58 protein-coding genes and 1 pseudogene (2 of these 59 cut by a window edge) are annotated in these 57,671 nt (G+C 35.5%); 15 read left to right on the top strand and 44 right to left on the bottom strand.

The genetic code is table 11. The annotated features are described in order from the left end of the window. The 9 genes from AB3M96_RS01480 to cyoE form a co-directional block, all read right to left on the bottom strand. Positions 1-148 carry the start of an Asp23/Gls24 family envelope stress response protein gene (locus AB3M96_RS01480; protein WP_412965781.1) on the bottom strand. Its footprint begins 203 nt before the window's first position, so only the first 148 of its 351 coding nucleotides appear in the window; its start codon is at positions 146-148; the stop codon falls past the left edge of the window. Positions 149-288: 140 nt separating this feature from the next. Next, the gene (locus tag AB3M96_RS01475) at positions 289-798 is read right to left on the bottom strand and encodes a GNAT family N-acetyltransferase (RefSeq protein WP_412965780.1); all 510 of its coding nucleotides are present in this window, start codon (positions 796-798) and stop codon (positions 289-291) included. Between the two features lie 277 nt (positions 799-1,075). Continuing rightward, positions 1,076-1,543, bottom strand: a complete 468-nt coding sequence (locus tag AB3M96_RS01470; protein WP_412965779.1) for a DUF420 domain-containing protein — start codon at positions 1,541-1,543, stop codon at positions 1,076-1,078. Positions 1,544-1,587: 44 nt separating this feature from the next. Then, on the bottom strand, positions 1,588-2,502 hold the full coding sequence (gene ctaG, locus AB3M96_RS01465) for a cytochrome c oxidase assembly factor CtaG (RefSeq protein ID WP_412965778.1): 915 nt from the start codon (positions 2,500-2,502) through the stop codon (positions 1,588-1,590). Positions 2,503-3,171: 669 nt separating this feature from the next. Then, entirely contained in the window at positions 3,172-3,507 is a 336-nt protein-coding gene (gene ctaF / locus AB3M96_RS01460; protein WP_412965777.1) for a cytochrome c oxidase subunit IVB, read from the bottom strand. A 4-nt stretch (positions 3,508-3,511) separates the two neighbouring features. Further along, positions 3,512-4,132 (bottom strand): cytochrome c oxidase subunit III, encoded by a 621-nt coding sequence (ctaE, locus tag AB3M96_RS01455; protein ID WP_412965776.1) that lies wholly within the window; start codon positions 4,130-4,132, stop codon positions 3,512-3,514. Next, positions 4,132-6,000: a cytochrome c oxidase subunit I gene (gene ctaD / locus AB3M96_RS01450; protein WP_412965775.1), complete on the bottom strand. Its 1,869-nt coding sequence runs from the start codon at positions 5,998-6,000 to the stop codon at positions 4,132-4,134. The genes ctaE and ctaD overlap by 1 nt, the downstream gene beginning before the upstream one ends. 30 nt (positions 6,001-6,030) lie before the next feature. Beyond that, entirely contained in the window at positions 6,031-7,110 is a 1,080-nt protein-coding gene (gene coxB / locus AB3M96_RS01445) for a cytochrome c oxidase subunit II (RefSeq protein WP_412965774.1), read from the bottom strand. 263 nt (positions 7,111-7,373) lie between these two features. Continuing rightward, the gene (gene cyoE, locus AB3M96_RS01440; protein ID WP_412965773.1) at positions 7,374-8,309 is read right to left on the bottom strand and encodes a heme o synthase; all 936 of its coding nucleotides are present in this window, start codon (positions 8,307-8,309) and stop codon (positions 7,374-7,376) included. 596 nt (positions 8,310-8,905) lie between these two features. On the opposite strand from cyoE, the gene AB3M96_RS01435 reads away from it, so the two are divergent. Continuing rightward, positions 8,906-9,883 carry a COX15/CtaA family protein gene (locus AB3M96_RS01435; protein WP_412965772.1) on the top strand — a complete coding sequence of 326 codons (978 nt, stop codon included), beginning with the start codon at positions 8,906-8,908 and terminating at the stop codon, positions 9,881-9,883. A gap of 39 nt (positions 9,884-9,922) precedes the next feature. On the opposite strand, the gene pyc is transcribed toward AB3M96_RS01435, so the two are convergent. From pyc to AB3M96_RS01420, 3 genes are all read right to left on the bottom strand, one after another. Next, positions 9,923-13,363 carry a pyruvate carboxylase gene (gene pyc, locus AB3M96_RS01430; RefSeq protein WP_412965771.1) on the bottom strand — a complete coding sequence of 1,147 codons (3,441 nt, stop codon included), beginning with the start codon at positions 13,361-13,363 and terminating at the stop codon, positions 9,923-9,925. 92 nt (positions 13,364-13,455) lie between these two features. Beyond that, entirely contained in the window at positions 13,456-14,673 is a 1,218-nt protein-coding gene (gene ftsW / locus AB3M96_RS01425; protein WP_412965770.1) for a putative lipid II flippase FtsW, read from the bottom strand. 427 nt (positions 14,674-15,100) lie between these two features. Further along, on the bottom strand, positions 15,101-15,382 hold the full coding sequence (locus tag AB3M96_RS01420; protein WP_412965769.1) for an Fpa/YlaN family protein: 282 nt from the start codon (positions 15,380-15,382) through the stop codon (positions 15,101-15,103). Positions 15,383-15,601: 219 nt separating this feature from the next. Between AB3M96_RS01420 and AB3M96_RS01415 the strand changes: the two genes are divergently transcribed. Further along, entirely contained in the window at positions 15,602-16,099 is a 498-nt protein-coding gene (locus AB3M96_RS01415; RefSeq protein ID WP_412965768.1) for a molybdopterin-binding protein, read from the top strand. Between the two features lie 206 nt (positions 16,100-16,305). On the opposite strand, the gene AB3M96_RS01410 is transcribed toward AB3M96_RS01415, so the two are convergent. Next, positions 16,306-17,634 (bottom strand): PhoH family protein, encoded by a 1,329-nt coding sequence (locus AB3M96_RS01410; RefSeq protein ID WP_412965767.1) that lies wholly within the window; start codon positions 17,632-17,634, stop codon positions 16,306-16,308. Between the two features lie 218 nt (positions 17,635-17,852). Here AB3M96_RS01410 and AB3M96_RS01405 point away from each other — a divergent pair, with 218 nt between their 5' ends. Continuing rightward, positions 17,853-18,449: a YhcN/YlaJ family sporulation lipoprotein gene (locus AB3M96_RS01405; protein ID WP_412965766.1), complete on the top strand. Its 597-nt coding sequence runs from the start codon at positions 17,853-17,855 to the stop codon at positions 18,447-18,449. Positions 18,450-18,494: 45 nt separating this feature from the next. Here the strand turns inward: AB3M96_RS01405 and AB3M96_RS01400 are convergent, their stop codons facing one another. Beyond that, a complete protein-coding gene (locus AB3M96_RS01400; RefSeq protein WP_412965765.1) occupies positions 18,495-18,950 on the bottom strand; it encodes a pyridoxamine 5'-phosphate oxidase family protein in 456 nt (151 codons plus the stop codon). Between the two features lie 197 nt (positions 18,951-19,147). Between AB3M96_RS01400 and AB3M96_RS01395 the strand changes: the two genes are divergently transcribed. Next, the gene (locus tag AB3M96_RS01395; RefSeq protein ID WP_412965764.1) at positions 19,148-19,351 is read left to right on the top strand and encodes a YlaI family protein; all 204 of its coding nucleotides are present in this window, start codon (positions 19,148-19,150) and stop codon (positions 19,349-19,351) included. A gap of 108 nt (positions 19,352-19,459) precedes the next feature. Here the strand turns inward: AB3M96_RS01395 and AB3M96_RS01390 are convergent, their stop codons facing one another. From AB3M96_RS01390 to typA, 3 genes are all read right to left on the bottom strand, one after another. Further along, positions 19,460-19,744, bottom strand: a complete 285-nt coding sequence (locus AB3M96_RS01390; RefSeq protein WP_412965763.1) for a hypothetical protein — start codon at positions 19,742-19,744, stop codon at positions 19,460-19,462. Between the two features lie 18 nt (positions 19,745-19,762). Beyond that, a complete protein-coding gene (locus AB3M96_RS01385) occupies positions 19,763-20,050 on the bottom strand; it encodes a YlaH-like family protein (RefSeq protein ID WP_412965884.1) in 288 nt (95 codons plus the stop codon). A 170-nt stretch (positions 20,051-20,220) separates the two neighbouring features. Beyond that, positions 20,221-22,059, bottom strand: a complete 1,839-nt coding sequence (gene typA, locus AB3M96_RS01380; RefSeq protein ID WP_412965762.1) for a translational GTPase TypA — start codon at positions 22,057-22,059, stop codon at positions 20,221-20,223. Between the two features lie 146 nt (positions 22,060-22,205). On the opposite strand from typA, the gene AB3M96_RS01375 reads away from it, so the two are divergent. Beyond that, positions 22,206-22,391: a YlaF family protein gene (locus tag AB3M96_RS01375; RefSeq protein ID WP_412965761.1), complete on the top strand. Its 186-nt coding sequence runs from the start codon at positions 22,206-22,208 to the stop codon at positions 22,389-22,391. A 19-nt stretch (positions 22,392-22,410) separates the two neighbouring features. Here the strand turns inward: AB3M96_RS01375 and AB3M96_RS01370 are convergent, their stop codons facing one another. Further along, positions 22,411-23,205, bottom strand: coding sequence for an inositol monophosphatase family protein (locus tag AB3M96_RS01370; protein WP_412965760.1), 795 nt, complete (start codon positions 23,203-23,205; stop codon positions 22,411-22,413). A gap of 188 nt (positions 23,206-23,393) precedes the next feature. After that, the gene (locus AB3M96_RS01365; protein ID WP_412965759.1) at positions 23,394-23,582 is read right to left on the bottom strand and encodes a hypothetical protein; all 189 of its coding nucleotides are present in this window, start codon (positions 23,580-23,582) and stop codon (positions 23,394-23,396) included. 320 nt (positions 23,583-23,902) lie between these two features. Between AB3M96_RS01365 and AB3M96_RS01360 the strand changes: the two genes are divergently transcribed. Then, positions 23,903-24,538, top strand: a complete 636-nt coding sequence (locus AB3M96_RS01360) for a YktB family protein (protein WP_412965758.1) — start codon at positions 23,903-23,905, stop codon at positions 24,536-24,538. Positions 24,539-24,716: 178 nt separating this feature from the next. On the opposite strand, the gene AB3M96_RS01355 is transcribed toward AB3M96_RS01360, so the two are convergent. The 3 genes from AB3M96_RS01355 to AB3M96_RS01345 form a co-directional block, all read right to left on the bottom strand. Next, positions 24,717-25,202 (bottom strand): BsuPI-related putative proteinase inhibitor, encoded by a 486-nt coding sequence (locus AB3M96_RS01355; protein WP_412965757.1) that lies wholly within the window; start codon positions 25,200-25,202, stop codon positions 24,717-24,719. A gap of 145 nt (positions 25,203-25,347) precedes the next feature. Beyond that, the gene (locus tag AB3M96_RS01350; protein ID WP_412965756.1) at positions 25,348-25,617 is read right to left on the bottom strand and encodes a UPF0223 family protein; all 270 of its coding nucleotides are present in this window, start codon (positions 25,615-25,617) and stop codon (positions 25,348-25,350) included. An 11-nt stretch (positions 25,618-25,628) separates the two neighbouring features. After that, positions 25,629-26,588, bottom strand: coding sequence for an NAD(P)H-dependent flavin oxidoreductase (locus AB3M96_RS01345; RefSeq protein ID WP_412965755.1), 960 nt, complete (start codon positions 26,586-26,588; stop codon positions 25,629-25,631). A gap of 263 nt (positions 26,589-26,851) precedes the next feature. Between AB3M96_RS01345 and AB3M96_RS01340 the strand changes: the two genes are divergently transcribed. Next, positions 26,852-28,324, top strand: coding sequence for an aminotransferase class I/II-fold pyridoxal phosphate-dependent enzyme (locus AB3M96_RS01340; protein ID WP_412965754.1), 1,473 nt, complete (start codon positions 26,852-26,854; stop codon positions 28,322-28,324). 46 nt (positions 28,325-28,370) lie between these two features. Here the strand turns inward: AB3M96_RS01340 and AB3M96_RS01335 are convergent, their stop codons facing one another. Further along, complete coding sequence (locus tag AB3M96_RS01335) at positions 28,371-28,487, bottom strand: GapA-binding peptide SR1P (protein WP_412965753.1); 117 nt, start codon at positions 28,485-28,487, stop codon at positions 28,371-28,373. Positions 28,488-28,685: 198 nt separating this feature from the next. Beyond that, positions 28,686-28,985: a DUF3055 domain-containing protein gene (locus AB3M96_RS01330; protein ID WP_412965752.1), complete on the bottom strand. Its 300-nt coding sequence runs from the start codon at positions 28,983-28,985 to the stop codon at positions 28,686-28,688. Between the two features lie 167 nt (positions 28,986-29,152). Here AB3M96_RS01330 and AB3M96_RS01325 point away from each other — a divergent pair, with 167 nt between their 5' ends. Then, entirely contained in the window at positions 29,153-29,581 is a 429-nt protein-coding gene (locus AB3M96_RS01325; protein ID WP_412965751.1) for a DUF1885 family protein, read from the top strand. A gap of 203 nt (positions 29,582-29,784) precedes the next feature. Here AB3M96_RS01325 and AB3M96_RS01320 read toward each other — a convergent pair whose 3' ends face one another. After that, positions 29,785-30,024, bottom strand: coding sequence for a hypothetical protein (locus AB3M96_RS01320; RefSeq protein WP_412965750.1), 240 nt, complete (start codon positions 30,022-30,024; stop codon positions 29,785-29,787). 249 nt (positions 30,025-30,273) lie between these two features. Here AB3M96_RS01320 and AB3M96_RS01315 point away from each other — a divergent pair, with 249 nt between their 5' ends. Beyond that, complete coding sequence (locus tag AB3M96_RS01315; protein ID WP_412965749.1) at positions 30,274-30,645, top strand: small peptidoglycan-associated lipoprotein; 372 nt, start codon at positions 30,274-30,276, stop codon at positions 30,643-30,645. A gap of 182 nt (positions 30,646-30,827) precedes the next feature. On the opposite strand, the gene lpdA is transcribed toward AB3M96_RS01315, so the two are convergent. The 5 genes and pseudogenes from lpdA to AB3M96_RS01290 all read right to left on the bottom strand — a co-directional run bounded on the left by lpdA (position 30,828) and on the right by AB3M96_RS01290 (position 37,042). Continuing rightward, a complete protein-coding gene (lpdA, locus tag AB3M96_RS01310; protein WP_412965748.1) occupies positions 30,828-32,237 on the bottom strand; it encodes a dihydrolipoyl dehydrogenase in 1,410 nt (469 codons plus the stop codon). 3 nt (positions 32,238-32,240) lie between these two features. Next, a complete protein-coding gene (locus AB3M96_RS01305; protein ID WP_412965747.1) occupies positions 32,241-33,542 on the bottom strand; it encodes a dihydrolipoamide acetyltransferase family protein in 1,302 nt (433 codons plus the stop codon). Positions 33,543-33,645: 103 nt separating this feature from the next. Next, positions 33,646-34,623, bottom strand: a complete 978-nt coding sequence (locus tag AB3M96_RS01300; protein ID WP_412965746.1) for an alpha-ketoacid dehydrogenase subunit beta — start codon at positions 34,621-34,623, stop codon at positions 33,646-33,648. A 3-nt stretch (positions 34,624-34,626) separates the two neighbouring features. Further along, a pseudogene (pdhA, locus tag AB3M96_RS01295) lies at positions 34,627-35,735 on the bottom strand (pyruvate dehydrogenase (acetyl-transferring) E1 component subunit alpha). Positions 35,736-36,373: 638 nt separating this feature from the next. Then, the gene (locus AB3M96_RS01290) at positions 36,374-37,042 is read right to left on the bottom strand and encodes a YkyA family protein (protein ID WP_412965745.1); all 669 of its coding nucleotides are present in this window, start codon (positions 37,040-37,042) and stop codon (positions 36,374-36,376) included. Positions 37,043-37,380: 338 nt separating this feature from the next. Between AB3M96_RS01290 and def the strand changes: the two genes are divergently transcribed. From def to rnjA, 3 genes are all read left to right on the top strand, one after another. After that, the gene (gene def, locus AB3M96_RS01285) at positions 37,381-37,935 is read left to right on the top strand and encodes a peptide deformylase (protein ID WP_412965744.1); all 555 of its coding nucleotides are present in this window, start codon (positions 37,381-37,383) and stop codon (positions 37,933-37,935) included. 554 nt (positions 37,936-38,489) lie between these two features. After that, on the top strand, positions 38,490-38,699 hold the full coding sequence (locus AB3M96_RS01280; protein WP_412965743.1) for a DNA-dependent RNA polymerase subunit epsilon: 210 nt from the start codon (positions 38,490-38,492) through the stop codon (positions 38,697-38,699). Positions 38,700-38,705: 6 nt separating this feature from the next. Next, entirely contained in the window at positions 38,706-40,373 is a 1,668-nt protein-coding gene (gene rnjA / locus AB3M96_RS01275; protein ID WP_412965742.1) for a ribonuclease J1, read from the top strand. 39 nt (positions 40,374-40,412) lie between these two features. Here rnjA and AB3M96_RS01270 read toward each other — a convergent pair whose 3' ends face one another. From AB3M96_RS01270 to ccpC, 9 genes are all read right to left on the bottom strand, one after another. After that, complete coding sequence (locus AB3M96_RS01270) at positions 40,413-41,078, bottom strand: potassium channel family protein (RefSeq protein ID WP_412965741.1); 666 nt, start codon at positions 41,076-41,078, stop codon at positions 40,413-40,415. A gap of 396 nt (positions 41,079-41,474) precedes the next feature. Further along, on the bottom strand, positions 41,475-43,295 hold the full coding sequence (locus tag AB3M96_RS01265; protein ID WP_412965740.1) for an ABC transporter ATP-binding protein: 1,821 nt from the start codon (positions 43,293-43,295) through the stop codon (positions 41,475-41,477). 12 nt (positions 43,296-43,307) lie between these two features. Beyond that, on the bottom strand, positions 43,308-45,062 hold the full coding sequence (locus AB3M96_RS01260) for an ABC transporter ATP-binding protein (RefSeq protein ID WP_412965739.1): 1,755 nt from the start codon (positions 45,060-45,062) through the stop codon (positions 43,308-43,310). A 212-nt stretch (positions 45,063-45,274) separates the two neighbouring features. After that, complete coding sequence (locus AB3M96_RS01255) at positions 45,275-45,733, bottom strand: TlpA disulfide reductase family protein (RefSeq protein ID WP_412965738.1); 459 nt, start codon at positions 45,731-45,733, stop codon at positions 45,275-45,277. 94 nt (positions 45,734-45,827) lie between these two features. After that, positions 45,828-46,370, bottom strand: coding sequence for a peroxiredoxin (locus AB3M96_RS01250; protein WP_412965737.1), 543 nt, complete (start codon positions 46,368-46,370; stop codon positions 45,828-45,830). A gap of 257 nt (positions 46,371-46,627) precedes the next feature. Beyond that, positions 46,628-46,876 (bottom strand): YkuS family protein, encoded by a 249-nt coding sequence (locus AB3M96_RS01245; protein ID WP_412965736.1) that lies wholly within the window; start codon positions 46,874-46,876, stop codon positions 46,628-46,630. 106 nt (positions 46,877-46,982) lie between these two features. Then, positions 46,983-48,113: an N-acetyldiaminopimelate deacetylase gene (locus tag AB3M96_RS01240; RefSeq protein WP_412965735.1), complete on the bottom strand. Its 1,131-nt coding sequence runs from the start codon at positions 48,111-48,113 to the stop codon at positions 46,983-46,985. Positions 48,114-48,265: 152 nt separating this feature from the next. Further along, entirely contained in the window at positions 48,266-48,976 is a 711-nt protein-coding gene (gene dapD, locus AB3M96_RS01235; RefSeq protein ID WP_412965734.1) for a 2,3,4,5-tetrahydropyridine-2,6-dicarboxylate N-acetyltransferase, read from the bottom strand. A 155-nt stretch (positions 48,977-49,131) separates the two neighbouring features. Next, the gene (gene ccpC, locus AB3M96_RS01230) at positions 49,132-50,007 is read right to left on the bottom strand and encodes a transcriptional regulator CcpC (RefSeq protein WP_412965733.1); all 876 of its coding nucleotides are present in this window, start codon (positions 50,005-50,007) and stop codon (positions 49,132-49,134) included. A 121-nt stretch (positions 50,008-50,128) separates the two neighbouring features. On the opposite strand from ccpC, the gene AB3M96_RS01225 reads away from it, so the two are divergent. Continuing rightward, positions 50,129-50,866 carry a sulfite exporter TauE/SafE family protein gene (locus tag AB3M96_RS01225; RefSeq protein WP_412965732.1) on the top strand — a complete coding sequence of 246 codons (738 nt, stop codon included), beginning with the start codon at positions 50,129-50,131 and terminating at the stop codon, positions 50,864-50,866. A gap of 244 nt (positions 50,867-51,110) precedes the next feature. Here AB3M96_RS01225 and cbpB read toward each other — a convergent pair whose 3' ends face one another. Further along, on the bottom strand, positions 51,111-51,554 hold the full coding sequence (gene cbpB, locus AB3M96_RS01220; RefSeq protein ID WP_412965731.1) for a cyclic-di-AMP-binding protein CbpB: 444 nt from the start codon (positions 51,552-51,554) through the stop codon (positions 51,111-51,113). Positions 51,555-51,880: 326 nt separating this feature from the next. Then, positions 51,881-52,117: a YkuJ family protein gene (locus AB3M96_RS01215; protein ID WP_412965730.1), complete on the bottom strand. Its 237-nt coding sequence runs from the start codon at positions 52,115-52,117 to the stop codon at positions 51,881-51,883. Between the two features lie 211 nt (positions 52,118-52,328). On the opposite strand from AB3M96_RS01215, the gene AB3M96_RS01210 reads away from it, so the two are divergent. Then, positions 52,329-53,285: an MBL fold metallo-hydrolase gene (locus AB3M96_RS01210; protein WP_412965729.1), complete on the top strand. Its 957-nt coding sequence runs from the start codon at positions 52,329-52,331 to the stop codon at positions 53,283-53,285. Positions 53,286-53,375: 90 nt separating this feature from the next. On the opposite strand, the gene AB3M96_RS01205 is transcribed toward AB3M96_RS01210, so the two are convergent. Both AB3M96_RS01205 and fadH read right to left on the bottom strand, forming a co-directional pair. Continuing rightward, complete coding sequence (locus AB3M96_RS01205) at positions 53,376-54,044, bottom strand: DUF3993 domain-containing protein (RefSeq protein WP_412965728.1); 669 nt, start codon at positions 54,042-54,044, stop codon at positions 53,376-53,378. Positions 54,045-54,259: 215 nt separating this feature from the next. Next, entirely contained in the window at positions 54,260-55,024 is a 765-nt protein-coding gene (fadH, locus tag AB3M96_RS01200) for a 2,4-dienoyl-CoA reductase (protein ID WP_412965727.1), read from the bottom strand. A gap of 187 nt (positions 55,025-55,211) precedes the next feature. On the opposite strand from fadH, the gene AB3M96_RS01195 reads away from it, so the two are divergent. Beyond that, positions 55,212-56,078: a metallophosphoesterase gene (locus AB3M96_RS01195; RefSeq protein ID WP_412965726.1), complete on the top strand. Its 867-nt coding sequence runs from the start codon at positions 55,212-55,214 to the stop codon at positions 56,076-56,078. 438 nt (positions 56,079-56,516) lie between these two features. On the opposite strand, the gene AB3M96_RS01190 is transcribed toward AB3M96_RS01195, so the two are convergent. Continuing rightward, positions 56,517-57,671: the 3' portion of an EAL domain-containing protein gene (locus AB3M96_RS01190; protein WP_412965725.1), read on the bottom strand. The gene runs 954 nt beyond the window's last position; only the last 1,155 of its 2,109 coding nucleotides appear in the window; its start codon lies off the right edge, out of view — the gene reads right to left on this strand; its stop codon occupies positions 56,517-56,519.

Raw genomic sequence — 57,671 nt, 5'->3', positions numbered from 1 at the left:
AATTCTTATTTATTAATCCAGAGAACCCATCCTTAAAACCTGCTAGTATACTTACTCCTGCTACTTCTTTCACACAAATCTCGGTTATCATCGCCAAAACATCACTCTTAATGTATAAAGACCCTCTCTCAAGCGTTCTTTTTACCAATACAAACACACTCCTTTTGTGTAAGATATCAAAACAGTGGGTTAGTAGTTAGCATATGCAGCAAGGTAAAATTGGGCACTAGTCTAGACAAAATAAACATGAAGGTAAAAAAAGCAATCCAAAGAGAAGAGTTGGCCCCTTTAGATTACCTTTCTGAGTTCCCACATTAAAAATTTTCCGTCCTTTTTGGTACATCTCATTCCAAGTTTTTCGAATAATTGAATTGACTGATAATTGTTATCACTACATTCGGTAATTACCTTTTTAGCTTCAGTTTGAGTTGTTAACCAATCAATTAATGCATCAACTGCTTCATAGGTTAGCCTAGAATTATGAACATCATGATTCATAGTATATGACAAGTTAACAGTTCCCTTTTTGTCAGGTTTTCCTTGTAAATAAAGATCTCCGATAATTCGTTTGTCAGCATAGTTAATAACGAGCCAGAGTCCCCACCCATAAAAACTTTCATCCTTTTCAAGTTTTTCAATATAAAATGGAAGAATACCTGTGATCATTGACGATGGCCAATTTGACGGAATTGAAATAGGAGATCTTGTTTCAAGCTCTTGTCGATGAAATACTAACGATTTAGCTATATCAAGCGAACACGGTACCAATAGCAAGTTTTCCGTAAAGATTTCAATCATCCTAAACTCTCCCTTCTATCGAAAAATAGGTAAATAGATCTCTGTAATGGAGATGCAACTGATGAGTAACCTCTACTAATTGATAAAGAAGCGAATAAGATATTTACCTGAGAAAAATTTAGAAAAATGAAGTATTCAGTTGTAAACTCTACGAATGACTATCCTTATATTCTGGCTACAGTTACTTACAAAGGTAATAAACAAATCATACTTTTCACTCAAAAAAAAGGTGCTATAGAATATTATATTCTACAACACCTTATACATATTACATACTTTAGAAACCTAAGATTGCTTTGATAAGTGAAGTTGTTGCTCCACCACTATATAACACATATAGCAGAAAGTATACAGCTACACCTGTTATCGCAGTGAAAAACCAAATAATGCTTGTGATGGGTCCTATCTTACGGTGTTTTTTGATGTTATTTTTATACCCTAAATAAAGAGTGATTATCCCAAAAACAGCACCAGTTGTTGCTAAGAAAATATGAAATACAAGGAAAACTGTATAATATATTTTCATTTCATCTGGACCACCAAATGAGGTATTACCCATAAAAATTGTTCTAGACATATAAATGATGAAAAAGATTAAAGCAAACACTGCTGCAAGCGTCATGGTCTTTTTATGTGCTTCAATTTTCTTTTGTTTAATTAAATACCAACCAATGGCAACTGTTACTGCACTCAAAACGATAAAGGTAGTACTAATTGTTGGTAAAATAGGTAAACTAGCTTCCATGATTAACTCCTCTTAAACAATATACAAGTTATTTATATTTGTTTTTAATTTGTTTGTGGTTCAGTAAATTTTTCCGACTCAAGCAGTTGCTCATCGATTCTATCTTGTTCGCGCTCTTTTTTAACCCATTCAAAGAACACAAATCCTAATAAAATACCGTAAACAATTTCTTGGATAATTTTCATGATAACTCCACCAGTACGCTGATCTTCAAGAACAGGCATAAAGTTAAACATCTCTGGTCCAGTTAAATTAATACCCGATAACATCGATGCAGGAACGCAAAGTTGTAAAGCATTTATCCACGCACCCAGCTCTGTATAAGTCGCATACATGGCGGTTTCTGAAAAGATAATAAGCGCGCAGGCCGGCGTTAGTAAAATACCATCTGCGAAGATGTATCCAACCTTTTTCAAACCGCTTAAAGTTCCCCACTCCTCAAGTTTATTTAGTAGTGGCCACCACATAAAGAAAGCAGCAATAAAAATAACAGTGGTAGTTAAGGAATGAAGTATCATGTTTGTTTTAACATGATCAAAAATCATTGGGATATGGTAAAAAGAGAATACACCATTAAAAACAATAAGAGCTATTAGTGGTTTTGTAAAAAACTTCATTATTGGTTTTACATAAACGTTATTAACTACGATTCTCCATATCCAATTTGGAATTCCCAGGATAAGCAAAGGCGGTACTACCAAATACACCATTGCCATTTGTGTCATGTGTGCACTAAAGATAATGTGACCCATTAAGTCCATCGGGCTTCCCTTGAAAATATATAAAGTTATGATCCCTGATACAAATAAAAGCTTCGTCTTAAGTGAAGTGGGTTCTGTATTTGAGAATCGGTGCCTTAATGGACCAACAAGTAAAAAATAAAGTAATGTAATTACCGTTAATGAAAGAAAGAAATAGGGACTCCAAAGAGCTCGGAAACCAAAAATATCTAATGACATGTCTATATCACCTCACAAGTAAACAATCTACATATATTATTAATTATAACCTTGCTCGATGGGTCAAGCAAACAAACCAAATATGAACAATTTGTGAATTCAAATTATACCAATAAGAAAAGCGCAAGCGCCTTGGAAAAAGGAACATCGACTAATAGCCGCCACGTCCTGTGGCGAACGTCGATGTCAGCACATCCTGTGCAAGTCCGACAAGCGCTGGCCGACTAATGTCGCCACGTCCTTATGTCTTCGTCGGTACTAGCACGTCCTGTGCGTCGGAACCCTGACTTGTCCAGCTTCAGCGGCAAGAAACTCGAGAAATTTCAACCCCTCCGTCAGAGGCAAAAGACGCCTCTTTTGTCGGAGTCTCCAATTTCCTCGTTTCTGACCAAGCCGCTTCAGCATTTCAGTGAGGAGGCTCGAAAAAAAGCAAAGCTTTTTCCTGCGAGGATAATCCTCACGAAGCATTCCCTAGTGTTGCCGCCGCAGGAGGGGTGAAGCGAACTCGAGCTGCTTAAAAGCAGAGCTTTTGCGCAAGATACTCGAAGAAGCTTTTTCAGGTAGGAAAACTGGCTAGGCGCTGGAGCCAGACACAGAAACAGTTGAACCTTTTATGCTTTCTTACAAATTAAAGAAAGAAAGCCGACTAAAAAGTCGACTTTCTAAATCTTACCACCAAATGATTGTCATAAATGCAAGAACAGTTATCGCTGCAACCAATACTCCAGAGAATAAAAATAACTTTGGAGCTTCGTGTCCTTTATGACTCATATGCATGAAATAATACAATTGTAAAATTAACTGAACTACAGCTAAAAGAATGATGAAAGGAACAACAAACCAAGCTGTATAATGCTCATAGCCAACTGCTATAAAAGCAATTAAAGTTAAAAATAACATGAGAACAAATGAAACAACTTGAAACTTCATTTCTTCTGCACTTTTTCGTCTACGATACGCTAAATCAACATTAGGGTTACCTGAATTTGAATTATTTGTCGCCATCAGTTTATCCCACCATTCCCATTAAATATACGACAGTAAAGATGAACAACCAAACTACGTCGATAAAGTGCCAGTATAAACTAGCTACATAAAACTTAGGTGCATTATGCAAATCCAGACCACGTTTTGCATTACGTATCATTAGTGTAAGAATCCAAGATAAACCAAATGCAACGTGAGCTCCGTGAGTCCCTACGAGTACATAGAACGATGAACCAAATGCACTACTAGTTATAGTATGACCTAAATGTACATAGTGATTGAACTCGTAAATTTCCAAGAGTAAGAATGCGAATCCTAATAATACGGTTATACCTAACCAAAGTTGCATCTTCTTAAAATTAAAGTTTTTCATATGGTACATTGCATACACACTTGTAAGTGAGCTTGTTAAAAGCAACATTGTGGCAGCAAATGTAAGTGGTATTTCAAATATTTCCTGTGATGATGGTCCAGTACCATGATTACCTCTTAGAGCTAAATATGTTGCAAATAATGAGGCAAATAGCACAGTTTCTCCACCTAGGAATAACCAAAAGCCTAAGAATTTATTTTTTCCTTCAAGGGTCGCTTTTTCAGGCTCTGCAGGAAATGTTTCAGCTGTTAATTTTTCTTCAACATGCATTATGCCTTAACCCCCTTATCATCATCATTAACGATATCTTCTTTATGGATGTGATATCCGTGATCATCTTTTAATGAGCGTAAGAACATAGATCCGAAAGTGATAAGTCCACCTATTAACAATACTGCTAATGACCATGCCTTTTCGTCGTGATATAAGAAACCAAATGCTGCTACAAATAAACCTAATGAGATAGTTAAAGGTAAGATAGAGCCATTTGGCATATGAATGTCTCCCAGTGGTTCAGCTGGAGTCATTTCCTTTTTACCTTGCATTTTTTCTACCCAAAGTGCATCAAGGCCACGAACTAAAGGCAGTTGCTTAAAGTTGTATTCTAATGCTGGAGATGAAACAGCCCATTCTAACGTACGGCCATCCCCCCATGCGTCACCACTTGCAACAGGACCATTTATTGAAGTTTTTACAATATTATATAGTAGAACAAGAACTGCTACTGCCATAAATGCAGCACCAACAGAACTAATTGCATTACCTGCTTCAAACCCTTGACCAGGTAAGAACGTAAAGATACGACGAGGCATACCCATTAGTCCAAGGAAGTGTTGGATAAAGAATGTTAAATGGAAGCCGATTAAGAATAACCAGAAAGTAACCTTTCCTAATGTATCATTAAGCATTCTTCCAAACATTTTTGGCCACCAGTAATGTGTACCAGCTAAAAGACCAAATACTACCCCACCAACAATTACATAGTGGAAGTGAGCAACTACGAAATAAGAATCATGGTACTGATAATCAGCTGGAGCTGAAGCTAGCATAATACCAGTTACCCCACCCATTACGAAAGAAGGTATGAATGCAACTGCATATAACATAGGTGTTGTGAATTTAATGGATCCACCCCACATTGTTAAGAGCCAGTTAAAAATCTTAATACCAGTAGGTACCCCGATAGCCATTGTTGCAACAGCAAAAATAGCATTTGCGATTGGACCTAAACCAGTTGTAAACATGTGGTGAGCCCAAACCATGAAACCTAAGAATCCGATTAAAACAGTAGCGAATACCATTGAAGAATATCCGAATAAACGTTTTCTTGAGAAAGTTGCGAATATCTCAGAGAAAATACCGAATGCCGGTAGGATTAAGATATATACTTCTGGGTGACCAAAGATCCAGAATAAATGCTCCCAGATAATGGTGTTTCCTCCCATGCTTGGCTGGAAGAAACCAGTTCCAAAAATACGGTCCATCATCATTAATGCTAATCCAACGGTTAATGGTGGGAAAGCAAAAAGAATTAATGCTGACGCAACAAATGTTGACCATGTGAATAATGGCATACGCATATACGTCATACCTGGTGCTCTCATATTAATGATCGTAACTAAGAAGTTAATACCACCAATTAAAGTACCAATACCTGAAATTTGAAGTCCAAGTACATAAAAGTCAATACCATGTCCTTCAGAATGTAAAGAAAGTGATGCATAAGAAGTCCACCCTGCATCAGGAGCTCCACCTAAAAACCAACTAAGGTTTAAAAATAGTCCTCCAAAGAAAAATAACCAAAAACCTAATGCATTTACAAATGGAAATGCAACGTCACGCGCACCAATTTGGAGTGGCATTATCGCGTTCATGAATCCAAATAAAAGTGGCATTGCAGCTAAGAATATCATTGTCGTACCATGCATTGTTAATACTTCATTGTAAAAGCCGGCACTTACAAAGTTACTATCAGGAACTGCAAGCTGAATTCGTATAATTAGTGCTTCTAATCCTCCAAGGAGGAAGAAGAAGCCACCAGCTATGAGATAAAGTTTAGCGATTTTTTTATGGTCTACTGTTGTTAAGTAATCCCATAAAGTAGCGCCAAACCCTTTTTTCTGGGTTAACGTACTCACAAATGTGACCTCCTTATTCAATACTCAACATTAATCTTCAACACTTAGACCCATTAGATATTCAGTAAGAGCATCTAAATCCTCTTCAGTTAAAGCCTTATGATCATATGTGTTTGTCATACTGTTACCTGGCTTTATTTCTTCTGGGTTCTTAATCCATGTTTTTAAGTTTTCTTCTGTATGTTCTAATCTACCTGCGATACTAGAACGATCACCAAAATTAGCTAAGCTTGGTGCAGTTGGGCGTTTTTCCCCTGGGTTAATAGCATGACAAGAAATACAGTTGTTTGCAGTGAACAATTCTTCACCAGCTTTTGCTAAATCAGTTTCAGCTTTTGGATTACCTGCGTCTTTAGCTGCAGTCATTTTCCCAATCCATTGATCAAATTCATCTCTAGGAAGTGGTTTAACTTTAAAGTCCATTAATGCGTGAGAAGGACCACAAAGCTCAGCACATTTTCCGTAGAATAATCCACCAGCCTCTTTTGTTTTTGCAGAATCAAATTCTAACCAGAAGCGGTTTGTGTTTTCTGTATTAGTATCCATTTTCCCACCAACAGCAGGAATCCAGAATGAGTGTTTTACATCTGCAGCTTTAAGATTGAAATAAACCTTCTCATCAGTTGGTACAACTAATTCTTGAGCTGTCACAACACCATGATCTGGATATTCGAATTCCCACCAATAAAGATTTGCAGTTACATTCACTACCACTGCATTTTCATCACGTGTTTCTTCATCCATTGCAGATACATCAGCTAATTGGAATGTAGCAGATACTGTAGGAACCGCTAAAACTAAAAGTAAAAGAATAGGTATAACAGTCCAAATAATTTCTAGTTTGTGACTTCCTTCAACCTGCTTCGGAATTTTGTTTTCGTCCCCTTTTTTACGTCGAAAACGGAGTATTACTAGGATAAAAATTACTGTTACAACTGCGATTACGATTACCATAATTAATGTAGCAAGAATCATTAAATCATACTGCATTTTTGCAACTTCACCAGCTGGTTGAAGTGCAGAAATGTATGGTTCCCCACAGCCTGCTAACAGAAGCGCCATGAAACTAAATAGAGTAAACAAGCGCATGTTTGGTAGCCATTTTTTCATAGCTTAATCAAACCCCTCTTTCAATTTTTATTACTACTATCTTTTAAAAAGGCTTAATACATTATATTGTTACTTAGGTATAAAATGAGTTCACCACATTTGAATGGAAAACGTAATGATCAGTCATTTTTAAATTGAAGTGAATGAACTTCATTTTGTACTATTAATAACTGCAATTGTATGTACTAGAGCCCTTAGATAAAAAGATATTAATTCCTTCTATAAAATATAGAAGGAATTATATGTTATATTTTGAAACTCACTTACACTAGTGTAACAACTACCATCGCTACAAACATAATTGTTAAATAGTTAAGCGAGTATACAAACATTAGTTTTGCCCATTTTAAGTCATCTTTCATCTTAAATCCCTTGATTCCTAAAAACAACCAACCAATATTAAGAAGAGTTGCAAGAATTACGAAAGGTAAGCCAAGTGAAAATAAATAAAATGGTAATGGAAATAAACATAATACCCAAATTACAATTTGTCTTTTTGTAATATCAAATCCATGAACAACAGGAAGCATTGGAACCCCTGCTGCTTTATATTCATCAACACGTTTCATTGCAAGTGCAAGGAAATGTGGAGGTTGCCATATAAACATAATTAAAAACAAAATCCATGCAACCAAATGTAAGTTGGAATCAATTGCAGCCCAGCCAATTAACGGAGGAACTGCTCCTGAAATACTACCAATTACTGTATTGATCGTATATCTGCGTTTAGACCACATTGTATAGAGGAAAATGTATGAAAAAACTCCAACAAGTCCAATAACTGCTGCCATAACGGTTGTTAATAATAAGAAAGCAGTTCCTATTAGTATGAGTAATATACCCATTACTAACACATGATTTGGATTAATTTTTCCAGTTACAGTCGGACGCTCTTTTTTACTGTCCATTAAATGGTCAATATCTCTATCATAATAATTATTAATTGCACAAGATCCTGCTATCACAAGAGCAGAGCCTATTAAAGTAAATAGAACAATATCTAATTCTTGAAGAAAACTCTGACCGGTAAAATGGAGTGCAAGCCAGATACCTGTAAAAGCTGTTATTAAATTAGAATTTACTATTCCTATTTTAATAAGGGCTAAAAAGTCTTTATATGCTGTAGTTTTATATTCATCACGATTTACATCATTTGATAAATTTTTATCTGTAATCAATACAGATTTTGTGCTATTCATCGTGAGCCTCCTTAAATTAACGTGCATTATTACAATGCTCCAGGTACTTAAACAAATAAAAAATGCATTTTCAAAAATTAAAGCGTTTTCTACTAATTAGGTAGTAAAAATAGTTACGCAATACATATCTCAATGCTATTGAAGTTTATTATGTTACGGATATTATAAATTATATTAAAAAATACCCTTTCTGTATATTAAATCACATTTTTATGATTTTTTGTGAACATTTTGTTAAGAATTTATGACTATTTTGTGTCCTGAAGATATAACTTCCAATATGATATAAATACTATTTCCACTATAATAATAGTGTTTATTAGTTTGAAGATCGGAGTGTAATAAAATATTAATAACTCCCCTATCTATTTCTAGCAAACTCCTCAAGATTATTCAACCTTTTTTACTATAATAATTTTAAAAAAATTTCATTTTTAAATGGTTGTAAAGAGTTGATAAATTGTGTACTATCGATAAGTATGTAATTTATGTTTAATTTTTGATATTTATCGATATATTAGATATGATGAATATCGTATAGACTTATTTAAGTATTAGAAAAATATAAGTTATAAATATGTAAGAAGGTGATTTTTTTGAGCCGCTCCTTAAAGTGGTTGTCAGTTGCAGCTACGATCGGTATGTTATTTGTTCTAATAGGCGGTGCTCTTGTTACTAAGACTGAATCTGGTGCCGGTTGTGGTGAAACATGGCCACTCTGTCACGGTGAGTTAATACCTGATGAAATTAATTTCGAGCTTGTGATTGAGCTAAGTCATAGAGTTGTCTCAGGTGTCGTCGGTTTATTAGTTCTTGTATTGTCGATATGGGCTTGGAAAGCAATTGGACACATTAGAGAAACAAAGTTTTTAGCTTTTATATCTTTCTTTTTCCTTTTATTACAGGGTCTAATAGGTGCAGCAGCAGTAGTTTGGGGACAATCAGATGTTGTCCTTGCATTACATTTTGGAATCTCCCTCATTTCATTTGCATCCGTACTCCTTTTAACATTACTTATTTTTGAGGTGGACAAGAAGTTTGATGCTGATTCTCTTATTATTGACAAAAAGCTACGAACTCAAATCTATGCTTTAACCATTTATAGTTTTATAGTGGTTTATACTGGAGCACTAGTAAGGCATGTAGGTGCATCCTTAGCTTGTCCGGATTGGCCAGTCTGCAATTATAATCAAATAGGCTTACCTACTCAAATGCATGAATGGATCCAAATGGGGCACCGTGTCCTAGCTGGTGGAATTTTTATATGGGTTTTACTTTTGACACTTCAAATAATAAAACGATATAAACATGAAAAAGTACTATACTGGGGTTGGATAATTGCTTTAGGCTTAGTATCTGTCCAAGTAGCCTCTGGCGCTGTAATTGTTTACACAAATCTAAACTTATTTATCGCTTTGGCTCATGCTTTATTTATAGCTTGTTTATTTGGGGTTTTCAGTTATTTTATTTTACTTTCATCTAGAAGTAAGAAAAATGAGGCCCTACTTGCAAATAATATAGATAAATCAAAAGAAGAACAAGTAAACCAAAATCAAACCATACCTGCTCAATAACGTAAAAAGAAGAGAAGCAAGTTGCTTCTCTTCTTTTTTCTATTCTTGGAGTTCTAACAATAAGTCCCCTGTTTGAATCGCTTCACCATTAGAGACATGAATTTCTTTTACTGTCCCTGTAAATGGAGCCTGAACTGTTGTTTCCATTTTCATTGCCTCAGTAATCATAAGGTGATCTCCCTTATTGACTTTCTCTCCTTTTGAAACAAGTACTTTTATAACTGTACCAGGCATCGTAGCACCAATATGTTTTGGATTTTCCTTATCAGCCTTCAGTTTCGCAACGACAGTTGCTTTGATACTAGTGTCTCTAATAATAACTTCACGTGGTTGACCATTTAATTCAAAATAAACAACTCGTGTTCCATCTGCTTGAGGCTCACCAATTGAAACTAATTTTACTATAAGTGTCTTTCCTTGTTCTATTTCTACTTCAATCTCTTCTCCTAATCTCATACCATAAAAGAAGGTTGGCGTATCAAGTACTGATATGTCACCATACAGTTCAAACGTTTTTTGGTAATCCATGAATACCTTTGGATATAAGGCATATGAGATGAGTTCAAAACTAGTAACCTGTCTATTCAAGGAATGATATAATGTTTCCTTTAGTTCATTGAAATTAACAGATTCTAATAGTTCTCCCGGACGGACGGTCAACGGCTCGCGTCCTTTAAGAATAATTCTTTGAAGCTCTTTTGGGAAACCTCCATAAGGCTGGCCTAAATAACCTTCAAACAATTCAACCACTGAATCCGGGAAATCCAATGTTTCTCCTCTTTCATAGATATCATCTTCAGTTAAATTATTTTGAACCATATAAAGAGCCATATCACCAACAACCTTTGAAGATGGTGTAACCTTGACAATATCTCCGAACATATCGTTAACTCTTCTATACATTACCTTAACTTCTTCCCACTTACTTCCTAACCCGACAGCCTTTGCTTGTTGTTGAAGATTGCTATATTGGCCACCTGGCATCTCATGCATATAGATTTCAGTATGCGGAGCATTCATTCCACTTTCAAAGTCCTGATAATATTTTCTAACATTTTCCCAGTAGCTTGAGAGCTGTTCAAATGCCTTAACTGATAAGTCAGGTTTGCGGTCAGTTCCATCCAATGCATATAACAATGTACTAGCACTTGGTTGTGAGGTTAAGCCTGCCATTGAGCTCACGGCAACATCTACAATATCAACACCAGCTTCAATTGCTTTCGCATACGTATAAATGCCATTTCCACTAGTATCATGTGTATGCAAATGAATTGGGATTGAAACTGTCTCTTTTAATGCTGAAACAAGGTCATAAGCTGCTTGTGGCTTTAATAATCCAGCCATGTCTTTAATACCTAGAATATGAGCTCCAGATGCTTCAAGTTCTTTAGCTAAGTCCTTATAGTATTTCAAATCATATTTTGTTCGAGAAGGATCACTGATATCACCTGTATAACAGATTGCAGCCTCAGCAATTTTGCCGTTATTTCGGACAGAGTCAATTGCCAAAGTCATACCTTTAACCCAGTTCAAACTATCAAAAATACGGAATACATCAATGCCTGCCTGAGAAGACTTCTCGACAAACTCACGAATAAGATTATCTGGGTAGTTTTTATATCCTACTGCATTTGAAGCACGTAATAACATTTGGAATAGAATATTTGGTGCTTGCTGACGTAACGTTAATAATCGTTCCCATGGATCCTCGTTAAGGAATCTATATGCAACGTCAAATGTTGCACCACCCCACATTTCTAGTGAGAACAGTTCTGGTAATAAACGAGCTGTTGGTTCCGCAATATGCTTAATATCATTTGTTCTGAAACGTGTTGCCAGTAATGATTGATGAGCATCTCTAAACGTTGTATCAGTAAACAATACTTGTTTTTGTTCATTTACCCATTTAACAACGCCTTCTGGACCATATTGATCGAGTATTTGCTTTGTACCGCTACTAATAGGTTCTGTATGTTTTACCTTTGGTACTATTGGCTTATCAAACACGGGCTTTCTTCTTTTTTCTACTCCAGGAAAACCATTTACTGTTACATTTCCGATGTAGGACAGCATTTTTGTTCCACGGTCTTTTCGTTTTGGAAAAATAAATAACTCCGGTGAAGAATCGATAAACGAAGTATCATATTCCCCATTAATGAACTTCTTATGCTTCACAACGTTTTCTAAGAAAGGAATATTCGTTTTAATACCTCGTATTCTGAATTCCTTTAAGTTTCTGACCATTTTCGCTGCAGCTTGCTCAAAAGTTAATGCATGCGTAGATAGTTTTACTAATAACGAATCATAAAATGGAGTAATGACTGCTCCCTGGAATCCATTTCCAGCATCAAGACGAACACCAAACCCTCCACCACTTCTATAAGCATTAATTTTTCCTGTATCAGGCATAAAATTATTTAATGGATCTTCTGTAGTTACACGTGATTGAATGGCAAAACCATGTGTTTTTATAAACTCCTGATGTGGAATAGACACTAAATCACTATGTATAGAATGTCCTTCAGCAACTAATATCTGAGTTTGGACAATATCAATTCCAGTAATCATCTCAGTAATTGTATGCTCAACCTGTACCCTAGGGTTAACCTCAATAAAATAAAATTTATTATTAGATACTAAAAATTCTACTGTTCCTGCATTTACATAATTTACGTTTTTCATAAGCTTAACAGCTGCATCACAAATCTCATTACGTAATTCATCTGATAAGGAAACACTCGGTGCTATCTCAACTAGCTTTTGATGTCTACGTTGTACGGAACAGTCACGTTCATATAAATGAACGATATTTCCTTGACTATCTCCAATAATTTGAACCTCAATATGCTTAGGATTTTCAATTAATTTTTCTACATATACTTCATCACTGCCAAATGCTGCCTTGGCTTCAGACTTTGCACGTTCGTACGATTCCTTCAAGCCGGCTTGACTTCGAACAATACGCATGCCACGTCCACCACCACCTAAAGAAGCCTTAATAATAATTGGATAACCATTTATTTCTCCAAAATGAACAGCTTCTTCTAGATTTTTAAGTGGTCCATCACTACCTGGTATTACTGGTATTTCAGCTAGTTCAGCTTGATGTCTGGCTTTTACTTTATCCCCAAACATATCTAAGTGATTTGTGTTAGGACCAATAAAAATAATCCCTTCTTCTTCACAACGCCTTGCAAACTCTATGTTTTCTGACAGAAATCCATAGCCGGGGTGAATCGCATCGATATTATTATCTTTTGCGATTTCAAGAATTCCTTCAATATCTAAATAAGCGTCAATTGGTTTTTTACCTTCACCAACTAAGTAGGCTTCATCTGCTTTATAGCGATGATAAGATCCTGCATCTTCCTTTGAATAAATCGCAACTGTACGGATGTCTAATTCTGTACATGCTCTAAAAATACGAATAGCTATTTCTCCTCTGTTTGCAACTAGTACTTTCTTGATGCTCTTTTTCATCTTTTTCCTCCTTTATTGGTATTACAATTTTTAATAGTATAACACATTTAAAAATAGTATAACATATTTATAATCAAGTATAGATAGTTTACTTATCTATAAGAGACATAGTTTTTTTGAAATGGCTGAACTTTGTTCTTTTGGGGCTTTTTCTCCTTATTACTGTACATTAAATGATAGTTAGTAAACATTGATACATTGATTAAAATTCCCATTGATAACATTAATAGTAAGAGTGAAGACCCTCCGTAACTAATAAATGGTAGAGTAACTCCTGTTATTGGTATTAAACCTGTTAATCCTCCTAAGTTAATGAAGGTTTGTATCGCTATCATAGAAGAAATACCTATAGCCAGTAAACTCCCAAAAGGGTCATTACATTTCCTGGCAATCTGAAATCCCCTTAATACAATGTAGGCTAATAATAGAAGGACAAACAGAACACCGAACAAACCAAGTTCTTCAGCGATAATAGCCATAATAAAATCAGTATGCGCTTCGGGTAAGTAGTTAAATTTTTGGATACTTTGACCTAATCCTAACCCTTTCCAGCCCCCTGATCCAAGTGCGATATATGAATTAACAAGCTGGTATCCATCACCCGCTTGGCTACTAAAAGGATCTGCAAAGCCAGTAAAACGAGATATTCTCTCATCTGTAAAAATCTTATCAGCTTTTATCATTATTATTGGAGAGATAAGTGCGGCAGTAATTGCTACTAATAAAAGCAATTTGCCAATACTTTTAATTCCCATACCTGAACAAACGATAACCGATAAGGCAATTAAACCAATTATAAAGGCCGTCCCATAGTCAGGCTGAATGGCAACCGCAAGGCAGATAAAAAAAGTAAAAATAATTGGTGGCATAACTGCTATCCCAAAATTGTTAATATAAGCCTGCTTTTTAGAGTAGACCGCTGCCAAATAGATGATTACACTCAGCTTAGTAAACTCTGAGGGCTGGATACCCCTTGCCCCAACCATAATCCAGCTTTGTGCATTATTAGCAGTATGACCGACCACAAATACAAGAAGCAGCATACCCATTGACCCTAACACGATAAGCAGTAATAAATTTTTGTTCGAGTAGATTTTATAAGGAAATATCATTGCAAAAAGAAAGGCAGCCGTTCCAATCAATAACGCCATTCTTTGGCGATCAAAAAAGAACGTTGGATTTTCTCCAAACTTAGGAGCTGTGGCTAGTACCATACTAGAGCTGTAGACCATAACAAGTCCAAACGAACACAAAAGGAATACAGCAAGTATCAGTGTATAATCGTATGATTTTAGAATTTTTTTTAGCATTTGACATCTTCCTCTATAAAGTGAAACTTCAATTAGTGGGGGCTTTCCCCACTAATTGTTAGTTGAACCAATCGGGGTGTTAACGTCCGTTATCTCCCACATGAATACCTTTGTTCCAAATCACATTGTAATGTGGGAGTTTTTACGGACGATTACACCTGGATAAACTGAAACTTCAATCGGCGGGTTTGTTTTTCCCCACTGATTGTTTACCGGATTCGCATATAGAAATCAATATGCGAAGAAGTTATTTTTTTTATTGTACTATACTTTTTCGATTAACATCACGAAAATCCTGCATATCTTAAAAAATGATTCTATTAAACTTACTTTCTTCCTAACAATATATCGTAATCTATTATACTTTATAAAAAAACTCAAATTATCCAATTATAGGATAATTTGAGTTTTATCAAGCAACGTTTTTCTACTTTTTGGTCGAGGCTTCATGAAGAACGGATAGTTCACGCTCTAATTTCGAAATAAGCTCTTTCCCTTCAAGCGCTTCTATTAAACCTAATCTTACTGCAAAATCTATTTCTCTAGATAATCCAAACATTTGCGTATCTAATACTTCCTCATATAAAGGACATTGAGGCATAGTTAGATTATCCATTTGAACTTTAATAAGTTTTAGTATTTTATCAGCATCGGCCTTTAATAATGACAATGCTTTCTCACGATGATTTATTGTAATCTCAGACGTCAATTCAAAACCCCTCCGTTCAGAAGCGATACCTAATCCTATCTATAAATATTAACCTGTATACTACAAAATTGCAAGAATAAATAGACAGGGCTCACTTACTTTTAGGCAGGTGTAAATCAATTTTTTGCTATTTAGTTAGAACGAGATAGGCAATAATTTAATTACTTTCTATTGAGTAATATGTGCTCTATAATAGTAAGAGAAAGGATTGATAAATATATGGAATCAATTATTATGATCGAAGGCAAGACGAAATATAAGATTACCCTTGATCCTGGCGTTTGGATATTTGATGACCGCCGAGTAGACTTGCTTACATATTTCGATACCGAAAAAACTGATGATAATGAATTAGCAGAATATACAAAAGCAGTTTCTCATCAGTGGGACAGAGAGATTCGTGAAGGAGCTGTTTTTCCTCCAACGTTAAAAACAGAAAGAAAATTTGAAAAAGAAAAAGTCCTAACTGGAACTTTCGGCATTCCACTTCGAGATTTTCTAAAGAATGCTGATCCAGAGAAAGAAGCACAAATACTTACAATTGTTCAGGAAAATCAAAAAACATCAATTCCTTTATCAAATGCATATGATGCGATTCTCGGTTTTTCTATCGAAGGTAAGCCTCTACTTGAAGACGGACCTGTCCATTTTTATTTCGGAGATGGATCCAATCGAAATAATCCAATAAAAAATATACTGAAGTTAATTATTGAGTAAAACGGTGTTTTTCGGTGCCTGTCACCCGACGCTATATTCTATATGAGTTACTCGTATGCATTAACTGTTAATCACAATACAGCTTTTAGAAATTTTTTGTCAGTGACAGGCACCCAATTCTGTACCCTTACTTGCTCTCTACCATCATTTCTTTTAACTCTGTATACATTCTTCTTGCTGTTATACCCCAAAACACTGTTCATTTGTTATAGGATATCTGCCGCTAGTTGAGCTAATCCTGATCTTTCCCCCTTAATCAGGCGAATATGACCTGCAATCTTCTGATCCTTAAACTTTTCAATTACATATGTGAGGCCATTGTTATATTCATCTAAATATGGATGGTCGATCTGTTCTGTGTCACCCATAAAGACAATTTTACTTTTTTCTCCAACCCTGGTTAATATCGTTTTAACTTCATGCTTTGTTAGGTTTTGCGCTTCGTCAATGATAATAAATTGTTCAGGTATACTTCGCCCTCGAATATAAGTCAGCGCTTCAACTTCAATTGATCCCATTCCTGCTAAAATTGCATCTAATTCTCCAGGTTTTTTCACATTAAATAAATATTCTAGATTATCATAAATAGGCTGCATCCATGGCCTTAGTTTTTCTTGCTTTTCACCAGGTAAGAACCCAATATCTTTTCCTACCGGAACAATTGGCCTTGCAACTAACAATTTTTTATAACGACCTAAGTCCTCTGTCTGCATTAGGCCAGCAGCGAGAGCCAATAGAGTCTTACCTGTACCCGCTTTACCTACAAGAGTTACTAATGGTATATCATCTCTTAGGAGAAGTTCAAACGCCATTGTCTGTTGTACATTCCTTGGTTTTATGCCCCAAATATGATCATGTGAAAACACTAATTTTTTTACTATTTTCCCTGTCTTATCAATAATACCGATTGCCGATGATTTTCCTCCTAAGGCATCTTTCAAGACAACAAATTGATTCGGATAAAAAGGATGATTTACTAGTTCAGTTACATGAAGTTCTCCTTTTTCATAGAAAAGGTCTAAAAGTGATCGGTTGATATAAATTTCAAGAAACCCAGTATATATATGGTCAACCTCTACAACCCGATCACTCAGGAAATCTTCAGCTTGTAGACCTAGTGCATCTGCCTTTACCCGAACTAGCGCATCTTTACTAACTAGAATAACCGGCCTACCATTTTCTTTTGTCTGTTCCTCCAAGGACAAATTTTTAGCAACCGCTAATATACGATTATCATTCGTTTTTTCAACAAAAATTTCTTGTAATTGATGAAAGGATCTATGATTTAATTCAATCCTTAATATGCCGCCATTTTCTAGTTGTATTTTTTCGTGAAGTTTTCCATTTTGCCTAAGATTGTCGATGAGCTTTGAGACCTGCCTAGCATTTCTACCTATTTCATCCATATAACGTTTTTTGGAGTCAACCTCTTCTAAAACAACAGCTGGGATGACAACCTCGTTATCTTCAAATGAAAATATTGCTCTCGGATCTTGCAACAGTACATTCGTGTCTAATACATAAACTTTCCCCAAAATCACGCCTCCTACTCAAGTGAGTTCTATTTTTGTTTTAGGAGTGAAACAGGTACCCGCACTTCGAGAACAGTGTTTTATTTATAATATGAAGTCAATCCTTTATCTGCTCTTTCAGGACGGACCGTTGATAAAAATATATGTATACATGCATAAAGATAGAAGGATAAATAAACAATAAAAAAAGAAAACACAGTGAACGATGGGAGGCAAAAATCGTGAGGCTTTTATATTTACTACTGTTCTCAGGACTAATTCTCACACTAACAGGATGTGGATTTACAAATAATAACGCTGGAGAAAAGAGAGACGAAAGTCGCATACAGGTTAAAAACACAGTAGATGAACATGTCGACAGAAAAACTGGGCAAGAGATTGCAAGTCATCTCGTTGAACTAGCTTCAGGTATACCAAATGTGAATGATGCCACTGCAGTTGTTTTAGGTAATTTTGCGGTAGTTGGAATTGACGTAAATGCTAAATTAGATCGTTCAAGAGTAGAAACAATTAAATACTCTGTTGCTGAAAGCTTACAGCATGACCCTTATGGTGCCAATGCCGTTGTAATAGCTGATGCAGACACCGTTGAACGTTTACGTCAAATGGGAAAAGAAATTCAAGATGGAAGACCAATTACTGGGATCTTAGATGAACTGGCACAAATAGTTGGAAGGGTTATTCCTGATGTACCAAGTGATATAATCGATAATCAAAATACTGAGCCTACTGAAAACAATGATAAGCAACTTAACCAAAAAGAACAGAAGAAACTTGAAAACGAACAGCAGGACCAATCAAATAACAAGAAAAATTAATAATAAAGAGCATTGAGAATTTTTCCCAATGCTCTTTTGATATTTTTACGCATTCCTCATAGCTTCCATTACTTGATTATCTAATTTTGCTGCCGCAGCTTCATCATATGTCTTTTCATACTTAGGCTCAATTGATATTTTCGAACCATAAAACATAACATCACGAACCTCATTAATCGTCACTTCTATCAAAGTTAATTGTAATGGAACATTTTCTAGCTTCTCTTTCTTAACCCTTGCATTACCGCTAATAGCATATGTTGACTCATTCGCAAACATCGTCATTACCACTAAGGGGTTATGTTGAATATTCTGGACGATTCGTGACCTCGTATCAATAGCAAAGGTAATCACCCCTTCACTCGGAGCATACACCCAGGAGATTGCAGTTACATTAGGACCACTTGTTTCAAAATCAATTGAAGCAATCGTGACAAAACGTTCCTTCTGCAAGGATTCGAACAATGGTTGTACTAGACTTAACTCAACACGATTTGCCATATGTACACCTCCATTAATAGATATATCTATCATACCTTTTTGCTCCATGAGTTAAAACAAAAAAGACAAACTTTGTCAGTAAACTACTTATTGTTGTATAATAAAGTGTAAATTTACTTTATAATTAACTATATTTATGTATTACTAAAATTGAAGCACTTATAAAAATGTTTTTCACACGTAGAGGGGTACATAGAATGAAAGTAAAATGTGTAATATGCGATAAAATTGAAGACATCATAGATGAATCAAGTCTTGCCAAAAGATTACGAAATAGACCGATTCATACATACATGTGTAATGAGTGCCATGATCGTATTGAGGTAAGGACAAAAGAGCGAATAGCGACAAACAAATTCAAATTATATCGTAAGAAGAAAACTGAAGATGACTGGTGGTAAGTTAATAGGAATTTCTTAAAAACATTCATCTGTTCCGCCAAGATGAATCAGTATGTCAGACAAGTGAAAGTTAAAAAACAAACAGAAAAGCCGAGCTTAGCTCGGCTTTTACTCATAGTTCCTATATCTTTCTGGGTTCTTTTGTATTTGATCATGCATTACATCGATTAATTCAACTGGAAACCTTGCGTTTTTTTCTTCCCCATCAATTTTATAGGTAACAAGATACATGACGTCATCTTTATTTACAATAAGATCTTCCACCTTAAATTCATTGACTAAAATATCTTCAAACAGACTTACCGTATCTAAAGCGGCTGTATCGTCCGGTCTAGCATCCACTACAACCTTTATAGTTAACCAGTTATAAATTGCATCCTGTAATGACTTCATACCATTACCCCCTTATTCTTAAGCTTCTTTTCTCTTTGATTGATAAAGTCTAATCTTATAAATGGCTAAAATAAGAACAGCTATTGCCAGCGATTCTGGAATTGGCAGAAAAGCAGCTAATAAAGTCAATACAGTACAGCCAAGAGCTAGAAAAAGATATACAACCAAGCTTTTTAAAATTGGCAGTTTCTTCGCAAAGCCAAGCTTAAATACAGCGATTGTTAACAATAAAATAATGACATATAAAATATTTGATCCAACTGGAATAGTTGTAGAACTATAAATTGTTTTTGCTACAGGCCACATATCCTCAATTCGCATATAAACACCCTCCTATCCCTTTCTCCTTTCATTAAAGTACCAGAAAGGGACAAGGTTTTACAAGTTTTAATTTCTTTGTGTTCGTAATTTATATCCCATAAAACAAAAAAAGCGCCTGTTCGACGAACAAGACGCTAAAGAAAGATTTTATAACCTTATTTTACTTCAGCAAGTTTTTTACGTTTTGCCGATTTTTCTCGCTCATTTTTGTCAAGAATCTTTTTACGTAAACGAATTGATTCTGGCGTAACTTCACAGTATTCATCATCATTTAAGTACTCAAGTGATTCTTCTAGTGACATAATTCGCGGTTTTTTCATAGTCGTTGTTTGGTCTTTATTTGCTGAACGCATATTAGTCATTTGTTTCATCTTTACAATATTTACTGTAAGATCATTTTCACGGGTATGTTCCCCTACGATCATACCTTCATAAACCTCTGTTCCTGGTTCTACAAAGATTGTACCTCGGTCTTCAACACCCATAATACCATATTGACTCGCCTTGCCACTTTCCATTGAAACAAGAACACCTTGACGTCGGCCACCTACTTGACCTGCAGCCATAGGCTGGTAGCTATCAAAAGTATGGTTAATAATTCCAAACCCTCTTGTTAATGTAAGGAATTCAGTTGTATATCCAATTAATCCTCTAGCAGGAACCATAAAGATTAATCTTACTTGGCCATTTCCATTGTTAATCATATCGACCATTTCACCCTTACGAGCGCCAATGGATTCCATAATTGCACCTGTATGTTCTTCAGGAACATCAATTTGAACTCGTTCAACCGGTTCGCAACGAACGCCATCAATTTCTCTAACAATAACCTCTGGTTTTGAAACTTGTAGTTCATAACCTTCACGACGCATATTTTCAATAAGAATAGATAAATGAAGCTCTCCACGACCAGAAACAATCCAGGCATCTGGTGATTCTGTATTTTCAACTCGTAAGCTTACATCAGTTTGAAGTTGGGCGCGTAGACGTTCCTCTATTTTACGAGAAGTTACGTATTTACCCTCTCTTCCAGCAAATGGACTGTTATTAACAAGGAAAGTCATTTGTAAAGTTGGCTCATCAATTCGAAGAACTGGTAATGCCTCTTGATGCTCAACAGGACATACAGTTTCCCCTACGTTTATGTCTTCCATTCCGGAAACCGCAACTAAATCCCCAGCTTTCGCCTCTTGGATCTCAACACGCTTAAGTCCAGTGAAACCGAATATCTTTGTTACTCTGAATTGCTTTACACTGCCATCATTTTTCATTAATGCAACTTGCTGACCAACCTGCATTGTTCCACGGAATACGCGGCCAATTCCAATTCTTCCAACATAATCATTGTAATCAAGCAATGCAACCTGAAATTGAAGTGGTTCATCACTATTATCAATAGGTGCAGGGATATTCTCGATGATTGCATCAAACAACGCTTCCATATTGTCATCCTGCTTATGTGGATCAGTACTTGCCGTACCATTAATTGCTGAAGCAAAAACAACCGGGAACTCAAGTTGTTCTTCAGAAGCATCTAGTTCGATAAATAAATCAATTACTTCGTCGATAACTTCTTCTGGGCGAGCAAAATCACGGTCAATTTTATTCACAACTACGATTGGTGTTAGATTCTGCTCCAAAGCTTTCTTTAACACAAAACGAGTTTGCGGCATACACCCTTCATATGCATCGACTACTAATAAAACGCCATCAACCATTTTCATGATACGTTCTACTTCTCCACCAAAGTCAGCGTGTCCTGGTGTATCCATAATATTAATACGTGTATCTTTGTAATTTATTGCTGTATTTTTCGCAAGAATTGTAATTCCACGTTCACGTTCGATATCATTAGAATCCATTGCACGTTCTTCTACATGCTCATTTGAACGAAAAGTTCCAGACTGATGTAGTAATTTATCAACAAGTGTTGTTTTACCGTGGTCAACGTGGGCAATAATTGCTATATTTCGTAAGTCATTACGTGTTGTCACTATTTCACATCTCCTATAATCAAAATTCCATTTAGATTTTTTACATTTTTTTACTCCGAAAAAACTAAATAACTAAAACATTATATACCATAGAGTAGAAATAATACATATTTATCTGTAAAATAGTTTTGAAAGGAGCTTTTATTATGAAAAACCTTAATCTTACTATGCTCTTCTTTGCAGTTGCAACTGCTCTTTGTATTATGTCAATCGGGATAGCAATTGCAGAAAAAAGTATGTTAGGTATTATTTTGTCTCTAATTTCAGTAATTATTGTAACTGGTTTAGGTTTTACAACAAAGAAAAAAATGCGCGAGAAAGGCAGACTATAATCTGCTTTCTCACGCTTTTTTATTTTCGCTTTAAATAATTGGTAAATATTTCATTATGTATATTTGCATTTGCACATATCACACTGTTTTCCTTTAATAAATGTAATGGTTCGCCTTCCAGTGTTGTAACAATGCCACCAACCTCTGTTATTAATATTGCTCCGGCTGCAAAGTCCCAAGGAGAAAGTCTCATAGTGATATAAGCATTAATTCTCCCAGTAACAACATAAGCCATTTCAAGTGCTGCAGAACCGTAGGAACGTGTACCCCGCGCAGCGTTAACAATTGGGATTAAGATTTTGGGATCAATCCTTTTATTTTCAGTTATCCAAGTAGCATTAATTCCTACTATAGACTGATTTAGTGTCACATCTTTTAAAGGCTCTATCTTTGTAGAATTAAAATAAGCCCCTTTCCCTTTTATGGCGTGATAGAGTTCATCATGAACAACATCATAAATAATACCAATTTGTCCTACTCCATCTTCATATACAGCTACAGATATAGCAAAATTTCGTTGTTGATGTACAAAATTCATCGTCCCATCAATAGGGTCAATAATCCATACAATACCCTTCAATGATTCTATATTATCCCCAAACCCTTCCTCACCTAAAATTTGATGACCAGGGAAAGTGTTGTTAATGTTTTCAATAAAAAACCTTTCAGTTTCCTTATCGATATTTGTAACGAGGTCGTCCGGATTTGATTTGGTTTCAATTATTAATTCCATTTTAAAGGAATTTCTAATTCTCTCTCCGGCTTCCTTAATCCATTTTTTTGCTTTTTGATCTATTTCATCCCAATTACTCATATAGAAAAACCTCACTTTATAAAAATCTCTAAATAGTATGCACAGCCACTAGGCATTTTAGAGAAACAATACCTAAAATTACTATATTACATAAAATCTTACTTTACCTATATGGTAGGTGCAAGTTTTACGTATTATTGCTAATTAAGTTAAAAGCGAACCAAATTGGTCCGCTTTTTAAGGAGTATTTATGCCTCTAATTTAAATAATTCCTGTCTCAGCTTTTCTAGTTTTTGTTTACATTCATTCTTTTTCATTTCATCATTTTCAATCATCGCATCATAAAGGGTTGCCAACTCGTAGTCTACTTCTAAACGTAACACAGCTAAGCGTTTTTCACCGTCTTTTCGCTTAAATGTATTGATTACCTGTTTCATTTTCGCACCCCTTTCTTCAAATTCAAATCACTTACCTTTATTGCTACATTCTGAAGTTACTATTATCTTATGACACAGCTTTCGCATTGCAACAAATATGTGCGTTTACCTAGGAAGAGCTCTTAGTTGAAAAGTGAACTTCATTGACTTGTTATTTAACTTAATATTGGTCTTCCCTACCTAATAGTATTGCTACATACCATATTGGAAAGTTAGACTCTTACAGTCTGATGCATCACCATCGTATAAAGCGTTCCATTATGTGTGTATTGTCGATTTATGTTAAAATATGAAAAGAAAAGTAACGGGAGGATACACAGATGAATTTTTCTGGATTTACTAATGAAGATTTTGATGTTTTTACAATAGATGGACTAGAAAATCGGATGAATGCTCTAATATCAAATGTCCGTCCTAAGCTCGAAGATTTGGGACAATATTTTGCTCCAACCCTTTCAAGTTTAACAGGAGATGAAATATTCCCACATGTTGCAAAACATGCAAGGAGAACGATTAATCCACCAAAAGATACGTGGGTTGCTTTTGCAAATAACAATCGTGGTTATAAAATGCTGCCACATTTCCAAATAGGTTTGTGGAATACGCACTTATTTGTTTGGTTTGCTGTGATATATGAGGCTCCAATTAAAACTGAATTTGGTAAAACGCTTATAGATCATATTGATGATGTGAAAAGTCAAGTTCCTAACAAATTTGTATGGTCAACTGATCACATGCAACCAAATGTTATACCTCATAATGAGTTAGATGAAGAGAAATTAGAGAAATTGTTTATAAGACTACAGACTGTAAAAAAAGCTGAAATCCTTTGTGGTATTACTTTACAGCGAGACGAAGTAGTTAACATGGGGGCAGAGCAGTTATTGCAAACAATTGATGAAACTTTCAGAAAGTTAATTCCATTATATCAGTTAGCACAAAAAAGTTCAAAGTAAGTTGTAGTAAAACAAGTATTATTCGCTAATTTAAGGCTTATTTTCGTACTTATGGATTATAAATAAGGTACACATATTAGATTAATGTAATATCACTTTTACAATAGGGATATCATTTTTATTACCAAAAAAGGAAACGATCACTTCTTAGTGACCGTTTCCTTTATATATAAAATAATTATCGTTTCATTTCAAATTCAATTGTTTTAGCATAGTTTTCATCTAACGAAGACTCTAACCATACTTCTAATTCGTAGTTACCTACTGGCAGACCAAAGAAAGTGATTCGAGTTGTTAAAAATTCTCCTGGTGCCAAAACTCGATTTGCCACGATATCTTTTGTATACGTAATATCATCAATTTCTTCGCCTTTTTCATTACGAACAACATATCCAAAGCCTCCATCTTTTTCAAATGGAACTTCCAGTGTATTATCGCTGTCATTTACAACTTCATAAACAAACACTTTTTTTCCTGTCTCTGTTGAAATGTCTTCGAGGTTTGAGAATAGATCAGAGGCTTCTATCTCTTTTACAATTTCAATCTTTTCATTTTTGGTTTCTTCTTCTACCTTCTTAGCTGTTTCAGAATTATCATCCTTACTACATGCTAAAAGAGAGGCTGTTAGACTAAACGTAAGGGTTAATACTGCTAACTTTTTCATATAATCACATCCAAATCATTTTTCTGTATATACTTTATTTTAGAAAAATATTTAATTTTGTCAAATATTGTCCTCTTTTGTAAATAAAAGTTTGCAAAACAGCCAATATAAAAAGCCAAATCAAGTTGATTAGGCTTTTTAGTTTCTACATTTTTACTATTGATTGGTCTGTACTTGTTTTTGCTTTTTGAACAACACGATATGCAGAGTACCCGCTTGTTTCCTCAAATTCACCACACACTTGTTTTTCCTCAGATTTACTTGGAACAATTTCTTTAAAACGCTTATATGCACTCATTAGTTGTTCTTTTGCAATACCTTTCTCATACGCTTTTTCTACATTTTCAAAGAAGCGTATTACATCTACTACCTCTTCTGTACTCCATTCATACGATATCGGATATTGATAATCCATTTAATTCACCTCTATAAACTCCACTTTTTCCGGATTTGTTCCGCTTCTGTAATAACTCTTGCAAAAAGCTCTGAGACTGTAGGCTCATCTTTTATTAGTCCCATTACCTGACCTGCCCATGCAAAGCCGGCGTCTATCTGACCATCATAAATATATTTCTTATTAGCTTCACCGCTTATGTACCCTTTTAGCCCTTCATATCCGCTGTTATTTTCCTCAAGCTCTAGGATTTTTGACGTCCACTCATTTGAAATTGCTCTTGCAGGTGCACCCAATGAACGTTTAATGATAACAGTATCATTTTCAGTTCCTTTAATCAATGCATCCTTATATACTTTATGTGCATGTATGCACTCCTTTGTAGCAATGAATCGCGTACCCATTTCTATGCCTTCTGCACCTAGACTTAAGGCAGCCATTAACCCTCTACCGTCGCCTATTCCTCCAGAAGCAATTACAGGAATAGAGACTGCATCAACCACCTGTGGAATCAGCACCATCGTTCCTATGTCCTGTCTACCCAGGTGTCCACCACCTTCTTGCCCAACAACCATTACAGCATCAGCACCTAGTTCCTCAGCTTTTTCAGCCTGTCTCCTAGCAGCAACTAGAACTAGTTTTTTTATGTTTACCCCTTTTAGTTGGTCAAAAATAGGCGCTGGATTTCCACCTGTCATGGTTACTACCGGGACCTCCTCTTCAATTGCTACATCAAGCATATGAGAATAGGGTCTTCCGTGTTGCCCAATTGCAAAATTTACACCAAATGGTTTATCTGTTTTTAGTCTTACTTTTTTAATTTCCTCACGGAGGTCTTCAGGGCTCTCAAGAGACATTGCTGTAATCTGTCCTAGTCCACCAGCATTTGAAACTGCAGCTGCGAGGTCTGAATAAGCTAAATATGCAAGACCTCCTTGGATGATTGGATATTTAATACCTAATAAATTAGAGACTTTCGTTTCCCATGTCATCACAATTCCACCTTCCTCTTCCTTTTGGCTATAAAACAATTGAATAACTATATTTAAATGATACAAGAGTTTGCTTAGTATTTCTAAACAAATTAACTTGCAGATATATGTTTAATATTACGAGTATGTGACACCTTAAAAGAAAAGAAATAATTTCTATGCAAACGATTCTAGAAGTGCTATAATGCATTTGTTTTATGTATCAAAAAGAATCTATGATTACATATATTTAATTAACTATTCTAAAGAGGTGTGATTATCAATTGTCTCAAAATGAAACACCATTATTTACTGGTCTTATTCAACACGCTAAAAAAAATCCTATCCAATTTCACATTCCTGGTCATAAAAAAGGAACTGGTATAGATCCAGAATTCAGAAATTTTATTGGTAATAATGCTCTGTCTATTGACCTAATTAACATTGGTCCTTTAGATGATTTGCATCAACCAAAAGGAATTATTAAGCAAGCTCAAGACCTTGCTGCCGATGCTTTCGGAGCTGACCATACATTTTTTTCCGTCCAAGGGACAAGCGGTGCTATCATGACTATGGTTATGGCTGTTTGCGGACCTGGAGATAAAATCATTGTACCCCGAAACGTGCATAAATCAGTCATGTCTGCGATCGTTTTCTCTGGTGCAATCCCAATTTTTATTCATCCTGAAATCGACAAAAAATTAGGGATATCTCACGGAATAACAACCGACTCAGTTGAAAGAGCACTTGAACAACATCCAGACGCAAAAGGCTTATTAGTTATCAACCCAACCTATTTTGGAATATCTGCCGACCTAAAAAAGATTGTCGATATTGCTCACTCTCATAATGTACCAGTACTAGTTGATGAAGCGCATGGAGTGCATATTCATTTTCACGAAGGTCTTCCTATGTCTGCAATGCAAGCTGGAGCCGATATGGCTGCTACAAGTGTACATAAACTAGGAGGCTCTATGACGCAAAGCTCCGTCTTGAATGTGAAGGATGGCTTAGTATCATATAAGCGTGTACAATCAATCTTAAGTATGCTTACTACAACATCTACCTCCTATTTGTTGCTAGCTTCTTTAGATGTTGCTAGAAAACGACTTGTTACTGAAGGGCATGACTTAATCGAAAAAACGATACAATTAGCCAACAAAACAAGGAAAAGAATCAACCAAATTAATAAATTATATTGTGTTGGTAAAGAAATACTCGGTACTAAAGCTACCTATGATTATGACCCAACAAAACTGATTGTTTCTGTAAAAGAGTTAGGGTTGACTGGCTTTGATGTAGAAATGTGGTTACGTGAAAAATTCAACATCGAGGTTGAAATGTCCGACCTATACAACATCCTATGTATTTTCACACCTGGTGATACTGAAAATGAAGCTGATAAATTAGTAGAGGCACTAGCTGTCTTAGCTGATGAAGTTGAACACCAAACTGAGGCAAGAGAGGTACCAGATGTACTGTTACCAGATATACCTGTACTTGCCTTAACACCTAGAGACGCATTTTACTCAGAAACTGAATTAGTACCTTTTAAAGAATCTGCAGGACGCATTATTGCTGAATTTATTATGGTATATCCACCCGGTATCCCGATATTTATCCCGGGTGAAATTATTACTGAGGAAAACTTAACCTATATTGAGAAAAATATTGAAGTGGGGCTTCCCGTTCAGGGACCAGAAGATTATGATCTAAAATACTTGCGAGTGATAAAAGAGCATCGTGCAATAAAATAAAAAAGAAGCATGCATAACTGCATGCTTTTTTACTATTATTTATCAATTACTTTTCTTCGTGGTTACAGCCGCATTCTTCACATTTTGAATAAAGTGTTGTCACCTTTTCATACTCAAAATGCTCAATAGTTTGACTACATGTTTGACAGATGATTGTTCCCATTATTCAAAACCCCTCCCCCATTATGAATGAAAAACAGCCTTAAAATACTTTTGAAAACGTTTTATGTTATATTATATATTATAATAATATGTCACATTAGTGTAGTCAATAGTTAATTGTATAACACTTTGTTTTTAGTGATACGCACACAAAAGATCAGGTCGTACCAAATTACGACCTGATCTTTTTATTAAGCTTTTATTCATATTGGGTTTCAAAAGGTATAATTGGTATTGCTTCTCTGAAGAAGTCTGCTAGATTTGAAGCCTGTTCTGTGGTATCAATGCGGAAAACCTTACGAAGATAATCGAGATTATCAAGATCTTTTAAATCCAATAGGGTAGAACGACCAGTTTGCATACAAATAACTAGCGGTTTACCAAAAAACATATTCGTATAAACAATTCCAAAATCATATCTTGTTTCTTCTGTTGCAAAGCCTACAAACCTAACTTTGACATTTTCATTTTCATCATATAATTTGTCAAATAAGTTCATAACATTCCTCCCTACTTAAAATAATTTTACTATTCAGAATTTTATTATAAATTAATTTACCCACTTTGACAAGAAACTTTCCTAAAGCATTGTTGTCAGTATATAAATACAAGTGCTAGAATAATAAGAGATAATAAAAGAATAGCCTATGAGTAGGAGTGAACAGTTTGGCAAACGCATACATAAAGCTTGTACCTGCTTCCACATCCCAAAGCATTACACTTGAGGAAGTAAAAGACCTATTTACCTATTATAAAGAGATTACTAGTAAAACAGGTCAACAACTATCATGGGAGTATGGCAGTGCTGCTTTTCCTTATTTAATAAAGGAAGTTGATACAGTAAATAACTGGCTATATTTAAAATCAGATGACCCAGTATATAATGCCATTGTAGTTGGAGTAGGTACAGAAGAAATAGAAGATGAAGATGGCAGCACGAGAGAGCAATCATATATACAGGTAACACTACCCCAAGTTTCAACATTTGGTGATAAAGGAAAAGCCAATGAATTTTGTAAATATCTTGCGAAGAAAGTAGAGGGTGAACTTCATCTTTTCAACGGAAGAATAATGTATTTTTACAAACGAAAATAGCCTAACGGCTATTTTTTTTGTTTCCTCCCCGATTTGAATATTCCATCCCCTTTTACAAATACTCTTACAGATAACTTAGAGCTTTTCATGTCTTTGAAACATCTATGCTAGTAAAGAAATTGAACATTAAGTTATAAGTGGTGGAGCCTAAAAACAATACAGAGAGCTAGTGCTTAAGAACCACATCTGAGGATGTGGTTCTACTAATAAAACGTCCAAAATATCCGTTCAAAAAGGAAAAAACAAAAGAAAGATAATCCAGTAACACTTAATGAAAGCTTCCTGGTTAGTCCAATTTTTGTAGCTAATAAAAAAGCAAAATAACAACAGATAAGCAGAAGAATCCCTTTTGCTACAATACTATCTGATCGAGAGAGCCATTTTGCAATAGAAAATCCACTCCATATCATAAAGTGAAGTAATACAATCACATATAACCTCATTCATATTCCCCTTTTTCCTGCCTATATTTTCAAAAAATTTGAGCTATATTAAGTGAAGTTTTCAATTAGTAATATTTATGCAAAAACCCATGATTGTATTTTTCATTTGTGTAACAAATTGATGACATTGAGTAGAATTTTTAGAATACATGATAAAATAAGTTTGGTTTTAAAAATAGGTGATTTGTATTATAAAAATAGATGATAAGACCTAGTTTACATAAATTTAATGGAAGAGTGATAATAGAAATGAAAGCATATCTTTTATTCGTACTTTCTTTTTTCCTTCTTTCTTCATGCTCTCCAAAAGAACCCATACAACCAACTATAATGGAAACAGATGAAAAACAACTTATCTTTTTTTCCGATGAAGAAAATATTCGAAATGAAAGTAATTATTATGATGCCTTACTTGAATTACGAAGCAAATATCCAACTGAAATTGCCAATATGAAAATCATTTCATATAATGACAGTAGACTGTATACAAATTATGAGATTGATGAATATCCTTCATTATTAATTGTCCATCAAAATAAAGTAATTAAAAAGATTGAGGGTATTGTGGAAAAGGATGAGATTATCGTTCCGATTGATGATGCATTATCGAGCGCAAAATGATACCTTTTGTACAAAAAAAGTTCAAGTGTGTAGTCCATAATTTTTAAAAATAACTGGTTTCCCGTATATAGTGACGAGATTTGACCTACAGGACGTGCTAACAAAGATGCTTAGGTATGAATAATTTTACTTTTCTATAGCAAAAATCGCTATCCTGTTGGATAGCGATTTTTTTATCATCATTACTTAACGATGTGAATTGGGCTACCGATTGCTACTTCAGCAGCTTCCATTGAAATTTCCCCTAATGTTGGGTGAGCATGAATTGTCATTGCAATATCTTCAGCAGTCATACCAGCTTCGATTGCAAGGCCTAATTCAGCAATCATATCAGATGCACTTGGTCCAGCAATTTGAGCTCCTACAATTAAACCATCCTCTTTACGAGTAACTAGTTTTAAGAAGCCTTCTGCACTATTAAGCGCTAAAGCACGTCCGTTTGCACCAAATGGGAATTTAGCTGTAGCTACATCCATTCCTGCTTCTTTTGCTTCTTTTTCAGTATAACCAACAGAAGCTAATTCTGGATCAGTGAATACTACTGCTGGAATTCCAAGGTAGTCAATTTCTGCAGGCTGACCAGCAATTGCCTCTGCTGCAACTTTTGCTTCATAAGATGCTTTATGTGCAAGTGGTGGTCCAGGAACTATATCGCCAATTGCATAGATATTACTTACACTTGTACGGCATTGCTTGTCGATTTTAATAATACCACGATCAGTAAGTTCAATTCCGACTTGCTCAAGTCCAAGCTCATCCGTATTAGGACGACGACCAACAGTTACTAATACATAGTCAGCTTCAACTGTTTTTGTTTCACCTTTTGCTTCAAACGTTACAGTAACTCCGTTTTCAGTTTCCTCCACACCTTTTGCAAGTGCTTTTGTAAAGATCTCCGCACCTTTTTTCTTAAGGTTACGACTTACTAGCGATGACATTTGCTTTTCAAAACCAGCAAGGATTTCATCTGCACCCTCAAGGATAGTTACCTGAGTTCCAAAGTTAGCATAAGCATTTCCTAGTTCGGTACCGATGTAACCACCACCGATTACCACTAATTTTTTAGGGATTTCTGGTAAATTTAAAGCACCGGTTGAATCTAGAACTCGGTTACTATATTTAAAAGTCGGTAGTTCAATTGGTCTTGAACCTGTTGCAATAATAGCATTTTTAAAGGTATAAGTTTGAGCAGAGTTCTCATTCATAACACGGATAGAGTTGCTATCAACAAAATATGCTTCGCCTCGAACGATATCAACTTTGTTTCCTTTTAAAAGACCTTCTACTCCGCCTGTTAATTTATTTACAACAGTTGATTTCCACTCTTGAACCTTAGAAAAATCAACTGTTACATTTTCAGCTTTAATCCCCATATCTTCTGAATGTAATGCATGTTCATATCTATGACCGGCTGAAATTAAAGCTTTTGAAGGGATACATCCAACATTTAAACATACTCCTCCAAGATTGCCTTTTTCAACGATTGTTACTTTTTGTCCAAGTTGTGCTGCACGAATTGCAGCAACGTATCCGCCAGGTCCCGCCCCAATAACGAGAGTATCTGTTTCAATTGGGAAATCTCCTACTACCATTTATTACGCCTCCATTAGTAATAATTGTGGATCATTTAATAAACGCTTAATTTGGTTTAATGCGTTTTGTGCTGTTGCTCCATCAATCATACGGTGATCAAAACTTAATGATAATGCAAGTACCGGCGCAACCACGATTTCACCATCGCGCACTACTGGTTTTTCAGCAATTCGGCCAATTCCTAGAATTGCAACTTCTGGATGATTAATAACAGGAGTAAACCATTGACCACCAGCAGAACCGATATTTGTAATTGTACAAGATGCACCCTTCATTTCATCAGGAGCAAGTTTACCATCACGAGCTTTTCCAGCAAGTTCGTTAATTTCATTGGAAATCGTAAAAATAGACTTACGGTCAGCATCTTTAACAACTGGTACTAATAGACCTTTTTCTGTATCAGCTGCAATACCGATATTGTAATAATGCTTATGAACGATTTCATCAGTAGCATCATCTAGTGAAGTATTTAAAGCTGGGAACTCACGTAAAGCAGACGTTAATGCTTTAACTACATAAGGAAGATAAGTTAACTTAACTCCCTTATCAGCTGCAACACCTTTGAATTTCTTACGGTGTGCTACTAATTCAGTAACATCAACTTCATCCATTAATGTAACATGAGGAGCTGTGTGCTTAGAGTTAACCATTGCTTTAGCAATAGCTTTACGGATACCACTCATTTTTTCACGAGTTTCAGGATATTGACCAGCAGGAATAGCTTGCTTAGCAGGTGCTTTAGCTTCTTCCTTAGCTGCAACAGGTGCTTGTTCAGTAGCTTTTGCTGCTGGGGCTCCACCAGAAAGGAATGCATCAACATCAGATTTAAGTACTCTTCCGTTATCTCCATTTCCAGCTACTTTACGAATATCAATACCTTTTTCACGTGCATATTTACGTACAGAAGGCATTGCGATTACACGACGGTTTTCATCAACTTCTGTTGCAGGTGCAGTTGCTTCCGGGTTTGTAGAAACAGGTTGTGTTTCTTGTTCTGCTTTTGGTGCTTCAGAGGCTTTTGGCGCGTTGTCGGATTCATCACCTTTAAACTTAATGTCCTCATATCCAGGAGCATCAAATTTAATTAATGTGTCACCAACAATTGCAACTGTTCCTTCTTCTACTAATACATCTAAAACCTTTCCTTTTACAGGAGAAGGAATTTCAACTACAGCCTTATCATTTTGAACCTCACAAAGTACATCGTCTTCATTTACTTCATCGCCTGGTTTTACAAACCATTTTACGATTTCACCCTCATGGATACCTTCACCGATATCTGGCAGCTTAAATTCAAATGCCACGGTTTTCGCCTCCTACATATTGTGTTTTATCTTATATTAATTACTCGAAATCACGTAGCTCTTGGAGGCATATCACCTCCGCCACGTATAGTACTAAAGGATATTAAAAATTCAATACTTTCTTAGCTGTTTCAATTACATCCTTAAAGTTTGGTAGCCATACAGATTCAGCTTGTGAGAAAGGAAATACTGTATCTGGTGCAGTGACACGCAAAACTGGTGCCTCCAAGCTAAGGATTGCTCGATCATTGATTTCTGCAACTACATTCGCAGCTACTCCAGCTTGTTTTTGAGCTTCTTGTACAACCATCGCACGACCAGTTTTCTCAACCGAAGCAATAATCGTTGGAATATCAAGTGGACTAACTGTTCGAAGGTCAATTACTTCTGCAGAAACTCCCTCTTTTTCCAATTCAGTTGCAGCTTTTAAGCACTCATGTACCATCGCACCATAAGTAATCATAGTGATATCTGTACCTTCGCGCTTAACCTCAGCCTTACCAATTTCGATTGTGTACTCGCCTTCTGGCACTTCTTGGCGGAATGAACGATACAACTTCATGTGTTCAAGAAAAACAACAGGATCATTATCACGAATTGCTGCGATTAATAGACCTTTTGCATCATATGGTGTAGATGGAATAACAACCTTTAGACCCGGTTGTTGTGCCATTAAACCTTCTAAGCTATCAGCATGAAGTTCCGGTGTATGTACACCACCACCAAACGGGGAACGAATTGTTACTGGTGCAGTATAGCGACCACCTGAACGATAGCGCATACGTGCTAATTGTCCACTAATAGAGTCCATTACTTCATACACAAAACCAAAGAATTGAATTTCTGGTACTGGTCGGAAGCCTTGTAAGCTAAGACCCACAGCAAGACCACCAATACCTGATTCAGCTAATGGTGTATCAAATACACGATCTTCACCAAATTCAGCTTGTAGTCCCTCTGTCGCACGGAATACACCACCATTAACACCAACGTCTTCTCCAAATACTAAGACATTTGGGTCATTTTTTAACTCTGTGCGTAACGCATCAGTGATTGCTTGAATCATTGTCATTTGCGCCATGGCTTACTTCGACTCCTTTGCTTTATAAATTTCCATCTGCTCTTGTAAGTTAAGAGGTAGTTCTTCGTACATAAATGAAATTAAGTCAGTTACCTTTTGTTTTGCAGTTTCATCTGCTTTCTTAATTGCATTTTTAATATCTTCTTTCGCTTCTTCAATCACTTTATTTTCCTCTTCTTCATTCCAAATACCCTTAGTTTCTAAGTATTTACGGAAACGAACTAGTGGATCTTTCTTTTCCCACTCGTTATCAAGTTCAGAAGTACGATATCTGGTTGGATCATCGCCGGCCATTGTATGTGGTCCATAACGATATGTTAAGGTTTCAATTAAAGTTGGTCCTTCACCGTTTACAGCACGATCGCGCGCTTCTTTAACAGCTACATATACTGCTAATGGATCCATTCCATCTACTTGTATACCCGGAATACCTGCAGCAACAGCTTTTTGAGCTAATGTACTAGCAGCGGATTGCTTTTCAACAGGTGTTGAAATAGCAAAACGGTTATTTTGCACAATAAAGATAGCTGGTGCTTTGAAAGCTCCTGCAAAGTTAATTCCTTCATAGAAGTCACCTTGTGAAGTACCACCATCACCTGTATAAGTAATAGCTACTGATTTACTTCCACGTTTTTCATACCTAATGCAACACCAGCACATTGTATGTATTGCGCACCAATGATAATTTGTGGTGATAATACGTTTACCCCTTCAGGCGCTTGGTTACCATGGAAGTGACCACGTGAAAATAAAAATGCTTGGTATAGTGGTAATCCGTGCCAAATAAGTTGTGGAACGTCACGGTAACCAGGTAGAATGAAATCTTCTTTTTCTAATGCAAAGTGTGAAGCAATTTGAGATGCTTCTTGTCCAGCAGTTGGTGCATAGAATCCTAAACGACCTTGACGATTTAATGAAATAGATCTTTGATCAAGAATACGTGTATAAACCATTCTTTTCATTAATTCTTTTAGTTGCTCATCACTTAAAGCTGGAACTGCAGCTTCATTAACTACTTCTCCTTCTTCATTCAGAATCTGGAATGTAGAAAACTGTTCAGCAACCTTTTCAAGTTGCCCTTGTAAATCAAAGACATTTGCTTTTTCAGCCATCCTGTACTCTTCCTTTCTAACCCTAATTTTTCAATTATTTAACCAAATACACCTTGGCTTTTCTACCCCCAGATTTAATCTTTACTAAAAATCTGAGGCATTTGCCGGTGGCTTCAACATTATTCTGATGGGATTTTACCTTCTTAATTAAAATGTAAAATACCTCTCAACTAGAAGTAAAACTCTGCGAATAAAGTTGATACAAAACATACAGCCTTAGGTTACCCAAAAATATCTTTTCAAAGACATTTTTCATCTATTTGAACATGTTCCGAAGATGGTAATATGTAAATACTTTTTTGAAAAAGATATTTTGCTGTCTAAATAAATCTGTATTAACTATTTCACAAAAACAATTAATACAACTTTTCAATAACATTACTCAGTTTACAACATCGATTTAGTTACGTCAAATTGTTTGTTTACTGTTTTACAACTTGTCCACGTTATTTTATTTATTGGGATATTCTTACAACATAGATAGCCTGTATTAGTATTTTTTAATCATCTGTATTATAGAAATCACTACAGTTCTATATATTAACCTTTCAATATAAGGAAGTGCCCTAAATATAATATCAACTCCTAGCCATAAAAAATAAAAAAAGACTGCCTTGGAAGACAGTCTTTTTCCACTTTTATTCTTCTTTATACACAACCTCTAAACCAGCGCTCTCGTAGAATCCAACTTTTGCTTTATTGTATTGTTCGGTTAGGCTGTTAAATGTATCGTTAGCTGCAACAACCTTCTCATACGTTTCATTAATACTAGTAATTTGAGCTTCTAGTTCCTCAAGGGTTAATTTCTCATTTTTAAACATCTCATAAAGTTGTCGGTCAAGCTTTATTGCTTCATTGTAATTAGAATATAAATCGCCATAACTTTCATATCGTTGATTCATAATAGAAACTAATTCATTGGCTTCTTCTTTTACTTTTTCATCTTTTATTTCTTCTATATGTTGTTCTACTTTTTGAAACTCCTCTTTTGAAGATTTAATACTCTCATTTTCACTATTTAGACGCTCTTCACGTTGATCCACAATAGCTAATGCTTCATCAGACAGTGTAACAATTTTTTCGAATTCCTTCATACCTAGTGCTAAGATTTCATCATACAAGCTTCTTTCCTGTTTCTCGAGTTCAATCAAAGGTGCTTGTTGTTCTTCAAAATTCTTTTCTAATGATACAACCTTTTCTAAGGTTTCATATATTTGTTCTTCAGGAGAAGGACCTCCCATGCACCCCACCAATAGGAAACTAATGGTTACAATTAAAATATAGAATTTCATTAATTTATTTTTCACTTTATTTCCCCCTTAGATATATACAATATACTATATACAGCTCACATTTAATAACAATTTCAAGAAAAATTTTTATTGAAATTACGTACTAGTAACTATATGTGCATGTCCCCTAATTAGAACACGGGATACTTATGACATGTTTTTAAAGAAATCTCGCTGATTTCCAGCGTTGACTCACAGGATATTCTACAAGAACATCGCAACAGGACATAGAGTAAGAAAAGGAGCTGTCACACATATGGATTAAGAAAAGTATGTTATACGTTCCTATTAGCTAAATAATAAAGCCTTTGCTAGACTAAACGCATACAAACTAACAGTAGGAAGTGATAAGTATGATAACAATGGAAGACATTATACGGGAAGGCCATCCTACTTTACGCATGGTTGCATCTGAAATCACTCTTCCGGCAAGTGAAGAGGATAAAAAAACACTCCAGAGTATGATTGATTATGTAAAAAACAGTCAAAGGCCTGAGATTGCTGAAAAATATGGACTTAGACCAGGTATTGGTCTTGCAGCTCCTCAGATTGCGATTTCCAAAAGAATGATTGCTATCCATGTAACTGATGAAAAGGACCAACTTTACAGCTATGCATTATTTAATCCAAAAATAATTAGCCATTCAATTGAAAAAAGCTATTTAACCTCAGGTGAAGGCTGTCTCTCTGTTGATCGGCCAGTACCAGGGCTAGTACTAAGACATGCGAGAATAAAAGTTAATGCAACTACAATCCAAGGTGAAAACATAACGATTAAGTTAGAAGGGTTACCAGCTATTGTTTTCCAACACGAAATAGATCACCTTAATGGTATTATGTTTTATGATCATATAGATGAAAATGATCCATTTACAGTACCGTCTGATGCTCTGCCAATCGAAAGATAATAAATATACTATTGTACGATTACCAATGGTAATCGTACAGGTAGTTTATTTTGCAAGTAACTATAATACCCTATCCTCTTCAATCTCCTTTAAAACTTCCATTTATACCCATGATAAACAACCCTGTAATTTCATATAATACTAACACATAACACAGGCTGAAAATTGGACAAGGATGTTTAAAGGTTTTTAAAAAAGGAGATGATAATTATGCTTAAAAAGTTGCGGGAAAAATTAGTAAAGCAATGGCAGGATCTTTTAAAAAGGAAATCGATTGCGTAGAGTTAAGCTAATATAAAATATCACTCAGAGCCCTTCAAGTAAGAAGGGCTTCTAAATATAACTTATATCTCAAGCACGGATTCGTACCCACGGGTTAATCTTAATTATTTATGGCCACATTTATATCGTGAATATCCCCTTTCTTTGCCCTCTTCCGTAACATTTTGACAAGATAATTTAGGAAAAGAAAGAAAAAACATGAAAAACATGTTATATTTTTATATAATAGAAAAAGTTACTCTAACTTTCGGAAATTAAGGAGAGATTTGGCAATGATTTATAAAGTATACTATCAAGAACATGCTCATGAAGTTCCTGTAAGAGAAAAAACAAAATCAGTGTTTGTAAACGGAGTTTCTGAAGCTGATGTTCGCAGAAAACTAAAGGAACGGAATATTAACATTGAATATATTCAACGGGTAGAAGGTGCCTTTTTAGAATATGAAAAACAAAATGAAGACTACAAAGTATTGGAGAATTGATGAATTATGAAATTTGTAAAAAATGATCAAGCAGCTGTTTTCGCCTTAGGTGGACTTGGGGAAATCGGGAAAAACACCTATGGTGTACAGTTTCAGGATGAAATCATCCTGATTGATGCTGGAATAAAGTTTCCAGAAGATGAGCTATTAGGAATCGATTATGTCATTCCAGACTATAGCTACCTAGTAAAGAACGAAGATAAGATTAAAGGACTATTTATTACTCATGGCCATGAAGACCATATTGGTGGAATACCTTACCTGTTGAGACAAATTAATGTTCCGATATATGGTGGAAAACTTGCATTAGGTCTAATAAAAAATAAGCTTGAGGAACACGGGCTATTACGTCAAGCAAAATTAATCGAAGTAAAAGAAGATGACATCATAAAATTTAGAAAGACTTCTGTCACGTTTTTCAGGACAACTCATAGTATTCCTGATTCATATGGAATAGTCGTGAAAACTCCTCCAGGGCAAATCGTACATACAGGTGATTTTAAATTCGATTTCACACCTGTGGGAGAACCTGCAAACCTTACAAAAATGGCTGAAATTGGAAAAGACGGAGTGTTATGTTTACTTTCAGATAGTACAAATAGTGAAATTCCGCATTTTACAATGTCTGAACGCCGTGTAGGTGAAAGTATTCAAGATATTTTCCGTAAGGTAGATGGTAGACTTATCTTTGCTACGTTTGCATCGAATATCCATCGACTTCAGCAAGTTGTAGAAGCTGCTGTACAAAACGATCGAAAAGTTGCAGTATTTGGTAGAAGTATGGAATCTGCAATCACTATTGGTTATGATTTAGGTTATATCCAATGTCCAAAGGATACGTTTATTGAAGCGAATCAGATCAATCGCCTTCCTGCGAATAAAGTCGTTATCCTTTGTACAGGAAGTCAAGGCGAGCCAATGGCAGCTCTTTCTAGGATTGCAAATGGTACACATCGTCAAATTCAGATTAATCCTGGAGATACAGTTGTATTCTCATCTTCTCCAATCCCAGGTAATACATTGAGCGTAAGTCGTACGATTAATATGCTTTATAGAGCAGGAGCAGATGTTATTTCTGGACCACTTAACGACATTCATACTTCCGGACACGGTGGTCAAGAAGAACAAAAATTAATGCTTCGATTAATAAAGCCTAAGTATTTCATGCCAATTCACGGAGAGTTTCGTATGCAAAAGATGCATAGCAAAACAGCCATTGATTGTGGTGTACTAGAAGAAAATTGTTTTATTATGGACAATGGTGAAGTATTAGCTTTAAGTGAAAACGAGGCTTCTATCGCAGGTAAAATTCCTTCTGGAAATGTTTATATTGATGGTAGTGGTGTCGGCGATATCGGTAACATCGTATTACGCGATCGTCGTATTCTATCAGAGGAAGGCCTTGTGATTGTAGTAGTCAGCATAAATATGAAGGACTTTAAAATTGCTGCAGGACCTGACTTAATTTCACGTGGATTCGTTTATATGCGTGAATCAGGTGATTTAATTAATGATGCTCAAAGTTTAATAACAAAGCACTTAAGTAAAGTTATGGAACGTCGTACAACACAATGGTCAGAAATTAAAAATGAAATTACTGATACATTAGCTCCTTTCCTTTATGAAAAAACAAAACGTCGTCCAATGATATTACCAATTATTATGGAAGTATAATAAAAAAATAAAAAAATGAGCCCAACGGCTCATTTTTTTTTATTCCTCAATAAGATTCTTCTCAAAACGAATGATATCTGTATCTGCTCCGATAATAATCAGGATATCTCCCTTTAGAATCAATTCCGTTGCTTGAGGAGATACAATGATTTCTTTTCCTCTTTTCATAGCAACAATGTTAACTCCATACTTTGCACGGACATCTAATTCTATTAAGGATTTTCCATCAATCTTTGAACCTGCCACAATCTCCATAATACTGTGTTCATCAGATAATTCCAGATAATCCAATACATTATTAGAGATTATATTATGAGCTATTCGTTTTCCCATATCGCGTTCAGGGTGAACAATTCGGTCTGCCCCGATTTTACTTAGGATTTTTTCATGATAATCATTTTGTGCTTTTACCCATATTTGTTTGACACCTAATTCTTTTAAGATAATTGTTGTAAGGATACTAGCCTTCAAATTATCCCCTATTGCCACAATAACGAGATCAAAGTTTCGAATTCCTATACTTTTAAGGACGGATTCATCCGTAGAATCACCAACGATTGCATGTGATGCAATGGTGGAGAATTCATTTACCCTATCCTCGTCAATGTCCATTGCCATTACTTCCATTCCTTCTTCACTCAAAGCCCGGCAAATACTCCCTCCAAAGCGGCCAAGCCCTATAACTGCAAACTCTTTTTTATTCACAAAAACTCCCCCATCAGGTGTGATGATACAATTGATTTTAACATATAAGAACAAAAGCGCAAGCAGAGGAACGTCGCTAAATACCGCCACTACGCCGGGACTAGAACGTCCTGTGCGTCAATACCCTGACGAGGATGCTCAAGCTTTTTTTTCCTTCGAGGCTAATGCACAGGAAGTATTCCTTAGTGTTGCCGCCGCAGGAGGACCAAGCGACCTCGAGCTGTTTAAAAGATTAGATTTTGCGCAAGATACTCAAAGAGTATATCAGGTAGTAAAACTGACTAGGCGCCGCATCTGGACTTAGATTACTATAGGTAAGTAACAAATTATAGGAACACTACTTTCCTATGACAAAAAAAAGAAAGGACCAGTCAAATCTGGCCTTCCTTTTCCACATTATATTGCTTCTAACATTTTAAATTGCGCTTTAACCAATCCATAATACTCACCTTGTTGTTTCATTAACTCATCATGATTTCCTTGCTCTATGATCTCACCATGATCTAGAACAAAGATATTATCGGCTTCACGAATAGTTGAGAGTCGATGAGCGATAATAATCGCAGTACGACCCTTTAGAAGCTTTTTCAAGGCCTGTTGTATCTTTACCTCAGTCTCTGTATCGATACTGGCAGTAGCTTCATCCAGTATTAAAATCTTTGGATTAGCTAGAAGAGCTCTTGCAAAGGAAAGGAGTTGCCTCTCACCTACAGATAAGATGTTACCTCTTTCTTCAACTTCTGTATCATATCCATTAATTAACTTGTCAATAAATGTATGTGCACCAACTGCCTTGGCCGCATCTATTACTTCTTCATCAGTTGCATCAGGACGACCGAAACGAATATTATCTTTGATGGTACCTGAGAAGATAAAAGTATCCTGGAGTACAACACTAATTTGTGAACGCACACTTTCTAAAGTTGCATCCTTAATATTAATACCGTCAATTTTAACTTCACCGCTCGTTGCATCATAAAAACGGCTAATTAAGTTTGCAATCGTTGTTTTACCTGAGCCAGTATGTCCGACAAGGGCAATTGTTTGACCAGCCTCAATTGTAAGCGAGATACCTTTTAATGCTTTCCTGCTTTCATCGTAGGCAAATTCAACCTTATCAAACTCAATTTTCCCCTTCATATCAGACAATGTAACTGCATTGTCCTTCTCACCAACGATTGGTTTTTCATCGATAAATTCAAAAATACGTTCAGAAGAAGCCATACCCACTAATAATTGGTTATAAACCTGCCCTAAACGTGAAATTGGCTCCCAGAACATTCCTAGATAGAATGCAAAAGAAACGAATACCCCAACGGTTAGACCATTGTCCTGAATAAGCATAGCTCCAAACCAGATTAGTATTGCTGTTCCAACTGCATTTGTCATCTCTACAAACGGTCTGAACATAGCATTCTTCTGTGTCGCTTCTCTCCAACTTTCAAAGTTTTGATTGTTAATTCCATCAAAGAACTCAATATTTTCTTTTTCTTGTGTAAAAGCTTGCGTAACCCTAATTCCTTGAATACTCTCGTTTAGGTGTGAATTAAGCATAGATTGCTTAATACGAACCGTTTGCCATGATCTACGGATATTTCTGCGCAGCTTTGTCGTAATTAACACCATAAGAGGTAAAATGATTAGAATTGCCAACGTTAGCTTCGGACTTAATGCAAATAATATAAAAATAACACCAAATAATAGAACGAAATCCATTAAAAGATTAATTACACCATTGGTAAACAACTCTTGCAATGAATTGACATCATTTAAAATCCGAACTAGTATCGAACCTGCTGAACGTTTGTCGAAGAAACGATGTGATAATCCTTGTACATGAGAAAACAAATGTTTACGTAAATCATAAATCACATTTTGCCCAAGCATATTCGTCCATTTAATTCGAAAAATATTAGCTACATAGTTTACTAGATATAATCCTGCAATCGTTGCAACTAGGATAATAAGTAAGTTTGTATCTTTATTTGCAATTGCATGGTCTAATGCGTATTTTCCGATTAAAATAGGAGCGATTAATCTAACCGCTGTTGTTATCAATACCATTACAATTGAAAGTGGTAAGAGATTTTTTGAATAAGGCTTCATATACCCCAATAATCGACTCATTTGCTTCCAATTAAATGGCTTTTCAATCGCTTGATCTGTTGAATAATGAAAGCGATGTTTTATATCTTGTTTTTCTGATTCCTTAGACATTTTTTCACCTACCTATCCGACTTGAGACTGAAGAACAACCTTTTGGTCTTTATATTGAATATCATAAATTCGTTGATATGGTCCACCGTTACTCAATAATTCAGCATGTGTTCCACGTTCAACAATTACCCCATTATCTAATACTAGAATTTCATCAGCATGCTTTAAAGAAGATATTCGGTGGGCAATGATAAAAGTAGTTCTTCCCTTCATAACTTCCTTTAAGGCCTTTTGAATTTCAAACTCTGTTTCCATGTCTACTGCACTGGTAGCATCATCTAAAATTAAAATGCTTGGGTCAATACAAATAGATCGTGCTATTGCTATACGTTGCTTCTGACCACCCGAAAGTCCCATGCCTCGTTCCCCAAGCATTGTGTCATAACCATTAGGAAGTTCCATAATAAACTCATGAGCCTGAGCCCGTTTCGCTGCTTCAATGATTTCTTCCATGGAAGCATTAGGCTTGCCATATGCTATATTTGCCCTAATTGTAGAAGAGAATAAAAATGATTCTTGCATAACAAAGCCAATATTACTGCGTAGTGTAGAAATCGAATAGTCAGTTACATCTCTACCATCCAATAACACATTCCCTTTAACCGGCTCATAAAAACGAGTCATTAATTGCGTAATACTTGTTTTTCCTGAACCAGTTGAGCCAATTAAACCAATAACTTTGCCTGGCTCTGCATGAAAAGATATGCCCTCTAATGCTGCTTCGTCATCTTCGGTATATTTTAATGTGACATCTTTAAACTCAACCTTACCTAATAATCTCTCTTTTTCAACCGCATTTGCACGGTCAATAATTTTCTCATCAGCCTCAAGTATTTCTAATAAACGTTCTCCAGAAGCCTTTGCCTGTGAAAACATATTTATAATGAAACCAAGGTTCATAATTGGATTAAGTAGATACCAGACTAAACTAAAAAACGCTACTAATTCCCCACTAGACACCGAACCATTAATAACTAAAAAGCCACCGTAAGATAATAGTGCCACTACACAAACATTTCCAATAAACTCCATTAACGGGAAGAACTTAGCCCAAATTGTCGAAGTAGCTAAGGAAACATCACGATAACTTTGGTTTGAATTGTTAAACTTATTTATCTGGAACTCTTCTCTAGATAATGATTTTACCGTGTTGATCCCACTAATATTTTCTTGAACATTCGTGTTTAATCTGCCGAATGTTTTACGAACATTACGAAAAGCAGGATGTACTCGTTTATCAAATCGGTATACTACCACTGCCAAAAATGGCAAAGCTAATATCGTAACAAAAGTTAACGAGATAGAATAAGAGAACATAACTACTAAACTAAAAATAATTAATAGCGAGAATCGTAAAAGTTCAGCAAAACCGAAGGAAAGAAAGAATCTGAATCCTTCGACATCAGCTGTCAAACGGGACATTAAGTCCCCTGTTTTCGCATTATCGTAATAGCCAAAGGGTAAGCGTTGTAATTTTTCATATAAAGCATTTCTTAGCTTATAAACAGCTGTAATACCAAATAAGTCCCCTAAATACTGATTAAAATATGTAGCTACCCCTTTTATAACCATTATTGCAACAAACCCTAATGCAAGATAAGGTACTAGGTTATATTGTGCTTCTTTTATAACGTCATCAATTGTTATTTGAAGTACAATTGGATATACGACCGTTATCCCTGTTACAAATAACATAGAAAATAATGACCAATAAAAATACTTTCGATATGGCCAATAAAAACCTTGTAATTTCTTAAAGGTTTCCAAATATCCCAACTCCCCTCCATGATGTTAATGTTCAAGAAAAACTAACACGTAACATATAATATATCGGTTTTCGAAATAAATTTCTAGTCTAATTGTTTGAAAAAGTTGATTTTTTCAATATATTTTTCCTAGATTAGCATTTTATAATGTCTTATTCTAATTGTCTTTCTACGCAAAAAAAAAGACCGAGTGCTATACTCGATCTTTACTAATTACGATTCTGCTTTTTCAGTTTCATCCAGAACGCGGTTTACACGCTTGGTTAACATCTTCATGCCACTGCCACCTGCTTGAAAGTGACGTAGCTTTCCTTCTTTATCAAAAACATAATATGCAGGTACATATTGATTCTCGAATTTGTCATTTAGCTTCAGGTCACTATCAACAAATATTGGTTGTTTGATATCGTGTTGTTCAGCAACTTGCTTAATTTCCTCTAAGTCCAGGTCATTTTCTGATCTAGGCATATGCACAGCAATGACATTTAATTTATCTTTATACTGATCTCGGAATTCATTTACTTGTGGCATTGCTTCCTTACAAAGCCCACAGCTGATTGACCAAAAGTGAATTAATGTTGGTTTATCACCAATTAAGTCTGTTTTACTTACTTCACCATTTAGCCAAGCCTTTGCACCTTCAAGCTCAGGCATTTGTTCACGTAATTTCATGTTAGTTCCTCCTGATATCTACGTTCCTTATTGAATAATAGGGTCTAACGATTTGTTAGACCCTATTAGGTAATATGGTAATACTGTTTACACATTACAGGGTTGCTTGTCCCGGCCGCCAGTTTGCTGGGCAAAGTCCGCCAGTTTGTAATGCCTGTAGTACTCGTAATGTTTCATCAACGTCACGACCAATATTATTATGGTTAACAACAGAATACATTAACTCACCTTCTGGGCTAATAATGAATAGTCCACGGAGTGCAACACCCTCTTCTTCAATTAAAACACCATATTCACGAGAAATCACATGGTTTGTATCAGCAGCTAAAGGATAGTTAAGATCTCCTAATCCGTTTTCCTTCCGATCAGTATGTATCCACGCTAAGTGTGTGTGAATAGTATCAGTTGAAGCACCAATTACAACAGCATCAAGGTCATCAAACTCATCAAAACGGTCAGACATTGCTGTGATTTCTGTTGGACATACAAATGTGAAGTCCATTGGGTAGAAGAACAATACTGTCCATTTATCATTTTTCATATTTTCTTCAAGGCTAACTTTTCCAAATTCCTTATTTGGTAATACTGCATCCATCTCAAACCGTGGTGCTTGCTTACCTACCATACGTTCTGCCATATGTAAGACCTCCAAATCAATATTCTTTGATAGAATTATATTTGTGTATGCTATTATCCTTTATAACCATTCTTTTTAGAAAATAAACCTTGAAGAAGGTTTTGTTAGGTTATGCAAATACCTTTCTGCTGACCTAAGGTTTCCATATCAAAAAATGAAAGTATTGAAGAAGAAAGGTAAAAATCATACCGTTTTCTAAATACAATACAAAAGACTAGGCATACGAAAAAACCTAGTCTTAAAAAACTATATAATTTTTATGCACGCCCTAATCGGCTTTCAACTTGTTGACATACTTCATCTGCAGATAATCCATTTGCTTCAATTACAGCACCTTGTGTTACAGTATCAGCCATACCCATTACGTTAGAATCTAAACCTGTAACTACACAGCAGTCACAGCCCTGTGCATCACTCTCTTGTTTAAGTTGAACAACTTCATAACCTTTTTCTTGAAGCGCTTGTTGAACATTCGTTAATGAACCTTCTACTCCTACTTTTGCCATTTTACTTCCACCTCCTCTATATGTAATTTGTCACATTAAAGCTGTGATTATTCTTTACATAAGATAAGATGGCATCGACATAATCAATAAAAGTATATGAAGTAACTTAATTTTCCGTAGTATATACTATATATTTTGTTAGCAGATTAATCGCAATCTCAATAGCATCTTCCTTAGGTGCAAGTTTAGAATGATGTAGTCCATATTCTGAATCAACGCCTAGCCAAAACATAAAACCAGGGATGTCACGAAGCATATATCCGAAATCCTCACCGGTCATGGCTTCTCTGCACTCAATCACTTTTACATCAGTAGCATTTTTGGTAAAGTCAATGAATTCTCTAGTTAACTCATGGTGGTTATAAACTTGATGATACATTGCACCATAATCGATGTTTACTTCACACTGAAAACCCACCTCAATCCCATGAACCAAAGCCTCAATTCTTTGTTTAACCTTCTGCATTGATTCAACAGACAAAGTCCTGATTGTCCCTTCCAGCCTTGCCTTTTCAGCTATGATATTTTGGACAGTCCCACCAGTCATTTTACCAATTGTTACCACCGCACTATCCAATGGGTCAACATTTCTTGCAATAATTGTCTGGAGTTGACTAACTAAGGTACAAGCCGCAATAATCATATCATTTGTTTGATGAGGATATGCCGCGTGTCCTCCTCTACCTTTTAAATCAATAAATAATTCCGAGGTATTTGCAAACAATAGACCTTCTCTAGTAGCGATAGTCCCAATTGGATATTCAGGTGCAATATGTAAAGCCAAGATAGTGTCAGGCTTCCACTCTTTCATAATTTCACTCTCAAGCATTGGCAAGGCACCACCTGGTCCCTCTTCAGCTGGCTGGAAGATGAATAACAGATTATCATTAATTGGATTTTGAACAAAGTAAGTTAGGACACCAAGAGCAATACTCATATGAAAGTCATGCCCACATGCATGCATGTTACCTTTATGCTCAGAGCTAAAACCATAATCCGTTTCTTCTTCAATTGGTAAACCATCAATGTCAGCACGGTAGCCGATTGTCTTTGTAGGAGCTGTTCCATTTACTTTTACAAAGATGCCTGTTTTCCAGGGTTTTATTTCAATACGCTCATTCGGCAACGTTTCTATATAATCAAGCAAATATCGTTGGGTTTTCCATTCTTGGTACCCAAGTTCCGGAATTTTATGTAAATCTCTTCTTATTTTTACAAAAGGATATAGGTTACTCATAACAGTCTCTCCCTAATAGAAATAGCTCGTTTCCCCGTATAAGGTAGCGGTAATAAATTTTCCATACTAAAAAAAGTATAAAGTATATAATTTAGGCGTGGATATAAATCCACGCCGTTTTTTCAAGTATTAGCTTAACCAATAGATCTTTTTTATAGTTGACGAAGTTCTTGTTTAATTTCTGTTTTTGCTTTTGTTTTCTCGTCGATTTGTTTAATAACACGAGCTGGAGTTCCAGCAACAACTGTATATGGAGGAACATCCTCAATAACAATGGCACCAGCTGCAACTACAGCGCCCTTACCTACAGTTACACCTTCAAGAACAACCGCATTTGCTCCGATGAGTACATCATCTTCTAAAACGACTGGTTTAGCAGAAGGCGGCTCAATAACTCCGGCTAACACAGCGCCTGCTCCTACGTGACAGTTTTTGCCTACAGTAGCTCTTCCACCAAGAACTGCGTTCATATCAATCATTGTACCTTCACCAATAACTGAACCGATATTGATAGATGCACCCATCATAATTACAGCATTGTCGCCAATTTCTACTTGATCACGAATTATCGCACCTGGTTCGATACGTGCTTTGATTCCTTTTAGGTCTAATAAAGGAATTGCTGAATTACGACGGTCATTTTCCACTACGTAATCTTCTACTTTACTGGCATTTTCTTCAAGAGTCGCCTTAATTTCAGCCCACTCTCCAAAAACAACTCCTGTATTACCAGTAATAAAAACTTTAGAGTTTTCACCAAAGTTCAAACCGTCTAATTCACCTTTTACATAAACCTTTACAGGTGTTGATTTAACACTATTCTGAATAAAAGAGATAATTTCATTCGCATCCATCATTTTCATATGTATATCCTCCATAATCTTTTACTTTATTATATTAATGTAGCAAACTATCTTATATGTGACAAGAGAAAATGCTACATTCAATATGGTGGTTTTTTCTTTCTGACCTGCCTAACTATCGATGAGTATTCCACTCATATGTAATTTGACTCACACTATAAAGAATCAATATTGTCTTTTATTAAAGATACAAATGCTTGCACCTGCTTTAGTTCAAAAGCTGATTCATAGCCAACCAACCATGTGTCTCTTTTCATTGGTTCATTATTTTCATTCAATAACGGTATTTTATAAATATTTGTTTCATCCTCAGTAAGTGTAACAGAAGGCAGAATTGCATAGCCTATGCCATTTAAGGTCATTTGCTTACATGTTTCAATTTGGTCAACCACAATTGTACGCTTTGGTGAAGACTGAAAAGTTCGATGCCACCATTCTTGTATTTCTTGATAATAGGTTGAATCACTTTTAAATTGAATAAACGGCCTTTCGGTCTCCCAGACTTGTTCAATCCTTTGAATTTCCGTGTCTACCAAATACATTGTATCAGTAAGAAGATGCTGTTTGACCCCTTTCCAGTCAGGCTTACCTCTAATAATACCTATATGGACCGTATCATCATATAAATTTTTTAATATTTCACTGCTCCACCCCGTAATTAACGAAATTTTTGCGTGCGGGTATGTAGTTACATATTTCTTTAATATTTTTGGAAGCCAATTCTGGCCGATAATTGATGCACATGCAATTTTTAAGGTACCATGTACTTCTTGGTTTAACCCTTGGACCTGCTCTCGTATCTTTTCTTCCTTTTCAACAACCTCACTAGCAAACTCAATAATTTTTTCACCCGCCGGAGTTGGTGTCAACCCCTTTTGTGATCGTATAAATATTTTGGTATTCCAAGACTTTTCAATTGATTGCAAACGTTGAGAAAGTGCAGGCTGAGAAACAAAAAGTCGTTCTGAAGCTTTCCTCATATTTAGTTCAGATGCTAGTACAACCAATAGTTGAAATTCAGAGATCTGCATATACTTTCTCTCCTTCTTGAATGCCAAGCATAAGTTTTACTTATATTATATGTTAATTTTTATGTAATTTCATTATTAATGATTTCCTTTAAGATAAAAGTATAGAAAGAAGGTGAACAAAATGAATGAAATCATTTACTTTATTATTGGCTTCATAGGAACATTCATAGGTACGTTAGCAGGTGGCGGTGGCCTAATTACTCTTCCTGCGATGCTTGTAACTGGAGTTCCAATTCATTCAGCCATAGCAGCAAATAAATTTTCTAATATCTTCAGTTCCTTCTCTAGCTTTTTTGTTCTTTTAAGAGATAAGAAAATCAAATTAAAACAGGCACTTATCGTTGCCCCTTTCAGCTTACTTGGTGGGATATCAGGTGGTTTATTCGCAACCTCATTATCTGAAAACAGCATGACAATAATAGCAATATGCTTACTAAGTGTAGCCCTCATACTAAATTTTATTAAAAAAAATCCAAAAGAGCGAAACGAGAATGTTGATAAAGTTCCTAAAAAGGTAGTTCCTTACTTATATGGAATTGGAGTTTATGACGGTATGTTTGGACCGGGTCAAGGAACTTTATTAATGTACAGTTTTCTTCACCATGGCTTTTCATATATTTCAGCTATTGCTTTTACACGTTTTCAAACTTTTCTAAGCTGCCTAGGAGCATTTTTAATTTTTTTTACATCAGGACATTTAAACTGGAATGTCACGGTATATCTAGCAATTGGTTCAATTCTCGGTGCGCAGCTGTCAGTCAGATTTGCACAGAAAATCTCGGCTAAACATCTCCAATTTATTTTGAGAATTGTAACGGTTATGCTGATCTTACAACTCTCCTATCGGATAATATGGTAAGAAAACGCAAGCACCTTGAAATAGGAGTATCGATTTAAAACCGGCACTTCATGTGGCGAACTCCTAAGCTAACACATCCTCGAAAATGCTACGCATTATATTCGTGCGAAGTCATAGCTGACCGTAGAATACCTTGTCCTGTACAGGTCCTTGCCTGATAGTCCGCAACACAAGTTGCACTTATACCAAGCAAGGTAACCTTTAATTAAAATAGCCCTTCAATAAAATGAAGGGCTATTGAAGGTTATTTATTTGATTTTTTTAATTGCTTATCGAGTTGCTTTAATATTGCACGTCTTGTAAAGATTCCTTCGAATACAAATTCATCATTTTCAACACATACAAAAGGATTATTTATAACTAATGAAAGTCCTTTAATGACTTGATCATTATAATTAAGGCGAGGTATATCCTTATTCATTACTTCCTCAACTTTCATTTTTTCTAAGCGTTCAAATTCTATTCTCTCTAAGCCTAAAATGGAATCCATGATATGTGTAGTGCTAATTAAACCATGTAATTTGTAATGTGGATCCAAAACGGGAACCGCTGTATAACCAGTCTTTGTTAGAACCAGTAGTGCATGCTCTAAGTTATTCCCTATTTGAACATGGGCAACCTTATCTGCTGGAATAAGTAGGTTTTTAATTGTTGTATCAAATATATTTTCACTTTGAAGACTAAACATAATAAGCCTCACAACCTCACATCATATATAGTTTCCTATTCTAATAGATTCGTTCCAATTACATTTTACCATATTTCATAAATGATAACGTGTACTAATTATGATATGAGAATTATGGCAATTAGTTTATTTAAAGCGATATTTGTTCAGTCATGCACTTGTTTGGCGGAATAAGGCTTGTTATTTCCAACACAAAATAATCCTTTTTAACTATAAACAGTTGTTGCCGAGCCTATAGGCGACAATAGAGACGTAAATTGCGTATACGCCTTTCGGATAGTATTTACTTCCCAAAGAAAAAACCCGCCTTTTGGCGAGTCAGTTGATTAGCTTATTAAATCAAAGATTTCGATAGCAATCATGTCGATGTTATCAAATTGATACGTTTTTGGTTTTTCCCCTTGCTGATACACTTCAAGCTCATAAGTAGATGTTTTATTAAAATATTTCACACTACATCTTCTTTCACCATTTACCTCAAAAAAACGTTGAGGGGGTTCTCCGCCATTTGCATTTTCTTGAAGACTTAAAAGACGAGTAATAATTCCTTGTAACTGTGACATTTATAACCTCTCCTTTCATATGTATGGAGCTTGTTTTATAGAGGATGTATTATTAGGATTAGGAAATAATCTCTGTTCTATCCACGATATTACCTACTTTTCTCACGCGGTTGTATTTTCAGAATATTTTAACCAAATCTTTACACAAGCTCTTAGTAACAATACAATAAAAATAACAACTATGTAAATAAAAAAGTAGAGGAGGAGTTAAATGAATACACTCACTCAGCTAAATGAGCGTATTTTTTTAATTGACGCCCATGACTTAGGCAGACAGGCTAGGACAGGGTCTTACATAATTAAAGAGGACAAAATAACGATCATTGAAACAAGTGCAAGTCCTTCAATACCATATATTTTAGAGGGATTAAAGCAACTTGAAATTGACCCACTCGATGTTGAATACGTTATCGTTACTCATATTCATTTAGATCATGCAGGTGGTGCCGGCTTACTATTAGATCACTGCATAAACGCCAAACTTGTTGTTCATCCAAAAGGTGCCCGACATTTAGCTGATCCTTCACGATTAATTGCAGGTGCAAGAGCCGTATATGGAGAAGCCTTTGATGATCTATTTAACCCTATTATCCCTATCGCAGAACAAAAAATACTAGTGAAGGATGACTCCGAACGATTAGAAATTGGGGTAAATTGTACACTTGTTTTTTATGATACTCCAGGTCATGCTAATCATCATTTCAGCATATATGATCCTGTAAGTAATGGCATTTTTACAGGAGATACAGTGGGTATCTACTACCACGAACTTACCAATGAGAACATAGATTTCTTTTTACCAAGTACATCACCAAACCAATTTAATCCTGAAGCGATGCAAGATTCTATAGAAAAAATAAAAAATCTACAAATATCTGCAATCTATTTTGGTCATTATGGGATGTCAACGAATGTAGATGAGGTTTTTAAACAGCTTCAATATTGGTTACCCATCTTCGTCAATGTAGGTAAAAACATTTATGAAGGGTATCCTGCGGCAACAGTAGTTGAAAAGAAGGATAAAATCAAAGAGGAATTAATGACAGCCATTAGTAATCACCTTGATCAATTTCATATCCCTAGGGACCATGATGTGTATGAAATATTACATCTGGACCTCGATGTTTGCTCAATGGGTATCGTAGATTATCTATCCAAACAATATTAATTTGTTTATGCTAAAAAAAGAAAAACTCGGCATCTGCCGAGTTTTTTATAGTTAATACAGCTATCCTTCTATATGTAGAGGAAAAATTTGTTAAAAAATCCACTTGAAACGATCTGCAGTTATAGGTGTCCTAGTTTCCATTTCAATGAGAGAATATAGAGTGGTTTTGAACGGGTTCCATATAAGTAGTTTTTTCCATGGCGAAACTGTTTTACTTTTTGAATTAGTAGCATCTTCTTCACTTTCATCAATACCCTTAATTTCTATTGGTAATTCATTAGTAGATTTTAAATCAGATACTTTTAATGTTGTACCAGATTCTTTAAGCGTAATGATTTCATAATGATCGTTATACGAAACAGGACCTGAAGTCGGACTCTCAAATAATTCATAAACGTATATATTATTATTCAATTCATCCTTTACAACTCTGGTTTTTTCCGAATAAGAAAAGAATGGAATAAAATATAGTGCAAAATCAGAACCATAAATAATATATTTGTTATTTTCTTTAATTAAATTTTCTTTTAAAAATACATCAATATACTGTTTTTCAAAGTACGGGGATAATATTTTTTCAACTTCTTCATACGATCTAAACTCAAATGTAAGAGAAGATTGTGCTTGAAAAGCTTCTTCCAGGAATTCAAACACTTTGTCATTAGAAAGAGGTTCGTTACTTGAAGCAGTTGCAGGTTGGGTAATGAATAGTCCCATTACAAATAGCAATGCAAATAGTAGAGTAAATTGCTTCTTCAAAAATATCATCCTTTCCTCTGGTTATGCTTGGACAAGTAGTACCATCATTTTAACAAGATATTCTACATACATGGGTACTTATCGTTCGTTAAATAACTGCAGTTTCTGACAGATATATTCTTTTATAAACAATATTCCCGCATAAAAAGAGGAAAAAACATATAAAATATCATAAAAAAACCACCACAAGATTTATGGTAGTCTTTCGTTTATTATTAGAACGGAAATTGGTTAAGCCATTGTCCTCCGTCCATCGTGATACATTCTCCATTAATATACCCCGCTTCATCTGAGAACAGGTAAAAAGCTAATCCTGCTATTTCTTCAGGTGTTCCTAATCGTCCTAGCGGCACACTACGAAGCGTTCTTTTGGCAGCCTCTTCAGATTCCCAAAGCTTATCAGCTCCACCTGTCCTTTCAATTGGTCCCGGTGCAATCGCATTAACGCGTATACCATATTTTCTTCCCCACTCAACAGCCAGTGTACGTGTCATTGCTAATACACCTGCTTTTGCAGACGCTGAATGAATAACACCAGCTCCAGCATTCCATGCATATGTAGCAACCATATTAATAATACTTCCCTTAATGCCTTTTTCAATCCAATATTTCCCTACTGTTGAACTACAATAAAATGTTCCATTTAATACAATATTTATAACTGAATTCCATCCATTTGCGGAAAGATTTTCAGCTGGACAGATAAAATTACCTGCAGCATTATTCACTAAGTAATCAATACGACCAAATGCATTGTCAGCTTCTTTTACCATATGCTCTACATGGCTTGGTTCACGAACGTCCATTTGGACTGTTAAAATTTGTCCATCAAAGGTCTCGATTTCCTTCTTTGCCTCTTCTAATTTTTCCAATGTTCTACCTGTAATAACAACGTAAGCTCCCTCTGAGGCAAATCGTTTTGCCATATATTTGCCCATTCCGTTAGAGCCACCAGTAACAATTACAACTCTTCCCTTCATTTTCTTACCCCCTTAAAAATGAATGACTATTCATTATATTATATCACTACTTTTCGAAGTTTTCTAACAATAATTTCAATAGATATCTTTAATCTAACTGTAATACATATTTAAAATTAGGCAGCATACTAATGTGCTATAATAGGCACTATGCTTTACTAGATTTAATGATAGGTTGGCGTTCATAATGTCAAAAAAATATTCAAGACGACAATTTTTAAAACGCATGTTTGCTACCACATCTGCTACTGTGATAGCAACCTCTTTTGGCTATATATACGCAAGGTACATAGAACCCAAACAAATTCAAATTACAAACCATACTATTATGCACCCATTAATTCCTGCTGATTTTCACAATAAAAAAATTGTACAGTTCAGTGACACTCATATAGGCCACTATTTCGATTTAGACCAATTGACTCGTGTAGTAAATATTATTAATGGGTTAAAGCCAGATATTTTATTTTTCACTGGGGACTTAATGGACGAACCTAATAAATACGCTGCAGTAAACCACCTTGTTCCGATTCTCTCCGAATTACAAGCTAAGCATGGTAAATTTGCTATTTACGGTAACCACGATCATGGGGGATATGGTTCTGAAATATATAAAAACCTTATGAAACAAACAGATTTTTCACTATTAATGAATAGTTCTACTTCTATCACAATTAACAATTCAAAAATTACAGTAGCAGGCTTGGATGATGTAATGCTTGGGAGACCTGACTTTTTGACGACATTTAAGGGCATTGAGCCTTCTTCATACACTATCTTACTTTCACATGAACCTGATATCGCCGAAAGAGCTTCTGACACTGGGGCACATCTACAGCTATCAGGACATAGTCATGGTGGCCAAATTCAGTTACCCATAATCGGCCCTCTTATAACCCCACCACTAGGTAGTAAATATTACGAGGGAAAGCATACTGTGGGAGAAAATAAAATGCAGTTATTTGTTAATAGAGGATTAGGAACAACAAGGCTTCCGTTACGTTTTTTATCTAAGCCTGAAATCTCTGTTTATACTTTACAGTCAAGTAATTAAGAAAAGCGCAAGCGCCTTGGAAAAAGGAACATCGACTAAAACCCGACACGTCCTGTGGCGAACGCCGATGTCAGCACATCCTCGAAAATGCTACGCATTTTCTTCGTGCGATGTCTATGCTGTCGTAGTCTTCCTTGTCCTGTGCAAGTCCGACAAGCGCTGGAACCCTGACGAGGAGGCTCTAAAAATTGCTAAAGCAATTTTTCTGCGATGCTTATGCTCACGAAGCCATTCCTTAGTGTTGCCGCCGCAGGAGGGGTGAAGCGACCTCGAGCTGCTTAAAAGAAAAGCTTTTGCGCAAGTTACTCTAAGAAGCTTATTCAGGTAGGAAAACTGGCTAAGCGCTGGAGCTAGACACTGAAAATTCGCTTGAAATCTTTTTACTTTCTTATCATTTAAAAAATCCGTATAATCATCTATACGGATTTTTTGAATTACTTATTTTATAAAATAATGCTCTATCATTTCATTTTCTGGAAGAGGTTTGCTAAAGTAATACCCTTGCGCTTTGTGACATCCCATTATTTTAAAGAATTCTACCTGTTTTTCATCCTCGACTCCTTCAGCAATTACTGAAAGTCCTAAACTTTGTGCCAAGTGGATAATTGTAGTTGTAATAGCTGCATCCTTTTCGTCTGTTAGTACTTCCCTTACAAACGACTGATCTATTTTGAGAGTATCAATTGGGAAACGTTTAATATAACTAAGCGATGAATAGCCTGTACCAAAATCATCTACTGATATACGGACACCTACATCCTTCAACTTATTCAGAGTAAGCAGGGTTTTCTTAGCATCCTGCAAAGCCCCTTCAGTAAGTTCAAATTCTAAAAATCTTGGATCAATTTGGTTTGATTTGATGTTGGATTCTATCATTTCAACGAGGCCCTCTTGTTGAAATTGCTTTGCAGATAGATTTACTCCTATTGAAAATGAATCAAATCCCCTTGTTTTCCAGCTTTTAATTTTTTGGCAAACTGTCTGAATGACCCATTCACCAATTGATAGAATAAGACCAGTTTCTTCAGCAATCGGGATAAATTCAGCAGGAGACACAAAACCCAGAGTTGGATGTTTCCACCTAAGAAGAGCCTCAAAGCTTGTAACTTCGTTTGATACAAGATCAAATTGAGGTTGGTAATAAAGTTCGAGTTCGTCCTTCTCAATTGCCTTTCTTAATCCAGTCTCTAATACCATTAGATGCGAAGTTTGTTTTTGCATTTCAGAACTATAAAATTGAAATAATGAACGTCCAAGATCCTTAGCCCGATATAGTGCTGTATCTGCATTCTTAATTAACGTATCACCGTCTTGGCCATCAGATGGATATAAGCTAATTCCCACACTTGCTGTAATGTAATACTCGTTTTTGCCATCCATAAGAAAAGGTTTTTCTATTGTTTTAATTATGTTTTCTGCACATTTTACAGTCGCTTCTCTTGATGTATTTGTAAGGAGAACAATAAACTCATCTCCTCCCTGGCGAAATACTTTATATCCATTTTTTCTAATACCTTCTAGTCGTTTACCAACTTCTTTTAGTAGCATATCACCAGCAACATGTCCCATTGAATCATTTAGAAATTTAAAACG

Source organism: Ferdinandcohnia jepli, assembly GCF_047246645.1.
Taxonomy (GTDB): domain Bacteria; phylum Bacillota; class Bacilli; order Bacillales; family Bacillaceae_L; genus Ferdinandcohnia.
Note: the sequence above shows the minus strand (reverse complement) of the source record. Positions and strands in the feature narration are given on the sequence as shown.

What these genes read in the sequence shown, in the direction of transcription:
- AB3M96_RS01475 (WP_412965780.1), bottom strand. Translation starts at nt 798, where the DNA reads ATGATTGAAATCTTTACGGAAAACTTGCTATTGGTACCGTGTTCGCTT.
- AB3M96_RS01470 (WP_412965779.1), bottom strand. Translation starts at nt 1,543, where the DNA reads ATGGAAGCTAGTTTACCTATTTTACCAACAATTAGTACTACCTTTATC.
- ctaG (WP_412965778.1), bottom strand. Translation starts at nt 2,502, where the DNA reads ATGTCATTAGATATTTTTGGTTTCCGAGCTCTTTGGAGTCCCTATTTC.
- ctaF (WP_412965777.1), bottom strand. Translation starts at nt 3,507, where the DNA reads ATGGCGACAAATAATTCAAATTCAGGTAACCCTAATGTTGATTTAGCG.
- ctaE (WP_412965776.1), bottom strand. Translation starts at nt 4,132, where the DNA reads ATGCATGTTGAAGAAAAATTAACAGCTGAAACATTTCCTGCAGAGCCT.
- coxB (WP_412965774.1), bottom strand. Translation starts at nt 7,110, where the DNA reads ATGAAAAAATGGCTACCAAACATGCGCTTGTTTACTCTATTTAGTTTC.
- cyoE (WP_412965773.1), bottom strand. Translation starts at nt 8,309, where the DNA reads ATGAATAGCACAAAATCTGTATTGATTACAGATAAAAATTTATCAAAT.
- pyc (WP_412965771.1), bottom strand. Translation starts at nt 13,363, where the DNA reads ATGAAAAAGAGCATCAAGAAAGTACTAGTTGCAAACAGAGGAGAAATA.
- ftsW (WP_412965770.1), bottom strand. Translation starts at nt 14,673, where the DNA reads ATGCTAAAAAAAATTCTAAAATCATACGATTATACACTGATACTTGCT.
- AB3M96_RS01415 (WP_412965768.1), top strand. Translation starts at nt 15,602, where the DNA reads ATGGAATCAATTATTATGATCGAAGGCAAGACGAAATATAAGATTACC.
- AB3M96_RS01400 (WP_412965765.1), bottom strand. Translation starts at nt 18,950, where the DNA reads ATGGCAAATCGTGTTGAGTTAAGTCTAGTACAACCATTGTTCGAATCC.
- AB3M96_RS01395 (WP_412965764.1), top strand. Translation starts at nt 19,148, where the DNA reads ATGAAAGTAAAATGTGTAATATGCGATAAAATTGAAGACATCATAGAT.
- AB3M96_RS01390 (WP_412965763.1), bottom strand. Translation starts at nt 19,744, where the DNA reads ATGAAGTCATTACAGGATGCAATTTATAACTGGTTAACTATAAAGGTT.
- AB3M96_RS01385 (WP_412965884.1), bottom strand. Translation starts at nt 20,050, where the DNA reads ATGTGGCCTGTAGCAAAAACAATTTATAGTTCTACAACTATTCCAGTT.
- AB3M96_RS01375 (WP_412965761.1), top strand. Translation starts at nt 22,206, where the DNA reads ATGAAAAACCTTAATCTTACTATGCTCTTCTTTGCAGTTGCAACTGCT.
- AB3M96_RS01370 (WP_412965760.1), bottom strand. Translation starts at nt 23,205, where the DNA reads ATGAGTAATTGGGATGAAATAGATCAAAAAGCAAAAAAATGGATTAAG.
- AB3M96_RS01365 (WP_412965759.1), bottom strand. Translation starts at nt 23,582, where the DNA reads ATGAAACAGGTAATCAATACATTTAAGCGAAAAGACGGTGAAAAACGC.
- AB3M96_RS01360 (WP_412965758.1), top strand. Translation starts at nt 23,903, where the DNA reads ATGAATTTTTCTGGATTTACTAATGAAGATTTTGATGTTTTTACAATA.
- AB3M96_RS01355 (WP_412965757.1), bottom strand. Translation starts at nt 25,202, where the DNA reads ATGAAAAAGTTAGCAGTATTAACCCTTACGTTTAGTCTAACAGCCTCT.
- AB3M96_RS01350 (WP_412965756.1), bottom strand. Translation starts at nt 25,617, where the DNA reads ATGGATTATCAATATCCGATATCGTATGAATGGAGTACAGAAGAGGTA.
- AB3M96_RS01345 (WP_412965755.1), bottom strand. Translation starts at nt 26,588, where the DNA reads ATGACATGGGAAACGAAAGTCTCTAATTTATTAGGTATTAAATATCCA.
- AB3M96_RS01335 (WP_412965753.1), bottom strand. Translation starts at nt 28,487, where the DNA reads ATGGGAACAATCATCTGTCAAACATGTAGTCAAACTATTGAGCATTTT.
- AB3M96_RS01330 (WP_412965752.1), bottom strand. Translation starts at nt 28,985, where the DNA reads ATGAACTTATTTGACAAATTATATGATGAAAATGAAAATGTCAAAGTT.
- AB3M96_RS01320 (WP_412965750.1), bottom strand. Translation starts at nt 30,024, where the DNA reads ATGAGGTTATATGTGATTGTATTACTTCACTTTATGATATGGAGTGGA.
- AB3M96_RS01315 (WP_412965749.1), top strand. Translation starts at nt 30,274, where the DNA reads ATGAAAGCATATCTTTTATTCGTACTTTCTTTTTTCCTTCTTTCTTCA.
- lpdA (WP_412965748.1), bottom strand. Translation starts at nt 32,237, where the DNA reads ATGGTAGTAGGAGATTTCCCAATTGAAACAGATACTCTCGTTATTGGG.
- AB3M96_RS01300 (WP_412965746.1), bottom strand. Translation starts at nt 34,623, where the DNA reads ATGGCGCAAATGACAATGATTCAAGCAATCACTGATGCGTTACGCACA.
- def (WP_412965744.1), top strand. Translation starts at nt 37,381, where the DNA reads ATGATAACAATGGAAGACATTATACGGGAAGGCCATCCTACTTTACGC.
- AB3M96_RS01280 (WP_412965743.1), top strand. Translation starts at nt 38,490, where the DNA reads ATGATTTATAAAGTATACTATCAAGAACATGCTCATGAAGTTCCTGTA.
- rnjA (WP_412965742.1), top strand. Translation starts at nt 38,706, where the DNA reads ATGAAATTTGTAAAAAATGATCAAGCAGCTGTTTTCGCCTTAGGTGGA.
- AB3M96_RS01265 (WP_412965740.1), bottom strand. Translation starts at nt 43,295, where the DNA reads ATGTCTAAGGAATCAGAAAAACAAGATATAAAACATCGCTTTCATTAT.
- AB3M96_RS01255 (WP_412965738.1), bottom strand. Translation starts at nt 45,733, where the DNA reads ATGAAATTACGTGAACAAATGCCTGAGCTTGAAGGTGCAAAGGCTTGG.
- AB3M96_RS01250 (WP_412965737.1), bottom strand. Translation starts at nt 46,370, where the DNA reads ATGGCAGAACGTATGGTAGGTAAGCAAGCACCACGGTTTGAGATGGAT.
- AB3M96_RS01245 (WP_412965736.1), bottom strand. Translation starts at nt 46,876, where the DNA reads ATGGCAAAAGTAGGAGTAGAAGGTTCATTAACGAATGTTCAACAAGCG.
- AB3M96_RS01240 (WP_412965735.1), bottom strand. Translation starts at nt 48,113, where the DNA reads ATGAGTAACCTATATCCTTTTGTAAAAATAAGAAGAGATTTACATAAA.
- dapD (WP_412965734.1), bottom strand. Translation starts at nt 48,976, where the DNA reads ATGAAAATGATGGATGCGAATGAAATTATCTCTTTTATTCAGAATAGT.
- ccpC (WP_412965733.1), bottom strand. Translation starts at nt 50,007, where the DNA reads ATGCAGATCTCTGAATTTCAACTATTGGTTGTACTAGCATCTGAACTA.
- AB3M96_RS01225 (WP_412965732.1), top strand. Translation starts at nt 50,129, where the DNA reads ATGAATGAAATCATTTACTTTATTATTGGCTTCATAGGAACATTCATA.
- cbpB (WP_412965731.1), bottom strand. Translation starts at nt 51,554, where the DNA reads ATGTTTAGTCTTCAAAGTGAAAATATATTTGATACAACAATTAAAAAC.
- AB3M96_RS01215 (WP_412965730.1), bottom strand. Translation starts at nt 52,117, where the DNA reads ATGTCACAGTTACAAGGAATTATTACTCGTCTTTTAAGTCTTCAAGAA.
- AB3M96_RS01210 (WP_412965729.1), top strand. Translation starts at nt 52,329, where the DNA reads ATGAATACACTCACTCAGCTAAATGAGCGTATTTTTTTAATTGACGCC.
- fadH (WP_412965727.1), bottom strand. Translation starts at nt 55,024, where the DNA reads ATGAAGGGAAGAGTTGTAATTGTTACTGGTGGCTCTAACGGAATGGGC.
- AB3M96_RS01195 (WP_412965726.1), top strand. Translation starts at nt 55,212, where the DNA reads ATGTCAAAAAAATATTCAAGACGACAATTTTTAAAACGCATGTTTGCT.